Genomic DNA, 54,985 nt, shown 5'->3' with positions numbered 1-54,985 from the left:
AGTCGTCCTGGCCTCCCTGATCCTCTGGCTCCGCGAACCGGCCAGATGATCATTTGTCAGACGCGCCCTAGGCCGCCGCCAGTCTGCGGGGGCTGCGTCCGCGCTGCGTGCTGTTCGGGCGTCGGAGGAACCCCCGCGGCAGAGGACAGCAGCAACGGGCTCCGACGCACCCGGCGCCTGAGCCCGTCCAGATCGCGTAGGTGCTTGCATCCGCCGCAGCCTGGTCAGATGTCGGTGGCTCCGGGCAGGCTATATGTATGCGTGCCCCGAGAGTCCAGTGCCCGACCTGCGAACGGTCGGTAGCCCTCATGCCGACCCGCCGAGCCGGATACGGCGTGATTCACGACCACAAGAAGGACCGGCGCTCCCTCATCCTTTGCGAGGGCAGCATGCGGCAGGTGGCCCTGGCCGAGGCTGTCCTCTGGCAGGACGCCCTGCCGGGACTGGCCGAGGTCAGCGGGTCGGCACCAACACTCTTCTGATTTGGCGGCTTCAGCGGGGGAGTCATGCCGGCTGCCGCCCAAGGGCGGATGAGGCGCTCTCGGCCCTTGTGTCCCGAGGTGTCGGGACACTCGACGGGCCCTGGCGCGTTTCATCACCGCTCGAGCCCAGGGGTTGACGGGCAGGGACAGGATCCTGAGGAGCAGGAGGCTCCAGGTCTGGGCGGGTATGCCGTTGCAGGTGTAGGCGGCGGCTGATGACGCTCTGCGGAATTGGATCTGCCCTGAGTTCCGTGAAAGGTCTGATCATGCGCGGTGGACGTCCGGCAGAAGGTCTGTCGGAGAGGCCATACAGAATCCGGCCATGAGTTACGACCTGGCTGTGTGGGAAGGCGAGCGCCCCGATGGCGATGCCGCGGCGCGTGTGGTGTTCACGGATCTCTACGGTGAGTTCATGGGCGGTCGGGGTGTTAAGCCGACAGCGCAGATCAGGCAGTACGTCGAAGTGCTGGTGGCTCGGTGGCCTGACTTGATCCCGGACGACGAGGATGAGGACGCGAGCCCTTGGTCGGATGGGCCGCTGATCGGGAACGCGAGTGGCCCGCTGTTCTACTTCAAAATGGTGTTCAGCAAGTACCAGGAGGCCGCGACCTTTGCCGTCGAGGTCGCACGGTCCTCGGGACTCATCTGCTTCGATCCCCAGGATGGGCGTCTGCTGACCTGAGCCACGTCCGCCGCGGCGTTCACGGCCGGGCGAGCGGACCATTTTCCTGGGAATTATCACAGCTAAGGAAGGGTGGAGTGATGGGCAATGCACGCTTCTTTGAGGGCGGCAACCCGATCCCGAACCCGTTCGGGGGGTGAGAAAATGCCAGAAGAGATATGGAGAACTGGCCGAGACTTCCTGGTAGCACGGTACGTCGCTAGTCACCAGCAGCTGTTGCTGCGCAGCGACAAAACCGACGAACACAGGACGAGGGTGGAGATTTTGTTCAGCCCCGTATCCTACATGAGCATCGATTCCCGGCCTGCTGAGAAATCTCGTGCTGTACAGCCTCTCTCACGGCGAGCTCGTCGGTCTACTGGGAACCTCGATTGAGCTTGACCTCGCTGGCATGGAAATTTTCGGGGTCGGGAATGACCGAATCCAGGGGATTGTGACAGCCGGAGGATACGCGATAGATGAAGGCAGCGGCGAATTTTGGGAGCCGAGCAGCATCTTGAAATTTGACCGCTGAATCAGATCGGAGGACCTTCTTCGTAGAACGTGGCTTGCCCGATCGAGTTCCGGCTCAGGGCCCGCAATCGTCATCGCGGCCCTGAGCCGATTTTTCTTGGCGCCGTCCCGCTCCCTATGCCTTGGAAACGTCAATCGCGCCTCGGGATGCGACTCCTTCACCGGTTGGCCAGCTCCCGACCGGAGCGGCCTCGAATTGTTTGTCGCCCCGTCTGCCAAGGTCCGAAGTACCGAACGAAAGCGGCGCGGTGCCGAAGGCCAGCCACACAGCGTCGCTCCGACTCGTTCACTGGCGCTGCGGCCACCCATCCCTCCAGCGCCTGCTCCACGTCGTGGTCGACGCGGCCGCCCGACCTGTCCAGCCGATCCGGCCGGGGACGCCATCGCCTGACCACCGGCGGAGTTCACCCGGCGCTTCCACGGCGTGACCGCTCCCCCGGGTATCGGGTCGGTCGGCAGGGGGAGGACACTGGTACAGGACCGCCCGACGAGAAGCCCCGGAGGAACGGTGAGCGCCGCACCCGTGCACGGCCACCACGACGGCCACCAGCCCATTGCCCGTACCCAGGACGCCGTCGCCGCTGCCCTGCCCCCGGCGCAGCGGATGGAGTTCTACCGGGAGATGGGCGAGGCGGACGACACGACGATCGGCGGCGTCCTGCGGCGCTGGTGGCTGCGGGCCGAGCTCTACCAGGACCCGGAGGGCGACCGCATCCACACCGCGGTCCAGGACGGGACCGCCCCCGGCACCTCCGCCTCCGCGATCCTTCGGCGCCTCGGTACCCGGTGAGCGAGTACTTCGAGGGTCCGGACGAGGACGATCCGATCACCCTCTCCCCGGCCGTCGAGCAGTTCCTCGCCGACCCGGACACCTCGCCCGACGTGTTCTCCGCCGTGGTGGCCTTCCTCGTCGACCTTCGTGAGAACCCCTTCCCCCACCTGAGCATGCCTGTCCCGGGTCGGCCCGGCATGCACTCGACCCCGCTGCGCCGGGATCTGGGGCTGGTGGAGTACGCGGTGGACGAGACGGCGGATCCGGCGCGCATCTACGTCTCCCGGATTCTGCGAGCGGACTGACCCCGTAGCCTCCCTTGCGCCGTCCCCGGGCGAGGCGTTCGGCAGACGGCCGGGGACGAGGGCCGGTGGGTGAGGTGGTTCCCTTGTCGACCTGGCCCGGCATGGCGCTGGCCTTGCCGCCGGCTCCCGACGGTTGCAAGGAGCGAACCGTTGCCGGGCTGTCCGCGGCGCCTCCACGGTGACGCTTCGATCAACACCGGCGGCTGCTTCCCCGAGACGGGGCATCGGTAGGGACCTCCAACCATCCGAGCGAGGTACCGGCATCGTTGTCGGGGACGTGCGGTGTGTCAGTGGGTGCTGGCAGCCTGGCCCGATGCTGATCGACGGATACGAGGATGACCCGCTGGTGGCCGGGGAGGAGCTGATCTCGCGCCCCGGGTTCTGGGCGGCCTATCTGATGTGGATGTGCGGGGCGGACGAGGCCGGCGACCCGGCGCCCGAGTGGTTCGGAGCGGATGCGGCCGACGCCGATGCGGCCTGCGAGGCGCTGATGGACGAGGAGGCCTGGCCGGTGTTCCGGGTTCCGTTCAGCGGCGGCCACTCGGCGGTGGTGGTGGGCCGCAACTTCCCCGACGACCGGGGGACGGAGTACTTCGTCACGCACCCGGGTTGGGGGCGGCGCGGCTACCTCGCCACCGTCGACGGGCACCAGGCCGGCCCCGGCCTCTCCTGGCGGGAGCTGATCCACGTCGCGAACACCCCCGACCACGAGGCTCCGGGTGTCCACGACCCGCACGCCCGCCTGCTGCTCCTGCTTCCCGTACTCGGTGACGACGGCGCGCCCGTGGACGCGGCCGGTGTGGTCGGCGAGGCGCTGGTCCGGGTGGGCGCTCCGGTCGGCGAGGCCGTCCGTGTCGCGGCGCTTCTCCTGGACCACCCCCTGTGGGACGCGGCTCACTGGTCGCTGCCGGGCGAGTCGCCGCTCAGCGGCGGCGGGGTGTCCTTCGGCGGCATCCTTCAGTGCGACGGGCCGGGAAGCCCGCGATCCGGCATGCAGCTCGCACGGGGCATCTCCCCGGACCAGAGCGAACGGCTCGCCCGCGCGCTGGGGACCTGGCCTGCCTGACGCCGGAGAAACCGGCCTGACCGGGTGTCAGTAGCCGGAAACACGGCTCCTTCCGGACCGTAGGGCGGGGAGAGCCGTATTCCCGGCCGAATCGGGCTCCCGGTCTCACGGTACGGAGGGGCGGTTGCGTCGTGTCACCGGTCGGACGGCGGCATTCGGCGGACGAGGCCTCACCAGTTCGAGCAGGCCACCCGGGAGGCGGCGACCGGTCACGGTGTGGGGGCGGGTGCGGCGGCTTCGAGGCCGTCGACGGTGCCGGACATGACGGTGCGCAGGTGGCGGGTGAGGTGGTCGGCGGGCCAGTGCCACCAGGCGATGTCCAGCAGGCGGGCGATGTCGGCCTCGGTGTGGCGCAGACGGATGACCTTGGCGGGGTTGCCGCCGGCGACGGCGTAGTCGGGGATGTCGGAGGTGACGACGGACCCGGCGGCGACGATCGCGCCGTGGCCGATGCGCACACCGGGCATGACGGTGGTGCGGTAGCCGAGCCACACGTCGTGGCCGATCACGGTGTCGCCGCGCCCGGGCAGGCCGGTGATCAGGTCGAAGTGCTCGGCCCAGGCGCCGCCCATGATCGGGAAGGGGAAGGTGGAGGGGCCGTCCATCCGGTGGTTGGCGCCGTTCATCACGAACCGCACCCCCTCGGCGAGGGCACAGAACTTCCCGATGACGAGCTTCTCCGGCCCGTAGTGGTACAGCACGTTGCGGGTCTCGAACGCCGTCGGGCCGTCGGGGTCGTCGTAGTACGAGTACTCGCCGACCTCGATCAGCGGCGAGGTGACCAGGGGCTTGAGGAGCACCACCCGCGGCTGATCGGGGAAGGGGTGCAGCACGGTCGGGTCGGGCACGACGGGAATCACAGGCGAAACCGCTTTCGGGTCGACGGGGCGTCAGGAGTACGGCGTTCCATGGTCTCTCGCGCGGGGCGGCGCCATTCGTCCGGCTTTTCAGCTCGCACGGTGCGACGCCGGGGCCCGCGTGCCTGTCTCCTGCGGCGGCGGAACAGCCGTAGTCACGCGTGTCGTCCGTGAACCGGATTTTCCGCGGAAAATTTCGTGCCTGCCCAAGGCGGTGAGAACGGGTGCGGATTGCGACGACCCCCGGCGGGGGCCTGGAGGGCGTCCCGGGTCGGGCTCGGGGTGTGACCACGCGCACCGGCACCCGTCACCGCCGTTCACGCGCCAGCGAACGGGTTTCCGTCGAGCACCCGCAGTGCGATCGACGCCGCCTGGCCTCCGTCGGTGCGGGCCAGGGCCTCCAGCGTCCGGCGGTCGGCGTGGCCGCACGCTTCTCGCAGCTCGGGGGTGGCATCCAGTCCGATCTGTCGGACGACCCAGTCCGCGATCACCACGGCGTCCGCGACGACCGTCGGATCCGCGCCGATCTCCGGGCCGAGGAGCGAGAGGCCGCCGTCGTTGGCGCCCCCTCCCAGTGCGAGTGCCACGAGGGCCCAGCGGGCCACCCGGTCCGAGGGATCGCGGTCCAGCCGTCCGGTGGCGTAGTCCCGCAGCTTGCCGATCGTGGCGCGGTCGTTCGCCCATCCGCGCCAGAACCCGTCGTCGCGTGGAAGCGCGTCCAGGGCCGCCAGGTCGTCGGTCAGAGCGCGCACCATGCGTTCGGCGAACTCGACGTGGCCGGTCTCGGATCCGGACTGCCGGAGCTGATCGATGTGGGCTTGGGTCACCGGCACGTCATGGCGCGCAGAGGGCTCCGTCGTGTCGATGTCCGCCGTCGCCGGCCGCGTGCGCTCTCGGCGCCCCGGCTCGGACGCCGCGACGCCCACCGCGACGTCCGCCGCGAGGTCAGCTGTCCTGTACGGGGTGACCGAGTGCGCGGGCCTTCGTGGCGACGGTGTCGAAGTCCGCGTCGGCCGAGAGCGCGGCGACCGTACGGCGGTCGAGCGGGGCGCCCTTGAGGACGGCTGCCACGGCCTCCTCGTCGACGGAGCGCTCGTAGGACCCCTCGGCGTAGTCCGCGAACGCCCGCACTCCGTCGGCCGCGGTGAGGAGGTCGAACAGCCAGTCGGCGCCGTCCCCCTCGTCGTCGGCGAACTCGACCGGCCCGCACTGCCAGGCGGTGGCTCCGGTCTCGTACCAGGCGCACAGGGTCGCGTCGAAGAAGCCCTCGATCAGGAACTCCTCCGCCCGCGCGTAGTGCGCGAGCGAGGCGGGCAGGCCGTCGAGCAGTCCGGGCCAGTGCGCGCGCGGTTCCTCCCGCCACGGGGTGGCGTCGCTCTCGTGGTCGAACCCGTGGAGGAGGACGCCGGCCGGGTCGAAGACGACCGCGTACCGGTCGCCGCAGCCGTTCCGCATGAAGGCGAGATCGACGCCCGGCCGCCAGTCGACCGCGAAGGTGTGGTCGGCGGTGTACGGCACGGAGACGATCGATTCCAGGAGCGCCAGCGCGCGGCAGCGGTCACGCAGGTCGGCGGGTGCGGGCAGAGCGGCGACGAGTTCATGCACGGTCATGGCGCACACTCAACAGCACGCCGCTGACAATCCCGTCCCCGCGGGTCGTGGAAGCCCGCTGTACGGGCGGCGCCGCGAGCCGCGCCGCGGTGGCCGCTCTCCGAGTGACAGTTCGGGCGCGTACGTTGTGGCGCCGCTCGTCGGGGCGGAACGTGGTGCCCGGCCGAGGCTCAGGGTGTGTCGGCGCCCGCCGGCGCGGGGCCGCGGCGTACAGCGAGGAGTCGCGATGTCGAACGGCGGAATCACGAAGGAATCCGGGCCGAACACGTGGACCGGACGGGAGGTCACCATCACCGTGCCCGCGGGAATCGCGGGTGACCTCGACCAGATGAACCGGGTGATCAAGAACGTGATGACCGAACTCGGCCATCCGGGCTGTCACTCCGGGTTCGACCTGAGGTTCCGGCAGTCGCTGGACTTCGTGGTCTCCCCCAAGGGCGATATCGCACCGGGCATCGCCCAGCCGTTCCTGGGATAGGGGCGGCGACGTGACCGGGCTCGGCGTCGGCCTCACCCACGTCCCCGGCGCCGAGCCCCTCCTCGAGGCGTGCGCCGATCTGCTCGAGGTCGTCGAGATCGAACCGCAGACACTCTGGCGCGCGCGGCCGGACGGCACGACCGGCTGCGACGAGGAGACACTGCGCCGCCTCGCGGACCTTCCCGGTGCCCGGCTGCTGCACGGCGTCGGCAACCCGGTCGGCGGCTGCCGGCCGCCCGATCCCCGGCAGACCGCTCTGGTGGGCGAGCTGGCCGAGCGGCTGCGCGCGCCCTGGGTCAGCGAGCACCTGGCGTTCAACCGGACCGGCCGGGACGGAGAGGCGTTCCGCACCGGCTTCATGCTCCCGCCGCGGCAGACCCCCGAGGGCGTGCGCTGCGGCGTCGCCTCCGTACGGGCCATGGCCGACGCGCTGCCGGTACCGCTCGCGGTCGAGATCGGTGCCAACTACCTGCGGCCGCGCGCCGACGAACTCCCGGACGGCCGGTTCGTCGCCGGTGTGGCCGAGGGCGCCGGCTGTGGGCTGCTGCTCGACCTGCACAACGTCCTCGCCAACGAACGCAACGGCCGGGCCCCGGTCGACGGACTGCTCGACGAACTCCCGCTCGACCGGGTCTGGGAGGTCCACCTCGCCGGCGGATTCGAGCACCGCGGCTACTGGCTGGACGCCCACAGCGGACTGCCCGACGAGGAACTGCTCGCGCTGGCCGAGCGCGTCCTGCCCCGGCTTCCGGCACTACGGGCGGTCCTGTTCGAGGTGACGGGCTCGGCCGTGCCGTACCTCGATCCGCCGGCCGTCCGGGACCTGCTGGTCCGCGTCCGCGAACAGTGGCGGCCGCGCCCGGCCGCCGGCCCGTTCCCGCCGACGCGGGTACCCCGGCTGCGGCCGCCCGCCGACGAACCGGGCGCCGGACCGGATGACGAGCCGGGCGCGGGGCCGGACCCCGAGGAGTGGGAGTACGCGCTGGGCGCGCTGGCGATCGGCCGGCGGCCGGACGGCCCGCTCGCCCGTGAGCTGGCGGCCGACCCGGCGATCGCGCTGCTGCGGGAACTGGTCGCGGAGCTCCGGGCGAGCCAGCTCGCCGGCACGCTCACCCACACCATCCGACTGCTGCTGCTCACCCTGGGCGAGGCCGGGGTCCGGGCCCTGCTGGACGACTACACCCGCTCCCGCCCGCCGGAGCCGTTCGCCACCGAGGAGGCGGAGGCGTTCGCCGTCCACCTGCGGCGTACCCGTCCGCGCGTCCCCTGGCTGACCGACGTACTGGAACTCGACCTCGGCCTCCTCCGGGTGCGGCTCGACGACGTACCGCGGACGGTCCGCCTCGGCACGGACCCGAACGACCTGCTGGCGGCGCTCGGCGCCGGCCGGCTGCCCGTCGCCCCGAAGCGGGGTGAGTTCCTGGTCCGGCTGACCGCCTGACGGGGCGGCCCGGAGTGAGGTGCACCCGCCCGGTTGCCGACGCGGAGAGCACCGCGCGCTCCTGCCACCTCACCTCGGCGGTGGCTCCGGCAGCTTGGCGTTCATGAGCCCGGTCTACGTTGGATCGCCTTCGGACCATCCGGGAGACGCGGGCCCCCGGCCCGTTGGTACGACACGGTTGGACCGGTCGTCGCAGGCCGGCACCGCGATTCGGCCGTCATCACCCGTTCCTCGCTCCTCGACCGCCTGTCAGGGACGCAGGTACTTCCCTGCTGCTCGGGCCACACGAACAGGACTCCGCCCGAGGGTGCTGCCCTGCCCCTGTCAGGAGCCCGGCAGGAGGGAGGCGAGGTAGGCCTGGGTCTCGGGGTCGGTGGAGTAGAGGCGGGTGCCGTGGGTGGCCCGGGTGGCGAGGACGCGGTAGGTGTTCAGGGCGTAGCGCAGGTACTGCTCCGGGGGCAGGGTGCGCAGTTGCCTGGCGTCGTGGCTGGCTTCGGGGTGGGCCTGCCAGTGGCCGTCGCGGCGGACGAGGTCGGCGCCCAGGATGACGGCGCCGAAGGCGTACTCGAGGCCTTGGGCGGTGTAGATGCAGCCGACCTGGTCGTGGCCGCCGCGGTCGGTCGCCCAGTAGGGGCGGGCCGGGATGTCGGGGAAGCCGGGGACGGGCTGGTCGGAGCGCAGGTTCCAGGGGCGGGCCCAGGTGCGTTCGTCGTGGTCGGGGCCGTGCCAGCGGATGGCGACCTCGGGTGCGAGCGGGGGGACGTCGCCCGTGTTCCAGGGCCAGCAGAATCCGGCGGTGATCCGGGCGCTGCGGCCCTGCGCGGTGTGGCCGTCGGTCCAGGAGGCGAGTGCGTCGGGGTCGGGGGCCAGGGCGAGGTCGTAGCTGGCGGCGTTCCAGGGCTGCGGCGCGTCGGCCGGGGAGAACAGGAGGTCGATCCAGTGGTGGTAGGCCTGGGAGCCGTTGCAGCGGAACTGCGTCTCGAGGTTCACGCGCCGCAGAGTGGCCCGGGATTCATGGGCGTGGCGTTCGAGTTCGTCGAGGGTGAGGCCTTCGGTGGGACGCACGATCTGGCGTTCGTCGAGGAAGAGGACCAGGACGCCGACCCGGTCGAGGAGGTTGCGCAGGAGGATGGGGAAGCCGGCGCCGCGCTGGTGCGGGTAGGTGGCGGCGCGGTGGGCCTCGTCGAGGAGGACGACGCTGTTCCTGTCCAAGCCGGCGGGGGTCTTGTTCTTGAACGTGGCGACGAGGCCGCGGGCGTCCTCGCTGAGCAGTCGCTGGAGCTGGCGGGTGAGGGTGCCGGACGGCGTCAGCAGTCGGGGGTTGCGGCCGGGCATGCGGCACAGGTCGCCCATGACCCGGGCCGCGATGACCGTCTTTCCGGTGCCGGGCCCGCCGGTGACGACGACCAGGCCGGCGGGCCGGGATCGCCCAGCCGCGGGTCGGTCGAGGGAGACTTCTCTGACGGCGTCGAGGATCGCCAGTCGGGCCCGGTCCTGTTCACCGATGAGGAAGAACCGGCGGCGGTTCTCGATGGCGGCGGCCACTCGCTCCAGGACGCTTTCGGAGGGCCGGTGTTCGGCGGAGAGGAAGCGGTCGACGGCGTCCGTGGGAGCGGGTGCGAGGCCGACGCAGCCGAGGCTCCGTGCGAGTTCACCGGCGGGCACGCCGGGTGCGAGGTCATCGCGGCCCAGCAGGGGGAACTCGGCGCTCGGCTCTCCGGGAGGCGCCATGTCCCGTAGGAACGTGATGAGGTCAATGGGTGCGTTGTGCAGGAGGACCGTGCCGTTCACCCGGACCCCGCGGCCGCCGTCGGCCCAGTCGCGCAGGTAGTGGACGTACCCGCCGACCTGACGGGCGGGGTGCGGCACGGTCCGCTGTCCGACCTCCAGCATCCCGGAGTCCCTGGGGGAACGCGCCGCCCGCGTCCACTGCTTCAGTTCGACCACCACGACCGTCAGTACGCCGTCCGCGTCCTGGCCGACGACGGCCGCGTCGACGCGCTCGCCTGTTCCCGGCAGGGACAGCTCCAGCAGGACGTCGAGGTCCTCCAGCCCGGCGCGCACCAGCGCATCGAGGAGGACCGGCCAGCTCCGCTGCCAGCTACCGGCCTCCTCCTCCCCTGGCGCCGTGCCGTGCAGGACACGGAACCGTGCCCTGCACGCGTCGACGAACTCCGGCTGCACGGCTCGCCGCGCCACATCGCCGATGACCCCCCGGTACACGTACATGACCGATGCATACCACCTCCGGCTGACAGGGCCCTCGGCGGGGCTCAGACGGCCGACGAAACGGGCTCGGTCGGCGGCAGCACGGCGGAGTTGTTCCGGTGCCAGTCGAAGTAGCCCTCGCTCTCCGGTGTGTGGGCGGTGCAGTGCCTGCCCTCGAGGGCCTTGGCGGCGGTGAGGAGGTCAGCGGAGGCGGCGCCCTTCTGCGACACCTCCACGATCCCGTCGGCGGACACCCGGATGAAGCCGTCCTCGAACAGGGCGTCGCAGCCGAGCAGGCAGGCGGCCATCAGGTTCGCGAGGTGGGAGCGCTGTTCGAGGTTGCACCGCGACCGCTTGCGCACGTGGGCCGCGCGGACGAGCCCGGCGGGGAGGGTCCGCCCGCAGAGGTCGCAGCGGATGGAGGTCGCCCCGTTGAACTTCTCCCGGCGGAGCCGGGCCTGCTCACGGCGGGCGAAGGTGAGCACGGGCCGGTCCAGGTTGCCGCCCAGGTCGAGGTAGCGGTCCTGGCTCTGGCCGGAGCCCGGGCCGTGCCAGGGGATGGGGGACGCCACCGGCTCGGCGGACGTTCCCTCAGGGGAATCCGCCTGGTGTTCGGTGGAGTCGACCAGCCTGGTCATGACCTCGGGGTCGGCCACGGGGACCGGGGCACCCTGCTTGTTGGCGGAGAGCCGGAAGGCCTCCATCGCGGCGTCGCCGAGCTGCGGTCCGGTGACCGCGGACTCGAGGTCCAGGACCTCCAGGGGAACGCGCACCGGGTACGTGTCGTCGGGCCAGACCTCGCTCTCGTCCGGGTACACGGTCCCGGTGACCTGCGCGACGGCCAGTTCCCGAAGCACCGCGCCCGCCCATATCCCGGCGGGAACACGGGCGTTCGGTCCCCGGTGGCCGAACAGGATGTAGTCGCCGGGCTTCAGAGCGGTCAGCACCTCAGGAGTGTCGGCCTTCTCGGCGGTGTCGCGCTTCCAGCCCCATATGGACTCGCGCAGGCCGATCTGGAAGTTCCGCTTCGACGGAGCGGGGACGTACACGGCAACGACGGACACGTCGCGATCCTCCACGGTTCGACTCCCCTGTCCGGACGGCCGGGGAGTTGGTCGGTTGGACGAGCGGTGCCGCGAGTCCCGCGGACGCGGGAGGGAACGGCACCCCGCCGGGTTATCAGGTGCCACTGACACCGGTAGTCGGACGCGGGCGTCCCGGGCCGTTCCTCGGCTGGTCCGGCTGGCAGCGGCCCGGCAGGAGACGACACGTTGCCGGTGGCAAGACCGATGTTCGGTCGCTTGAGTCGCTTCGGTAGCTGCCGGATGTATCGGGGAGGACGTCTTCGGGCCTGACGGACGCTTTCCCGCGCCAGGGGCGGACGGGCCGTCGGTGCCTGCAGCACGTCCCGGCGGCAAAGACGCCCACTGCCGGCCTGCAGCGGACGGGCCGGCCCGGGAACAACGGGAGAGGTCACCCTGCCAGGCGGCCTCGAAGCTACCGAAGCGACTCAAGCGACTCACCGAAGGAACAACGATCGCGGAAAGCCGGCGGCACGGTCCCTCCCTCACACTCCTGCGGAAGCTACCGAAGCGACTCAAGCGACCGAATCCTGGACATGGAGGCCCCTGGAAGCGCTCCGGTCGCGCGCGACACGCCGAGCGACCGGGCGCGAGAGACTCGGTAGCTTCAGTCGCTGAGCTTCAGTCGCTGGATAAAAGCCCAGGTCAGAAGGGTTCAACCAGCCCTATCAGCGACTGAAGCGACTCAAGTTCGGGTATATGAAGACATTCCCGTGTGCGTGTGCGCGTTATAGACCCGGGCTACAGTCGCTTCAGTCGCTGTTTGGCTTGAAAAACGGCTCCGACCTGCGAAAACGTCCGTGGACCGAAAACAGCGACCGAAGCGACTCGGTCGCTCCCCAGGGTTCGGTAGCTGAGTTTCCCCGGGAACGTCCGCCACTCCGGATACCGGCGTCCTCGCTCGGATAGTCTGTGTGAGCTATCTTCTGGACTTCGGTCGCTTCAGTCGCTGATCCGGCGCCCACCAGTGCCCTGACCTGGCTTTTCGCCCCTCAGCGACTGAACGAGCGACCGGAAGTCGGGCAGCTACCGAGCTACCGAAGCAGTTGCAGCAGCTACTGAACCAAGGGGGAGGGACCCGCGTGACGGCGCCGCAGGCCGTGGGGAGCGACCGAACGGGCCGCCAGCCGGACGCGCTGGCCGTCGCCCGCTGGTGTGCCGCCCAGGGCTGGCCGGTCCATCCGCTGGCCCCCGGACGCAAAACACCGCCCGCCAATTGCCAGGCCTGCCAGGAATCCCCCCACTCCCCCCCTGAGTGCTCCTGCCCCAGCGCCGGTCGCTGGTGCCACGGCTTCCACGCCGCCACCCTCGACCAGGACGTCATCACCGCCTGGTGGCGGACCAATCCCGACTTCGGCACCGGTGTCGCCTGCGGCCCCGCCGGCCTGGTCGTCATCGACGTCGACAGCCACCCCAGCACCGTCCCCGCCCGGGACCGAATCCTGCCCGGCATCCCGATCCACGAACACGTCGACCTCGAAGGCCTGGAGAACGGCTACCACACGCTCGCACTGCTGGCCGCCCTCCGCCGCTCCCCCTCCCCCGCGGAGGACGCCTCCACACTGCGCGTGCGCACGCCCTCCGGCGGCCTGCACGTCTGGTACCGGGACGACGACCACCGAGGCTTCACCTGCTCCACCGGCTCCTCCACCGGACGGGCCCTGGCCTGGCAGGTCGACGTCCGCGCCCACGGCGGTTACATCGTCGCCCCCGGCACCACCACGAGCGCCGGCACCTACACCGCCCTCCCCGGCGCCTGGACCCCGGCACCACTCCCCCGCTGGCTCGCTGAGGAACTCGTCCGCACCGGACACCTGAAGGACAGACACGAGGTCCAGCCGACCGTCCCGGCCCCCGTTCCCGACCGTGCCCGCCAGGCGGTCGTGGCCGCGGGCGGCGGCAAGCGCGGAGCCGAACGCGTCCTCGACACCGTCCTGCAGGACGTCACCGACTGCGCCACCACGCCCGAGGGCGCCGGCTTCACCGGCAAGCTCAACCGGGCCGCCTACACCGTCGGAGGACTCGTCTCCGCCGGCCACCTGACCCACACCGCGGCCGAGCAGATCCTCCTCGACGCGGCCCGCACCGCCCGGCCCAGCCAGGACCGGCACAGCTCCGCCGTCATCCGTTCCGGTCTCGCCGCCGGCGCGCGGCAGCCCCTGCACATCGGGAAGGCCCGCGGATGACCGACAGCCCCCGCAAGAGGACGGTCTTCGACCCCGTGGCCGCAGCCCAGCAGATCCTGGAGTACCCGCCCCTGCCCGGCCCCTCGCCGGCGCCCTGGCACGGCGCCGCCGTCCAGGAGAGTCTCCTCGACTCCCCCGCCGAGGCCCTCCAGGCACCCCCGCAGCCGCCGTTCCACACCGGACACAGCGCGCACGCGGCACCGAGCGCACCGGCGGCCCGGACCGCCCAGGCCCAGGCCGGCCCGCAGGCGAGTTCCCACGGCCTGCTGCCCGACTCCCTCTCCGACCGCGGCAACGCCAAACTCTTCGTCCACCTCTACGGTCGCGACTACCGCCACGTCCCCGGCATCGGCTGGTACCGCTGGTCCACCCACCGCTGGCAGCTCGACGAGGACGACACCGTCCTGTGGGCCGCCGGAGAGATGGCCGAGAGCGTCGCCACCCACGACCCCCGCGGCGTCTACACCAACGCCGACCTGCGTCGGCACCGCCGCCGCGCCCTGTCCACCTCCGGCATGAACGCCATGCTCGCCCAGGCGAAGTCCGCCCCCGGCATGGTCCTCAACGCCGCCCTCCTCGACGCCGACGCCTACGCCCTGTGCACCCCAGGCGGCGTGGTCGACCTGCGCACCGGAGCGATCGTCCCGCCCGACCCGAAGGTCCACCACCACTCCCGCTCCACCACCCTCGCCCCGGCCCGGATGCCCACCCCGCGCTGGGACCGCTTCCTCACCGACACCTTCGGCGACGACAAGGAAGGCCGCCAGACCCGCGACTTCCTCCACCTGCTGCTCGGCTACTCCATCAGCGGCGACGTCGGCGCCCAGGTCATGCCCTTCCTCTACGGCCAGGGCAAGAACGGCAAGTCCGTCCTCCTCGACGTCATGATCCAGCTGCTGGGCGACTACGCCGACGCGGCCCCGCCCGGCTTCCTCATGGCCAAGACCTTCGACGGCCACCCCACCGACCTCGCCGAACTCCACGGCCGGCGCATCATCGTCTGCTCCGAGCTCAAGCCCGGCGACCGCTTCGACGAGGCCCGGGTCAAGCTGCTCACCGGCGGCGACAAGATCAAGGCCCGCCGGATGCGCCAGGACTTCTTCTCCTTCGAGCCCACCCACAAGCTCTGGCTGCTCGGCAACCACCGCCCCGAGGTGGGCACCGGCGGCTTCGCCTTCTGGCGGCGCATGCGCCTGATCCCGTTCGAACGGGTCGTCCCCGAGGAACGCAAGATCGACAACCTGGCCCATGTCCTGGTCGCCGAGGAGGGCCCCGGCATCCTCGCCTGGCTCATCGACGGCGCCCGCCGCTACTTCGCCGGTGAGAAGGACCTCGCCGGCCCGCAGGCCGTCCAGACCGCCACCACCGCCTACGCTGAGACCGAGGACCACGTCGGCCGCTTCCTCAAGGAAGCCTGCGTCGCCGGCGAGGGCATGCGCGCGGAACAGGCCCAGCTCTTCGGCGCCTACACCCGTTGGTGCGGATTCGAGGGGGCCAATCCCGTATCCGGACGTGCTTTCGCCGCACGAGTCCGCGAGACACTGGGTATGACCTCTCCCAAGGAGATGGTCCTGTCCAACAGCCGCAAGTACTACCCGGGCATCGGCCTGATCACTGACGACACAGAGGAGCACAACGCGTGAGCGCGCTGATCGACCCGGCCGAGCTCGCCCACGAAACCGACCTCGTCTGGCTGGAGGACACCTCCGACCTCGACTACGTCCGTCAGTCGCTGGACCGGCTCACCACCCGCCGCGGCCGCCCCGCCTACCACCGCGACGGCCGCATGGTCGGCTACGCGATCCTCGGCCCTGACGCCAAGTCCTCGCGCGCCTCCGGCACCTTCCGCCGGCGCGTCTTCTGGCTGCTCCCCCACGACCGCGACCAGGACCCGGACGGCCTGTACTCCACCGGCGCCCCCTCGGAGGCCGTCGACCCGCGCACCGTGGCCCCCGGGGTCAAGGGCTACAAGACCGAGCGCTCCGAGGGCGGCCCGGCCTCCCCGGCGATGCTCGAGCTGGGGATAACGCTCCCGAAGGCCTGAGGCCCGGTGAACGGCGGTGGGGTGCGGCCCGGATCTCGGGCCGCACCCCACCGCCGTATCACGAGGCGCTGCCGTCGGCCCATTCCTCGCGCGGCCGCAGCCTCGCGAGGATCCTCTGGGCTTCGTCGCGGACACCGGCGTCTCCATCTCTCGCCAGCTCGTGAAGCCGCTCGATCAACCGGTCCGCGCCTTCGGTGGTCATCCAGTCAGGGTCGCCGTCCAGTGCGGCTTGGATCTCATCGGCGGTGGAGGTCTCGGCCGCGTGGCTTCTGGCCAGCAGTACACAGCGGAGGCCGATGACGTCCCTGCGCGCGAGCAGTGCCTCGGCCGTCTCATGGGTGACCGCGGTGTCCCAGGCGTCCAGGAGGAGCCGGTGGATGACGTCCAGGACTTCGTCGATCGTGTCGGACATCGCGAGCCGCCGTCCGGCTGCGGCACGAACCGACCAGAGCGGTGAGTCGGCGTCCTGCATAGTCGCGGCCAGTTCGTGATCGTCGGAGGAGAGCATGCCGCCAGCTTGTCAGGGACCGTGTCGGCCCATCTCGCGCGATGGCTTGCTGCCCTGTTCGAACCGCCCGTTCTGGATTGCCGCGCCTCGCCGGCCTCGCCTCGATGAGACGTGGCCGGCGATGACGAGCACCGGCGTCTCGCGGAGTTCCTTGCCCATGTCCAGACGTGGCGGCTATTCGGCCGACCGGCAGTCTGCCCATCGACCAGCGAGGACCGGCACACACGTGAAGCGGCGAAGAGTCGCTCGCGGACTGCGTCGCCGATCGACGGTCCGACTGTCCGATCCGGTTACTACGATCCCCCGGTGACCGATGACGAGATCGTCGAAGCCTGCCGGAGGATCGCCCGGGCCCGGCAAGCTCCCCCACCAGCTCCACCCGAGGCTGTTGCCGAGGCGGAACGTGTCATCGGATTCGCCTTCCCCACCCTCCTCCGGCGCCTGTACACCGAGGTTTCCAACGGCGGCTTCGGCCCCACTGACGGGGTGCTGCCGGTCGACACGGGGCAGCCGTGGGAGCACATCGCGGAGTCGTACGAGTACGGACCCGACCCCACCGGCGGAGTGCCTGCCGGAGTGGTGCCGCTCTACGACTGGGGCTGCGCGATGTGGTCGATGATCGATTTCCGTGATCCGGGCGGCGCGATGTGGTCCAACGCAGACGGCGATTGCTGGCCCCAGGGCGTCACCCTGGCCCAGTGGCTGCTTGCCGCGATGGACGGCGAGTTGCGCTTCGCCTGGCCAAACGGAGTGCCCCCGGAAAACGAATGGCACCGGCCGGAGACAGCGGCCCAACAACAGGAGAGCTGACCGGAACCCGCATCGAGCTGTCATCCGTCATGCCCTGGGGATCCTCACGACTGGCGGCACCTGGCGGCCATCTCACTGAGCACGTTCGAGGCAGCGGCCGGACCGGAGGCTCGCGAGGGTGCCGTCCGGTCGGGACGTCCACTGCTGGTTGGCGCCGCCGTTGCAGTCGCACAGTTCGACGGGCGTGCCGTTGGCGGTGCCCCGGCCGGTGACGTTGAGGCACTTGCCTCCGTGGGTGAGGGTGCCGTTGGCCCGGGTCCACCGCTGGTTGTCTCCGCCGTTGCGGCGGCCGGGCTCAGCCCAGGGGGTGGTCCGGTACCAGCAGGCGGGACAGCTCCTCCGCGATGGTGGTGGTCAGGTTCTGCACCTGCTGGTCGGTGGTCGGCGAATACGTGCCGGAGACCGCGATCGACAGGTCCTCGGACGGCAGGTACGCCATGATCGCGGCGTAGCCGGACAGGGAGGGGTTCTGCACGATCCAGCCGTGCACGACGAGCGCGGACATCCCGAAGTGGATGTCCTGGGTCTGCGGCATGCAGACGTCCTTCGGGCAGGTCGGCGTCGCCTGGCCGAGCCCGACGGTGCCCGGGTCGAGCAGGGTCTGGTAACCGTCGCGCGAGAGCGTCTGCCCCGAACCGATCCCGGCGCCCGCCCGGGCGAGGTCACAGATGTTCATGTTGATGACCGCGCCCGGCGCCGTGGTCCAGGAGGGGTTCCAGAACGTCGACTCCTCGTATGTGCCGCGTTCGTGCGTGAAGGCGTGCAGCACGGGGGTGGGGATGTCGGGGGTGTAGCTGTTCGATGTCGCGTGCAGCCCCAGGGGGCGGTAGATGCGCTGCTCCAGGAGGTGGTCGAGCCGGGTGTGGGTGATCCGTTCCAGCGCGAGGCCGAGCAGCTGGAAGTTGGCGTGCGAGTAGCTGAAGTTGGTTCCCGGCTCGTACCGCTGGACGTCGAGGTCCGCGTAGTGGAAGACATCCTGGGGCGTCCACTGCTTGAACGGATGGGCCTCCAGGTCGGCGAGGAAGCCCTGGTCGGTCACGTAGTCCCGGAAGCCGCTGGTGGTGTCGCCGAGCTCGCGCAGGGTGATCTCGTCCGCGTGGGGGATCTCGGGAAGCCAGCGTGAGATGGGGTCGTCGAGGCTGACCTGCTTCTCGTCGACGAGCTGCAACAGGATCGTGCCCATGAACGCGATGCCGACCGACCCCGCGCGGAAGCGCATGTCCGGGCGGGCCGGCACCTCGGTCATCGACGGACCGACCGCGCCGGTCCACAGGTCGCGCCCGTGCTGGGTCACCCGGGCGATGACCGCCCGCAGGTTCAGATCGCGCCGCGCGTTCTCGACGACGTCGCGGATGGCGCGGCCTTGGCCGTCGACCGGATCCGGGGAGGCCACGCACTCGGACCCACGGTGCCTGGTGGCGCCGGCGGCGTCGGCGGGTCCGGCCGCGCCCGCGATGAGAGGGACGGAGGACACCAGCAACGCGGCGGCGCACAGCAGCGCGGTTCTCTTACGAGTCATGCTTCACCATGTCCGCGCCACCCACCGCAAACCGCGCAGGACACCACGACAACCACTCCGATGGCGCATGCCCGGTGACGGACCCGCGATGCACGGGTGTCGCCGTCATGCTCGCGCCGCGGCGCCCGCCGCTTCCCCACCGGCCAGGATCAGGTAGCAGCAACCTGCCGGTGCTCAAGATCGAATGGCAAACGGTCAAGGTCTCCTGCCAGAGGGTGTTCTGTGGGCTTTTGACCTCTAATAAGCAATCTTGACTGCTTGTCGGATGAGTTTGTCCCGCCTCGCAGGGTGAGCCGGGAGCGGCCTGCGGGGAGAGATACACGTGGAGCAACGGTGTGATGATCCGGGCCCTGCCGACCTACATCCTTGACGGGAGGGGGCGGCCGGGTCCGGCTCCGTTTAGCCGGTGAAGGACTCCGCGTAGGCACCGAAGGCGTACATCGCTTCGACGCTGCCCGGTCGTGGCGGGTCGGTCGGGTCCCAGCCCAGCTCCCGGTCCTGGAGCACCTGGGTGAGCAGGGGGCGCCAGCGCGGGTCAAGGGTTTCGCGCGCCCATTCCAGTGCGCCGCGCTTGGAGGTCACCTCGCCGGTGTGCAGGGTGAACAGTGCCCGGCAGTAGGTGGTCACGGCATAGCGCTGACTCCAGGCAATGTCGAAGCGGGCCCAGGTCCGCAGGTCTTCCATGAGGCCCGGCAGCATCTCGCGCATCGATTCGCGCAGGGCCTGGGGCGGCACTGCGTCGACGAGGTCGGTGACCGGGGGGCCGGCGAGGGTGATTCCGTGGTTCCTGAGGATCCAGCGGGTGTGCGGGCTGTTGCAGTGGGCGTCCCAGATCAACTCGCGGTGGCCGTGGTTGCAGAACAGCCACGGTGTTCCGAGCCCGGCGACGGCGCGAAGGGAGGTGGTGTCCGCGTAGGAGCCCTCCAGGTGCTTGGTCCAGAACCCCGGACGGGTGGGAATCTCGTCGTGGAGCCGGCGGAGCTCTGCCTCTGTGGCCCCGGCGGGCAGGACGGTAGTGGCGACGATGAAGTCGCAGTCGCTGTGCAGGTCTCCGGCGCCCAACGCGAAGGAGCCCTGCAGGTAAGCACCGACGAACGTGTCGCCGAGGATTCCACGGACCGCGTGGACGAACTCGCCCAGGAGCGCGTCCAGCTCCCGGTATGGGGTGAACATGGGGGATCTCCATACCCGTTGAAGTGGAAGGGGTTCACGGGCGCGGCGGAGATGAACGGGACGTGCCGCCGCGTTCAGGCGCGGCGGATCCGCCCTGCGGCGAAGCAGTACGACGTCATAGGAGGGACGGTAGCCGTCGCCCCTTTGCCGGGCAATCGAGATTCCAGCGGGCGGATCGCGTCTCTTCCCGGCAAGCGGTCAAGATCTCGTGTCAGCGGGCGTTTGGAAGCATTTATCAGGAATAGGTACTTGGTCCTGACGGATGCTCATCGGCGACCGCCTCCGCGATGTCGTATCAGGCTGCGCTCAGCGATACTCGTCCCATGGAGTGGTTCGAGCAGGCCCGGGAAGCGGAACAGCTCCGGGATTGGGATACGGCTATCACGTTGGTGAGTGCCCGGGCCGAGTGCTACTCCGCCGACTCCTACGCCCACGACAACCATCTCTGGCACATGGCATTGCTTGCCCGCGCGGGACGACTCGCAGAGCTCACGGAGCTCGCCCTCACCGATGTCCACGCACGCCGGAGGCTCAACGCATCGCTTCGAGAGCGGGGGATGGAGGCGGAGCTGCGCATGCGCGCCAAAGGTGGCGACCGCGGCGCCCTCTACGGCCTTGTTCGACTGCTGTGCGAGACGAGCCGGGCTCAAGAGGCCAATCAAGCGGTCCAAGACCTCGGCCGAGAGGATCAGCACGCACACCAGATCCTGACCGACTGTGGATCGTCATCGAACGTCGAAGCCGCGCTCTAACTTGAGAGTGGCACTGTCGTGGCACGGGACGGCCTCTTGAACGCTGATGAGGTCGCCGGGATCCGTTGGGGCCGTCCTTCGGATCCTTGCCGTAAGCCTGCCGCGCTGATTGTCATCGTTGTCGGACGGTGTTCGGCTGTTCTCTGACTCGAGGCGGACGGTCAGGCGTCACCCTCCTCGAAGGCGTCGCCGCACGGCACCGATCGGTGCGCGGCTGGGTAGGCGCTCTTCTGGCCGCACTCCCCCGCGGCCGGCTGGGATAGTTCGAGGATTCGGTTCAGCGATTTTCCGCGGAAAATTCTGTGGCTCCGGACGGTTGGCACCACCGGTGTCCAGCTCGTCGACTTGGCCGACCGAGGAGTAGAAGCCGCACTCAGTCCAATCCCTCGGTTGCCGGTCCGGCCAGCGCTTGTCCGGTCGATCATGTGCGGAGTCGGATGACGAGGGCGGCTGCGGTGAGGGTCCCGAGGTAGACGTATCTGCGTCTGTCGTATCGGGTCATGGCTGCTCTGAGGTGCCTGAGCTTGTGGATCGCTTGTTCGACGGTGTTCCGCTGGGATCCCGTCGGTCGCCTGCCGATGGTTCCGTCACCGGCAGGCGACACCGCCTTCAGCTGACCAGGTATAGCGACCTCAACCGTTCCTAGTCGGTATCCGTCAGATCGTCTCGCCCTGTGCCTGAACCGAGGACCGGGACCGGAGAGAGCCACAAGATCGGCCGGAGAGGTTCTAAGCGGGGCGAAGGATGGGATCGATCTCAGCCAGGAGTTCGTGTAGCCGACGGGCCCCCCGGGCGACGCGGTCGTCAGCGTCCTGCGACAGTTCCTCGCACAATCTGATCGCGTCGTCCCGGTCATCGGAGAAGATGCTGAAGACATCGGCGACGGCGGTGTGGATCCAATCCCCGTGATTCGGATCGGCGACTGCCAGCGCGGACGCGACTGTCGCCAGTCCGGCCCTGTCCCTGCGCCGAAGCAGAGCCTCCGTGGTCACCCTGGTGACGAAGGTGTCACCAGGGTCCAGCACGAGCTCCAGCAGCGGCCCAAGGGCCTGCTGCATCTCGGCGAACCCTGCCAAGCCACGACCGGCATCCGCGCGGTCACGGTAGTCGCGACTTCGCCCGAGCTCGCCGAGCGCCACGACAGCGGCATGCCGCAACTCCGGTTCCACCCGTCTGCCCACCCCTCCCCCGACGTCCGGCAAATTACCACCAAGGCGTCCGACGGGTGATCGGCCGGACAGTTGCTCGCCGACCACGCCGACCACGCCGACCACGCCGACCACGCCGACCACGCCGGTGGCGTCGGTCGCAGCGAGAGCTGCCGGTCGGGAATTCGGATGTCCTGCCGGTGAGGTCGTGCGAGCATCGGCGGGTGATCGACGATGAGGAGCTCTTCAGCGCCGACTTGGTCGGCAGGCGACTGCTGAAAGTGACCACGGCTTGGCATCAGTACGCCGCCGACGAGCCGTCGCTGGTGCACCTGTGGCTTCACCTGGAGGGGTTGGGCCCGGTCCTGTTCCACACGCCCTCGACAGGCTTGTCGCTGCGAGCCTCTCAGCCGTATGAGCCGTACTCGATGGACGAGTACGGAAGCCTCTCGGTGATTGACGATTCGCCGGATGTTCCGGTGACCCGCTTCATCGGGCAGTCGATCCGCTCGGTCCGGGAGATCGATTACGACGACGGCCGGGTCCGCTTCACAGCCGGCCTCACGCTCCAGTTCCCGGACGGGAGCGTCCGCCTGCTCGGTCTCACCGACGACCTCCTCATCGCGCACGATCGGCACCTGGGCCCGGTCGAGGCCCATCTGCACGAGGACGCGACTATCGCGCGGGTGGTGCAGACCTGCGGGAGCCGCCCCTCGCAGTGGGACGCCTGGACGACCACGGGCCAGTACCTGTACCTGCGGTACGGGCACGGTGAGGGAACCGTCGAGCAGCACCCGAGCGAGTCCGTCGACACCTGCGACGGCGAGGAGTCGAGCCTCTGGAGCAGGTGGGACGACGGAACCGGCGGCGGCTCGATCGCACTCACCGACTTCCTCGCCATGGCCGGCCTGAGGTTGGCCCCGGACGCCGAGGTCCACACCACACCGCCGATCGACCCGAAGGCCTGAGAACGATGGTCACGAGCCCCAGCCCCGACTACGCGATCACCGCGATGTACTCCGTACCTGACGATGCCTGGTATCTGGAACTGGACCTCGTCCGGGAGCACCGGGCCGTGGTGACCGCGGTCATCCCCGACGAGGACCCGGCACGCGAGCCGACGGTGTGCTTCGATCCTCAGGGACGGCACCTCGACATCCCGTACGAGGTCATGCGGTGGTTCATGGACCAGGTCGCGGATGAGATCCGGACGTCTCGCGCTTGGATGCGGCTGCGGCCCGAGCTGGTGGAGGTCATCCACCGCTTGCGTCAGGAGTCTCTGGGCTTCATCGAGGACGCCGACTTTCCCGATGTCCTGGCGGAGCTGCGCGCGGCTGTCTCCGACGCGGACCTCCCCGCCGTTCTTGCGGCCGCCTTCGGACGGGACCCCGACGGCTCCCTCCTGGACGGCGGGCAGGTGTTCCGACTCGTCGATGCGATCGCGGTGGGACGTGACCACTGCCCCGCCGCTCCCCCAACCGAGGTCGATGGCTGGTGTTGAGCCGGATGATCGGCCGAGGGTTGGTCGCCCATGCTGCCACGGGGGCTTCGTCGTGTTCCTTCGGTTGCCACGCCCCAGGGCGTTAACCGGGTCGGCCTGGAGTGTCTCCGGATCCAGCGCACGTCGGAGCCGGCTCCGCCTTCCTCTCGGGCCTCTGCGACCTGAGCCCGTATGACCCGGACGTGTCGCTTGCCTCAGGGACAGGGCCGTTTCTGATCGGGGATCACTGGCACGGCCGGGCGGCGGAGACGCTTCCCCGCCGATCCGGCCCGGGCGGAAGTGTCAGTGCGCCGCTGGGACGGCTCGCGATTTTCCACGGAAAATTCATGGCGCGGAGATCCGTGGACGGGGGAGCGCGTCTGAGATCCGCTGGGTCCCGTTGCTGAGGCGTTGTCGAGCTCACCGTGAGCCGCTCGTCTGGCAGCCCTCGTAGACAGCCGGCCGACTCTCGCCGACGGCAGTTGTCGTTGCGCTAGAGAGCCAGGAACGCCTCGACCTCGCGTGCCAGGGCGGGCGGCACGTCGGCCAACCTCGAGACGACCAGGCGGATATCCCGTCTGAGTTCGGGATACTCGCTCCAGACCTCGGCACTCCTGGTGAGCACGGCGGCCAGCAGATCGCCCTCGTACATGTCACCTTCCGCCAGCGGGTCGACCTGGAGGGCCTCGACCGCCACGGGCAGGACATAGGTGAGGCCCACGTTTTGTCTGATCAGCAACCGCATGTCCTCGACCGTCAGGCTGCCGATCGGCTTGCGCCGAAGCTCGCGCACGGTCGCCATCAGCCGGGTTTCGCCGCCGACGGGGCCGGCCAGCGGTCGCGCTCGAGATCCTCGAGTGAGCGGTCACGGTTCACGAGTCGCATCACTGCTCGATCGTTTCATGCCAGATCTCACGCGCGGTCTCAGCGCTGCCTGCAGTTCGCCGTCTTGCCATCGGGCACCCGCCGTCGAAGGAGGCTTTTCGGCGGGCCCGGATTTTCTGCGGAAAATCGAAGCCGGTGGACTGCGGGCCGCCGGGCAATGGGCCCGGATCCGGCCGGCTCCCCCCACCGGCGACTCTGCGGGGCAGAGACCGGCCGTGGGCCGGCCTCCAGTGGACTCCGAATTTTCCGCGGAAAATCCTCTGCGGGGATCGCGGTCAGTCCCGGCGGACCCGGGCCGGGACTGAGAGGTACGCCAGGTGCTCCGGCTTGCCCTCGTAGTTGACGGGTGTGTCGTCGAGGTAGTGAGCGCACTCCGCGCTCGCGTCGATGGTGAAGAAGCCGCTCCGGTCGTAGTAGTCGACGAAGACCTTGTCGGGGACGCCGCCAGGGCCGGTGGTCGGGGGCGTCAGCTTCAACTGGATGTCCTCGTGAAAGTCGCGGAAGCCGACTGTCCAGCCCTGCCCGGTCAGGGATCGGCGGGCCCGGTCCATCGCCTCGGAGGCCTGTTCGTGCGTGAGCCCGGTGAGCGTGAAGCCGGCGCTGATCGCCGCAGTGCGGGGCTCGTGGGGCGGGTTGTCCTCCAGGCTGTCGACGAAGTGGGTGAGCCCCCGCCGGTGGCAGTCGGAGGTGTTGGCCTCGACACCGCGGCTGTGCCCCAGATCGAGTGGCAACCCGTCGGGCAGGCCGAGCGCGTCGTAGACGGCGAGCGTCCGGTCGTTCAGGTGCTCGGCGGTGGCTGCCGGGTCGGCCGCTGGGAACGGGTCTCCCTCCCAAGCCCCGGTGACCCTCACCCCGCCGAACACCACCGCACCCGCCACCACGAACCCCGCGAGCACGAAAGCCGCCCTGCGTGCCCGACTGCCCTTCTGAAAACCGATCCCCATGGTTCGTATCGTGTCCCGTGAGGTCCGGCCGCTTCATGAGTACCCGTACTCAACCCGGTGTCCCGTACTCAGCGCTGTGCCTCCCGCCCACTCCCCCGCCGGCTCTGCTGCCGGTGCGGCGGCGTCAGGCGAGCATCCGGCGTGCCGTATCGCGGAGCCGCTCGTCCAGGTGCCGCTCCTGGACGGGGAACCACGGGTCGTCCTCGCGCAGCAGTCGGCGCTCGCTGGTCGCGCAGTGCGGCAGGCGCGGTGTCAGGTCGGACGGGTAGGCGGCCCGGTCCGGTGGAGTGCCTGCAGGGCTCGTACGCCTATCGGGAGGGGCGGGTCGACCAGCGCGGTCAGGACGGGCAGCGCGAGGGACGGGTCGCCGGTGATGTGCCACTGAGCCTCGGCAGAGCGCAACCGGGTCCAGTCCGAGCCGCTGTCGAGGTGCCGCTCGATCAGGGCAGCAGGGGAGAGGCGGCCTCGCCCAGGCGGCCCGCCTCCTCCAGCTGTCGTGCGCTGTCCGCGAGCCGGTGCTCCAGCAGTCGCAGGGCGGCGTCGGGATCGCCGCCGAGGCGGGCGGCGGTGACCGTCGCGGCGACGGCGAGGCTGTCGTCGTCGGTGGTACGCGCGAGGGCTTCCAGGTGGCCGAGGAGATCGGTGTCCCGGATCGCCCAGTCGGCGCAGCGGTGGGTGAGGGCCTGGATCGGGTGTCGCCGCAGCAGGAGGGTGAGGTCGGGCAGATGGGCGAGCCTCCTCGGGGGAGAGGTGGGCGTAGAGGCCGTCCAGGCCGGTGCCGTCGGAGTGCCGCAGGATGAGGCGCTGGTGCTCGGGGCGCGGGGTCCGGACGGCAAGCGCGACCAATGCCTCCGGGCTCGGGTCGGGAACGTCCGTGAGCAGACGCGGATCACCGAGCTGACCGAGGACCGTCTGGGCCATGCGGGCGGTGAGGAAGTTGATGCGGGTGTGGGGGAGGAACTCGTCGGCGAGCGCCGGGTCCGGGTGGCGGACGTAGGGCAGCCACCGGGAGACGGCGCCTATCAGGATGCCGAGGTCCCAGGGGGAGTGCTCGTGCGGCAGGGCGGCGCCGAGTAGGCCGACGGTCTCGTCCTCGCGGTCGCGCCACAGCTCGGACAGCTGACGGGCGCGGCGTATGCCTCGGCCCTGGTGGTCTCCTCGGGCGATCCAACTGCGGGCCACCGCCGCGAGGGCGTCCGCGTCCTCGGCCAGGATCCAGGCGCGTTCGTCGGTGGTTCCGATCCCCGGAACGAACTCGTTGGTGTCCGCGTCGAACTCCGGGTCGCCTCCGGCCTAGGCCAGGACGGCGACCACGTCGGCCGGGTAGGGCGCCTCGGCCCGCTCCAGGAGAGCCAGGGCGGCCGCGGCGCGGACGGCCGGCACCGGGTCGGTGAGGGCGGAGCGGAGGCGGCGGTGGGCCGTGAGCGGATCAGGATCGAGGAGGGTCAGGACGGTCAGCGCCTCGGCGCGGACCGCGTCGGCGGGGTCGGAGTCGTAACAGCCGGTCAGCTCGCGGAGCAGTGTCGGGAGCGTTCCACCGGTGGCACGGCGGGCGACTCGGACGGTGTTCCGGCGTACGAGCGGATCGTCATCGCGCAGCAGGGGCAGCAGCCCACCCACCTCGGCGGCCACCTGGGCGCATCCCCGCACCTCGTCGTCGAACTCCGGCTCCGGCGTCGCCCCAGTGCCGCCGCAACCGGCCAGAGCCGCTAGCAGGGACGCCCGCTCGTGGACGGTGTGCACCGCCGCGTGGGCGAGGAAGGGGACGGCGGCCACGGCGGCCGATGACACCGACCCCTGGTGCAGGGCTCGGCCGAAGAACTTGAAGACGGCCGTGCGCGCCTGTTCCCGGTCGTCGGAGTAGAGGGCACGAATTCAGACGGGGACGTCGCCGCCATCGCCGTAGGCGTGGCCGAGGGGGACGGCCAGTCGATCGTTTCCAGCTCTTCAGGTGATCTCACGTTCGCGAACTCTAGGCGGCGGTGCCGACACACGGACGGGACGCGGAATAGGCCGGGGCGGTCGGACGTGATCGTGCTCCCGGTGTGAGACGTCATCCGGCCTTGCTCCCGGCCGAGCGATTTTCCGCGGAAAATTCCGAAGGTCCTGATGGTGGCTGCGACCGGGCCGGTGACACGAGCGCCGAACTCGAGCAGCGATCCAGGCGGTGCCGAGGCATCGCCTCGGCAGGTCGGAGGGGTCGCTGCGGGCCGTGAATTTTTCTGCGGAAAATTCCGGAGCACGGACTCAGCCGGTCCTCCGTGCGGATCGCGACCGGTGGGGGACAGTTGTCACTCGGAGCGGGCTCGGGCCTGCTTCTTCAGAGGGTCCTGATCGCTGTCGTCGGCACCGTCTGGTCGATCGATCTGTCACCGGCGCCTGGTTTCCGCTGTGTCGTCACCGTGATCAGGTCTCACCTTGGAACGGGACACCGGCCGCCGTGGACTCACCCAGTGCCGAATCCCGTAGCCACGTTCGCGTTCGGTCTCTACAGTCACCGCATGGCCACCGAGGACGAGCAGGCAAGTCAGCCCGACATCTCCGCGATGCTCGAAGACCAGACCAGCGCCTGCGCGCCAGCGCGTGACGCCATCGCCGCCGGCGCCGAGGTAATGATCTTCCCCAGGGCGTCGCCCCACTGGATGGTCGCCGGCATCACCTATAAGAGGCTGAGGCATTCATCGAGAATCGGCCTGACGACCCTTGGCCTCGACGAGACCGTGGAGATCCTCTACAGGCACCGCGACAAGCAGCTACGAACCGGCATCATCACCGCAGCAGACCGGTCCTGGTTCTACACCGTCTACCTCGACGCCGCCGGAACCGAGCTCCTGGCGTGCAGCGGCGTCAAGAACGAGGACCCGCGCAAAAGGCCCGGCCGGCAGCTCCAGCCGTAGAGGCCACTACCAGTGCCCACCCAGTTCCAGGGCGACCGGCTCCCGCAATGGATCAAGGCGGTCCGCGCCGACGACCTGCCCAGCCTCCACGTCTTCGTCAACGGCCTCGAACGCGATCTCGCCGCCGTCACCGCCGGCCTCACACTGCCGTGGAGCTCCGGCGTCGTCGAAGGCCACGTCAACCGGATCAAAATGATCAAGCGTCAAATGTACGGACCCGCTGGCTCCGGGCTGCTGCGGAAGCGCGTTCTGCTGGCCCCGTGACCGTGCCTCGGCCGATCTCGCCGACCGAAGCGCAAAAGACATGGACCAGCTGGGTAAGGGCATGGTCCACTGCGCGCATGAGTTTGTTGGTAGACGTTTTCACCGCTGATGAGAACGGTGAGTCCCGCTTCCTTGACGTGCCCAAGGGATCGTCTGATCTTGCTGGCTTCGAGAGCTGGCGCACCACGGTCTGGGGATCGGACACCGTCCGCTCACTCGGCGCGCGGTTCTTCCCTCAGTTGGCTGGAGACGATCTCCGCGTTCCCCCGGAAGACGTTCCGGAGTTCATCGAGGAAGCCCTCCTGCTCCAGAGCAACATCGAGTCCATCGCCGCTCGCATGGACTCGCCCAAGCCCGTCGCCCAGCGTGTCGGCGAGATCGCCGGTCGGCTGAACAACATCCTCGACGCCGCCCACCGGGCGTCGCGGATCCGCGGCGGAGTCCAGATCTGGTAGGCAACGCGCAGGATTCTGTGAGGAGGCCGATCACTCGCCGCGACCGACCACAGGAGTGCGACCAGAATCGAAATCAGTGAACAAGCCAATCGGTAGCAGATCATCGTCGACACACCTGAACCACACAGTCCAGCGACCTGCCGAATCCTTCGGCTCGTGGAGCCGGTGCCGCTGACAGATTCCGGCGGGCCGATGGCATCCTCCCGACCAGCCACACGGAGTCGCGTCCACGTCCACCGTCGGGGCGGGATGTCAGTCCCGTCGGGGATGCTCGGTGGCGGACGACGTCACGACAGGGGGCCTTCAGGTGTCGATCAGTATTGCTAGCCGTCGCCGTGCGATGCCGTCTCTTACCGCCGCGTTCCCCGGTGCGGAGATCATCGACGTGACCTCGAAGGCACCGGACCCGTGGGTACGGCTGAGCCCGTTCTACCCGCACGGCGGCATTCCCGTCCCGTTCAGCGACGGTGTGACCGGTGAATCGGTGGAGGGGATCTGGCAGGCCCTCAAGGTCTTCCAGGACTCCGACGTCGACCCCGCGAAGCTCGGCGTCACCACGATGAAGGGCCTGAAGCGGACGGTCCGTCGACACGGCCCCGTCCTGGGACACCGAACCGGCCTGCACGGCGACCGGCTGCTGCCCTACGAGACGGCCCGCCGTCGGATCTACCTGCCGGCCTACCGCTGGATCCTGGAGCACCGCGTCGCCGACCTGGTCGAGCTGATCAGGAGCAAGAACGACGTCGTACTCCTCGACTACACCACCAACGGGGACGTCACCGACCCCACCAGCCCGCTCTCGCACGCGGCGCTCATCCAACTACACATCGAGGGGCGCTGGCCCGACGAGGACGGGATCGCGGAGTCCGGCGGGATCGCCGGGCGAATGCCATGAGTGTCGCCGGGACGGGGCGCGACGGGTGGGCCGGGCTCCGTGGGTGCTCGGTCGTGGTCGGGCGGGATCGGACCCGCTGATTTTCCGCGGAAAATTCCGAAGGACCCTGGAGCACTGACCCAGGGCCGGGATCCGCCTCACGGGGCACCTGGTCCATGCCGTCAGGGTCCATGTCGCCCGACTTCCCACCGTCTCGAATTTTCCGCGGAAATCCCCGGTGCCCGATCAGGAGCTGGCCGACGCGCCCGGTACGGGACGCTGCCTCAGGTCTCAGACATCATGGCGCCAGCGATCGCCGGCGAAGCCGGACAACGCGACCTCCAGGGCGAGCGGCACCACCTCGGTGGAGCCTAGCTCCCACACCCTGACCCAGCCTTGCGAGTCGGTGAGGTGCCGCGGGGTCGCCAGCCCGGTCACCGGCCTCATCACGAGACAGTAGGAGACGTTCACACCGGGGGCGCCGTCCTCCGCGTTCCGACTGAACCGGATCCGGCGCACCCGGACCTCCGTCACCTGGTCCCACCGCAGACGCAGTCGGCGGCCCTCGTTGAGCTGCACGCCCTCGCCGTCGATGCGCAACCGCGTCGCCACCGCCCGCAAGGCCAGTCCTCCCAGGACGAGGACGCCGAGCACCGCCAGCAGCAGAGGCCACCAGCGCACCAGCTGGAGCCGGCTCTGGTGCAGATCGGCACGGAAGCCCGGTCCCGAGGTCATCGGGGAGACCACCAGGAGGAACACGGCGGTCAGCGCCGACAGATCGAATGTGAGCGCTCGCAGGGCCCTGACGCTGCTCACACTGCTCCTGAGCACCACCGCGCGTGGACTTTCGGCGCTGTCGGCCATCCCGTCTGCCGCCACACCCGCGAGCCGATCCCTGAGCGCGGAGTGCCGGAACTGGTAGACCGTTCCGAATTGCCGTAGCACGCCCAGCTGGCGGCCCTCCTCGAGAAAGCCCAGAACATCCCGTGGCAGACGTCGTTACGCAGCCAGGATGAGACGCGTGGCGTTCCAGCGGCCCCATCGGCTGAGGGCCATCAGCACCGCGGCCGAGCACGACCAGGCGATGACGAGCCCGCCGACGATGAGTAGCGGATCACTGTAGAGCCAGTGGAAGAACGCCAAGGAGGTCCCCGCGATGGCTGGCGCGACCACCATGGATTCGACCAGGGCGATCCTGCGCTCGCCGTCCAGCAACTGTGCGGGTCTGGCCGCCAGATCGGACTCGGACGAGCGGGTCAGCAGCACACCGGACAGTAGGGGAAGAACGAAGACGCACAGGCTCGCCGACGTGCTGCCGGGCAGGGACACACCGATGGCTGCCGTGGTCAAGGCCGATGCTGCCAGGAGCAAAGGTCCACTGATTCCGCCCGCCGGCCTGCGTGGGCGGTCGTCGAAGCCGGTGAACAGGTGCCTCGTCAGCACCCTTCCGAATACCGTCGTGATGATGGCGACCGAGGCGACGGCACCGAGTGCTTGGCCCACGCCCGCGGTCCCGAGCCCGGGTCGTGGGGGAGAGGCCCCGAGAAGGGCGGCGAGCCCCGCGAACGCATAGCTCGCCGCCGTGCCGCAGACAGCCGCGGCGACGGTGACGACGGCGCCCCAGACGCCCGGTTCGGTCAGCAGGCTCCGCAGCTGCCACCACGCGATGGTGTGGGTACGTCGGCGGTGGAGCTCGATGGCGAGGAAACGGCAGTACGCGGGCGCCTTGGCGGGCCTCCAGCGGCGGACCGATCCGGGGAGGTAGGACGGCCGTGGTCCCTGCGCGCAGACGGCGGGAATCACCCCGTCAAGGAGATGGCCCTCGATGTCGGCCCGCGTGGGAAGCCGTTTCGCGTCGAGTAACTCGCGAGGGTCGGCCTCCTTCGGTGTGTACACCGTCGCCGCGAGTCCGAGCATCAGAGGGGAGGAGAGGGCCTGGGCGACCGGCCCCTCGGGATCGCTCTCCATCGTCTCGAAGACCGGCTGCCAGGACCCGAGGTGTTCTTGATCGCACAGCTGGGCGAGGTAGGTCCTCCCGGCCTCGGGCGGGACCGGCAGGACGCGCAGCACCGGAACACCCCGCAGGAGGGGCACCTTCTCGACGGCACCCTGGTAGGCCTCTGGTCTGGACGTCAGAACCAGCGTCTCTCCGGTGTCGAACAACAGATTCAGCGCCTTTGCGGCGTCCTCGCGGGCGAGCGGCAGCAGCTCGTCGAAACCGTCCAGGACCGGAACGATCCGGCGGTTCTGCACCAGCGACTTCACCATGTACGGATCGAGGCCTTTGACGCGTTGTTCGTAGTCCTCGCTCACCCGCCTGATGACCCAGTCCCAGAAGTTGGCCTCAGGGTTCCAGTCCGACAGCGAGAAGATGACTGGTACGGACTCTCCGGAGCCTGGCTCCCTGCCCTTCAGCAGCCCGAGCACGAGAAGGATGGCGATGGACGACTTGCCCGCCCCGAGCGCGCCGGTGATGACCATTTGGTGCGGTGACAGCGCTTTGGCACGTGCGACCAGACCGTCGAGCCCGACCTGCTCAGGACGCCTCTCGCCCGGCCCGTTTCCGTTTCCCTTCTCCAGCTCACAAGGAATCACCATCGGAGCGCACTCCCGTAGACCGCGAACGTTGGCCTCATCCCGCCACTGATCCAGGACCTCGCGGGCCAGCCCGTCCAATACATCGCTCTCGGCGGCGGCAGACCGTCCGTGACGGGAAGCGAGCGAGGAGCCCACGTAGATGTCGCCGGCGCTGCCTACCTGGATCAAGTTCCGGACGGAACCCTCGTTGCTGTTGTGCACTTCTCCAGTCACCTTGACATGCTGTCAGGCCAGGGGCGGAGGTTAGGGCCTTCTGGTGGACTGGGGCTGGCGGCGCTTCTCTGGCTCGAGAGGCTTGATGGAAGCCCGGGTTTCCTGTGGCGAAGATGTCCGTTCAAGGCCTTGAACATAAAAGACATGGATAAACAGTTTCTAGAGGTCAGGAGGCTGATCCCGTGTCCGGCTCGCCCACTTGATGTCCCGCGCCATCATCGTGCGGCTGGCCTTGACCGCGGCGATTCAACTGGACAGCAAAGCTGGCGCGAATGTCCTCGGCACGTCCTGCAGTCAGCGTGGTTCCCCGCGGGTGCCGGGGGCACTCGGCTTGCCGATGCAGGCTACCGATCTCAACTCCCAGGCCGCTTGCTGCTGGCGGCGACCGGGGGAGAGACCGTAGCCTTCGCTAGGCCTTGCTACCTGATAGCGGCCCCAGTGGTGGCTGATTCTCCCGGGACGCCTGCACCCAGCCGACTGGGGATCAGTCATGGGCTGCGGCGGCCGTCGGCAGCCGCCGCAACGAACGTGTCGATTCGGATTTTCGGGGGCTTCTGGGATTACCGGTGGTGACTGGCGATTCCCGTCAGGGCGGCAACAATCTGAAGCAGGCGCACCAGGACCAACAACGACCGCATCTTTCCGGCCTTCTTGAGCAAGCGCCAGAGTTTCTTCATATCTCACTTCTTTATGCTTGGGCTTTGGTGTCTTCCAGAGGAAGCGGAGCAGTGACCTTTCCGTTGCTGCAGTCCCCTGTATAACTTTCGCAGCCCTCGCATCGGTGGTGCGGAACGACGCACCAAGTCTGGCAAACCGATGGGAGTGAAGAAGGAGAGTAGCGGCGCACACCATGAGGGCGCGCCCTCTGGGGTGTGGGGACGGATCCGTGCGCCACAGGTGGTGAACACGGCACTCCGGGGCTCGGAGTGCCGTGGGCGGCGTCATCAGGTGACCCCCGCAGGTGCGGGGAAGGCTGAGTGGAAAATCGCCGTCTTTGGGCCTGTATAACGGCTGACCCCCGCTGGCGCGGGGAGGATCTATAGATCCTAGCCTGCTGTCGGGGGATAAGGGGTGGGCGTTCGGTTTCCCGATCCTTGTCCTGCAATCGTGAATAATTAACACCCTCTCGACTCGTGGAACTCTGCATAAATGTGCGATGTGTCGGATTTATGTTCGCTTTCGCCGGGATTTGCGTGAGTCGTGCTCTTCGCGATGCGTACGTCTCATGAGGCATCGCGATCGCTTATCCTCGAAGTGCTCCCAGGGGTGCAGTTCGGTGCCACCGGCCCGGGTCCGCAAAGAATCTGAGACAACTCTGGCCGGTACGCCACCTGCCTGAGATCACAGCTGGTGTAGCAGTTTCTGTGCTGCACCCTCACCGATACTCGGAGGCCAGCGGCTGGGCTGTGACCGCGAACCGGTGACCGCGTCGCCGGGCGGGCCTCACCGGGTCGGGATGCTTCTCCAATCCAGCCCTCAATGTCCGACTTATGCGGGATCATGTGAGCACCAAGCGGACGTATCGCCCTGCGACGGCGGGGCGAGGTGGGCGGGCGCGGTGGCGAACAAGATGCAGGCACTGGTCTTCGACTACAAGGCCGTGTTCCAAACGGACACGACAAGACCCACGCGCTGGCCCTCAACGATGTCGCCCTCAGCCCGCCGATCGCCCGCCGCGACCCGCATTTCGCCTTCCTCGGGCACACCCGCCACGCGGCCGTCCACGGCCTGACCGGTGACTCCAACGCCGTCCGACGCTCGCTCTCCCACGCGCAGGACGCCCTCGGCCGGGCGGACCTGGCCGCGTCCCGGCCGGTGTGGATAACCGCCTTCTACGACCAGTCCGAACTCGACTCCCTCGCCCTCGCCGCCCACCTGGCGGCCGGGAACTGGCAGGACGCCGAAGCTCACGCCCACCGCAGCATCGCCCAACGGTGCGATGCCACGCAGCGGTCCCGCGCGATCACCACCGTCCGCCTCGCCCGCGCCCAACTCGGCCAGGACGACCTGGAGCCCGCGGCACCGCCCGCCGCATCCACGACTCCCTGCTGACCGCCCGCACCGAGGACCGCGTCACCCTGATGGTCAACCCGCTCGCCGGAGACGGCGAGGAGTTGGCTGTGCCCCAGGTCGTTGGCGAACTGCTTGCGCTTGGCGGTGGCCCAGGTGTCGGCGTCGACTGGCGGGGAGCGTCATTCCGGGCACGCGATATTCGGAAGCCTGCGACGGCGGTGACTCGTATTGTGTGCGAGCGAAGATCGTCGGTTGGTGGGGAGAAGTGTGCGGTCCGAGGAACACATTGCGTGGGGGCGGGACTTCCCGGTCCGGTACCTCCTGGTGCGGGAGTACTACGACGACGATGACGAGAAGGCGGGAGAGCTGTGGGGGCGCTGCGCCGAGGTCGAGGGGCTGTTCATGGACCCGCCGCCGCTGCCACGTGAGGTCCTGACATTGCGCGGTTGCCCACGCGAGAGCGAACTGGCCCGGGCGGTCACGCGGCCGACCGATCCCGTACGACTGCTGGGCGATATGGGCCTGTTCATCCACCCCGAGGATCCCGCGACGGACAGCCCCCGGTTCTGGGGCCTGGAGAACGTGGCCGTTCTGGCCCACCGGCCCGCGCCTGGCGATCCCGATCGCGTGGACATCACCGTCGGTGCCGGCGTCGAGGACGACTGGGGCCCGCAGCTCCATCCCGCCCCGCAGATCGACCTGTCGGGTACCGACTTGGAGGGCAGCTGCCTGTCCATCGACGGCCTCTCCGGCCCGCGTCCGCGACGGCAGACCCAGCCGCTGCACCTGATCGGCTGCGAACCCACCGAACCCCTGCTGGCCGAACTCCGCTCACCACGGCTGGAGGAGGACCAGGTCATCGCGCTGTGGGCGCTGGACCGCAACGGCCGCCGCATGACCCAGTACGACCTCCATTTCCGCCCCGGTGACGCCCGCCCGTCCGTCCTCGGCGGAACCCTGATCGACATCACCATCCCCGACCCCAGCGGCGACGGCCGGCACGAACCTTGGCTGGCCGACCGCCCCACCCTGACAGCCCGCCAGGTCTGGGAGGTCTGGTACGAGGGCGTCCCCACCCGGCCCAACCAGTGGGCCCGGTTCGACGAGACCGGCCGGAAGGAGTGGCACGACCTGTGCCGCATCGGCCCCTACGGGCCAGGCGTCGGCCGTTCCGGCGGGACGTATCACCTCGACGGACAACACGCGACCGACGAGACCGGTCTGCTGCTGGCACTCGGTGAGGCCCTCATCGGCCCCGGTGGGACCTACGGTGGCGGCCTAGACTCGGTCAAGGATCACCTGTTCGGCGGACCCTCCGTCTTCGCGCCCTTCACCCTCGTCTGGCACGGCGCCGAGACCTCCCGCACCGCCCTCGCCGGGCACATCGTCGACCACCACGCCAACCGGTCCTACTTCGACGCCACCGTGAACCTCCTGCAGACCTACGGCGTCACTGTCGTGCTCCGATGAAGTCAGCCTCCCGGTCCGCCCGCCCCTCCCTTCAGGGCCAGGGAACTCCCCCGGTTGCTGTAACGCGCAGGTGTCGAGAATCTCGGTGAGCGCGCTCTTCTCGGTCTCGGTGACGGAGGCCGTAGACGTACTTGATGTCGGCCTAGGCCCGGCCGTAGATGCACCAGAAGCCGACCCTCTGGCGGGCGCCAGGCGTCCGGCGACTTTCCGGTTCGAGGCCGCGGAGACCGCGACGAGCTGGCTGTGCTCCAAGTCGTTAGCGAAGGCCTTGCGCTTGGCGGTGGTCCAGGCGCCCGCGCCGGACCGCCAGGCCGCGGCGAGACCATCTGGTCGATGTCGAGGGCCTTTGCTTCTGTGAAGATCTTGTCGTCGTACAGGCTCGTTCAGGTGCTGGTGATTGCCCGGCACTGCGGGGAGGACTGGTAGCTGGTGAACAGCCAGGCTTCGTTGATCGGCTGACCTCCGCGGGGGCGGGGAGGACCTGTGCCGGGGCGAGATCAGTGCGCTCGGCCTAGGCTGACCCCGCGGGTGAGGGACGGAGCCCGCAGGGTCCTGCCTCGGTTGTCACGCGTCTTCCTCCTGCTGGTGGTGCGGACCCACCATCGTGGCGTGACCGACGTCGTCCTGCGGTCCGTTCGAGAGTGGTCGGATCCGGCAGTGCTGAACGAGAGCGACGCTGGCGGTCAGGTCCTCAATCCACCGGCCCCAGCCCCAGCCTTCGCACGAGACGCACCGCCCGTACTCGACCGGGTCGCTGCCGACGACGCTCACTCGGCGTTCGCCGGCCTGGGCAGCCGGCACCCGATGTGCTCGGTGATCCAGTCGTAGATCCCGGTGAGCTGCCCGTCATACGTGCCGAGGCCGTAGTCGCGGCACTCCCGGCAGACGCCACAAACCCGATCCGCGGCCGGGTCCGGCTGCTCGGTCACTGTTCCTCCTGAAGGCATCCGCTGGTGCAGGCCACGACGGGCCAGCCGAGCGAGGCGGTCGCCTCACCGGTCAACGTGAAGTGGTGGCCGGCAGGCTCCAGCTCGCTGGCCTCGCTGCCACAGCGAATGCAAGCAAGCTCGTGGAGCTGTGCGTATGTGGGCGGCTGCTGGTGGGTCGTCACGGGCACAGCATCGGCGGTCACTTGGGCCGCCACCAGGGCCACGGTGAGTACCCATCGTGGCGCCACCGTGACCGATACGCTCGTCACCTCACCGACTCTGGGAGGCAGCCGTGTTCGTGCCGGAACCGCTACCCGCAGGGGTGCTTGCTGACCCGATGTTCGTTGCCGCGTGTGCGGCCCGCCAGATCGGGCCCGTGTTTCAGGCTGTGCGTAAGACGGGTGTCGGCGCTGCGGAGATTGCCCGCCGCACCGGCCTCACCACCAGCCGCGTTACTGAGATCATGAGCGGCGGTCGGGTGGTGGAGAGCATGGCCGTGATCGAGCGGATCGCTGACGGCCTCCGCATTCCCGGCCGGATGCTCGGCCTAGCCGATCGGCAATGGGAGGGGCTGACCGTCGCCACTGGCTACGAGCCGGCCGCTGTCCCTGAGGCCTGGGAAATACTGGACATGCTCATGCATTCGACGGCCAGCGACGCGGCCCTCCGTCGGCTCGAACACGTGGTTGCCGACACTGCCTTCCGTTACCCGTCCACCCCGCCGGCCGAGTCGAGGCAGGTCCTCCGCCGGCAGCTCGCTGGCGTGCACGCGATGCTCGCGCGCCCCCAGGCAGTAGATGCGCGCCGGCGCGGGGTGCGGATACTGGCGGTCGTGTCCGGCCTGCTCGGGCTCGCCAACCATGACCTCGGCCACCGCGTCGAGGCTGACGGATTCTTCGACGTCGGTACGGCCGCCGCCACCGAGGGCGAGGCCGACGACCTGGCCGCCTGGGTCCTGACCATGCACTCCATCGCCGAGTACACCGCTGGCCGGAGCACCGCCGCCGCCGACCTGCTGCGGAAGGCCGTGGTCCGGGCCGAGGCCGCGCCAGTGCGACGCCTGGCTTGGGTCACGGCCAACTTGGCCCGGACGCTCGCGGCCTGCGGCGACCAGGAACCGGCTCGTGCAGCCCTTGAGCAGGCGACGAAGCTGCTCGACTCCGCTGACGAACCAGTGCACGGCTTGGACTTCTTCACCGCCCCGCGGCTTGAGGGCATCGCGGGCGAGACGTGCGCCCACCTCGGCGAGTACGACGATGCGGCTGCCCTGCTGGTGACGGCCATCGGCCGCCGAGATGCTGCCGATATCAAGGGCAGGTCGGTGCTTGCGCTCGACCTCGCCGAGGTACGACTGCAGCAAGGTGACGTGCACGAGGCGTGCGCCATTGCGCGCGACGCACTCGACCTGGCCAGCGCCACCGTGGTGAAGCCGCTCGTCGTGCGGGCTCAGGGCCTCCGACGGTCCCTCGCGCCGTGGGCCCACGAGAGGCCCGTACTGGAGCTGACCGCGCGCGTGAAAGAGTTGGAAGCGCTACTAGTGCGCGTCTGAGGAGGCTGACGATGGAGTGGGAGACGTTCGGACGTCGGCAGGTGTACGGCAGCCCGTGGGTGGAGGTGTGGCTGGACGACGTCGAGGTGCCCGGGCTCGGGCGGATCGATCACCACGTCGTCCGTTACCCGAAGGCGTCGACCACCTCCGTTGTCACCGACGACCAGGGCCGGTTCCTCCTGCTCTACCGGCACCGGTTCATCACCGGCCGCTGGGGCTGGGAGGTGCCGGCTGGATGGACTGAGCCCGGCGAGGACCCGGCGGTTGCGATCGCCCGTGAGGTCGAGGAGGAGACTGGGTGGCGTCCGGGCCGCGTTGAGCTGCTGACCGAGTACGACGCCATGGCCGGCATCTCGGACGCGCATTTCCGCTGCTTCCACGTCACCGGATGCACTCAGGTTGGTGCGCCGGAGGACGCCTCCGAGTCGACCCGCGTGGAGTGGCTGCCGGAGACTGAGGTAGTCAAGCTACTGGTGAGCGGCGAGGTCAACGACGGCCCGTCGCACGCCGCGCTCAGCTTCTTCCTCGGCCCGTACCGGCTGGCGCAACGGGCTTGACCGGTTTGGTCGCAGGGTCAGCCACAGCGCCGGGGCCGGGCTTACCGCCCCGATAGGTTCGGGGCCCACCGGCCAGCAGGAGGAGACCCGTGCCAAAGTTGTGACCCGCCGCAAGATGGGGCCGATCGCGATCATCGGTCCACACCTTCATGATGATCTGCATCGCAGGCCTGTGGACCCCCGTCCTCCTTATGGCCCGCTGCGGCCGTAAGACCGTCACCAAGTTCCACGGCTTCCCCGAGGCCTGACGGCGGGCACAGCAACGCCCCCGCTTGAGGTCCCGAGCGGGGGCGTGCAGGCGCTCACCGAGGCTGTTGCTGCAGATCGGCTGACCCCCGCGGGTGCGGGGAGGAGTCGGCCGAAGCCGCGAACGGAGCACCCTCCGGCGGCTGACCCCCGCGGGTGCGGGGAGGAGAGCCTAGGACGTCAGACCGTCAGGCCCCGGTCCGGCTGACCCCCGCGGGTGCGGGGAGGAGGCCGTCACCGCCGTCTACGACGCGGCCGGGGCGGCTGACCCCTGCGGGTGCGGGGAGGAGCACCTACACGTCCATCCGGCGATGCCGTCGACGGGCTGACCCCCGCGGGTGCGGGGAGGAGGTGTCGACTGCCGCACGCAGCTCCGGACCGGACGGCTCACCCCTGCGAGTGCGGGGAGGAGCCGCCGCCCGTGCCGGGCGGCATCGTGGTCGCCGGCTGACCCCCGCGGGTGCGGGGAGGAGGGTTGGCGCGGGCGGGAGATGGTCGCGCTCGACGGCTGACCCCCGCGGGTGCGGGGAGGAGGAAGTCAGGAACAGTCATGTCATCTCACATCTCGGCTGACCCCCGCGGGTGCGGGGAGGAGGCCACCACCACCGACCGCCTCCTGGAGCGCGGCGGCTGACCCCCGCAGGTGCGGGGAGGAGAACCGGTGGGCGGCCGACGCCGTCCGACGCTCCGGCTGACCCCCGCAGGTGCGGGGAGGAGCGTTCCATCCGCCAGGACTGGCGCACTGGCAGCGGCTGACCCCCGCAGGTGCGGGGAGGAGAGCCCGACCGCCGGGGTGCCCGCTGCCAGCACCGGCTGACCCCCGCAGGTGCGGGGAGGAGGGGGCCGAGTCGCACACCGTCGGCATGGCCACCGGCTGACCCCCGCAGGTGCGGGGAGGAGGTTCGGGCCCCAGACGTTGCCGATGCTCACGTCGGCTGACCCCCGCAGGTGCGGGGAGGAGCCACCCCACCAGCGCCCACGTCCGCGTTTACGTGGCTGACCCCCGCAGGTGCGGGGAGGAGTCAGGTCGCGCGCCGAACTTCTGCGCGAGCACCGGCTGACCCCCGCAGGTGCGGGGAGGAGGCCTACATCACCGACAGCCAGTTCGACCACTTCGGCTGACCCCCGCAGGTGCGGGGAGGAGGAAAGGTAGAGGCTGAGCCTGCGGACCTGGTGCGGCTGACCCCCGCAGGTGCGGGGAGGAGAAACTGCCCACCCGGGCCTCGGCGGTGAAGGCCGGCTGACCCCCGCAGGTGCGGGGAGGAGAACAGCGTGAGCGGCTTGCGGTCCTTGGTGGCCGGCTGACCCCCGCAGGTGCGGGGAGGAGTGCAGCACGGTGACCGGCCCGTCGGTCGCAGCCGGCTGACCCCCGCAGGTGCGGGGAGGAGTTGAGCCTGTTAACCCACCCCGCTGAGATCGGCGGCTGACCCCCGCAGGTGCGGGGAGGAGGGCCGAGATCCGGCAGGAGTTCGCCGCCGAGCTGGCTGACCCCCGCAGGTGCGGGGAGGAGACGGTGACGGCGGCCCTGCAATCGCTCGGGGCCGGCTGACCCCCGCAGGTGCGGGGAGGAGGGTTCGTGACGCCGGGGAGGAGTGCCGTCGGTCGGCTGACCCCCGCAGGTGCGGGGAGGAGCTGCCAGCAGAAGTACGCGGGGCTGATGATCCCGGCTGACCCCCGCAGGTGCGGGGAGGAGAGCGGAGGTCGTCGGCCTGGGTGACCATGTCCTGGCTGACCCCCGCAGGTGCGGGGAGGAGGCCGGCGTTGTAGGCGTAGGCGGCGATCTGCGCGGCTGACCCCCGCAGGTGCGGGGAGGAGCCAAGCCCGAACCCGACAACCTGTTCACCCGAAGGCTGACCCCCGCAGGTGCGGGGAGGAGGCGGCCGGGCGCCGCGGGCGGCCGCTGCCCGGCGGCTGACCCCCGCAGGTGCGGGGAGGAGGCGACGACGCCGGCCGCCGTCCAGCTGGCCAGCGGCTGACCCCCGCAGGTGCGGGGAGGAGACTTCCTGACCTGCGACGCAGCGACGGCTTTGCAATTTCTTGACCATGTGGGCGAGCTATCTGACGCCTTGCCAAGTGCGTTGTGCGGTGTCGAGATGTCAAGGATCGCTCACATGATGCCATGGGCGGTTCGGAGCCTGGAGGGGGCTTCTGAGCGTCGACGATTGGGGCGGGGCGGGCCCCACTCCTGTGCAGCGACGGCGAGCCGGTAACCGTGTACTCGTGATGGTGAGCTCATTGCGCCTGGAGGCTGTCTCGATCGCCGGGGTCCCCAGCGCCCATGGCCAGGTCCGGCGGTAGCCAAAAGTTCCAACCTAAGGGGTGGTTCAGCCTGTTTGGTGGTGCCTGAATCGTTACACGAACTACCCGCCGATGCCCTCCTGGTGCCTATGACCTCGGGCGATGCGCCGCGGCCCCCGTCGGCCAGGTCCTCGCCTGCCGTCGATTCCGATGAGAGGGCCGAAAGGATTGTCAGTGGCAGCTGATAGACCCTCAGACATGAATGAGAGCAAGCCCGTTGGCGGATCCGAGCCGGTCGATCCCGACTCCCGCCTGTGGGGCAAGAGTGCCGGCCTGCCCGGTCCGTATCCCGTGATCTGCCACCTCCTGGACACTGCCGCGGTCGCAGGCGCGCTGTGGGACGCGGTCCTGAGTGAGCGCGTGCGGGGGCGGATCGCCGGGGCCATGGGCGTCGGCGAGGGCGGGGCCCGGGAGATGGTGATGCTGTGGGCTGGGCTGCACGACATCGGGAAGATCTCGCTGCACTTCCAGCAGCAGGTCGCCGAGCAGTTCGCGAAGCTGATGGGGGACCCGGCGTACGCGGAGGACAACCCGGCGGCGAAGCGCAGCGGGTACCTGAGGCACGAGACGGCCACGCACTGGGGGCTGGTCGAGTTCTTCAAGCAGTGCGGATATCCGCTCAGCAAGCCAGTCAAGAAGTCGCCGGCTCACCAGATCGCCCAGTTGCTCGGCGGGCACCACGGGTGCTTCGCTCCCACGCTGCAGGTGAAGGAGATCAACAGGCCGTCGGGCTATCAGCCCGGTCTCGGCACGGCCGAGGGGTGGCGGGATCAGCGGCTTGCCCACGCGCACGCGGTCCGTCGGACGGTGGGGGCCGAGAAGCCGCTGGAGTCGGTGCTGCCCGGTGAGCTGGCGATGGTGGTCACCGGGCTGGTCGTGGTGGCCGACTGGCTGGCCAGCCAGGTCGATGTCATCGAGCCGCGGATGCCCGGGGAGGACTGGAAGGCCGGGGACTCGGAGCTCGCCGAGCACTTCGAGGCGGCAGCCGAGGCCGCACCGGGGTGGGTCCGCGAAGCCGGCCTCGGACGGGCGGCGTTTCCCGGCAAGCCCTTCACACAGCAGTTCCCGTTCCCCCCGAACAAGCTGCAGGCCGATGTCGCGGAGTACCTGCCCGGGGTGGTGAAGGGGCCCGGACTGCTACTGGTCACGGCCCCGACCGGCGACGGCAAGACCGAGGCCGCCCTGCACGCCGCCTCCGTGATCGCGCGGGCCTCGGGCGCCTCCGGGATGTACTTCGCGCTGCCGACAATGGCCACGGCGGACGCGATGTTCATCCGGGTCCGCAGGTTCGCCAAGGACAACGTCGAGGGCGATCGCGCGCTCACGCTCCTGCACAGCATGGCCTGGCTGAGCCCCGACTACGCCCCCGGGGAGGGGGCGACGGACGGGACGGCTGTCCTGGCGGACACCGAGGCCGGCCAGTGGCTGCGCACGGGGCGGCGGGGTCTGCTCGCGCCGCTCGCCAACGGCACCGTCGACCAGGCGCTCACCGGGGTGCTGCCGGTCCGCTACGGCTTCCTGAGGCTGTTCGGCCTGTCGAACAAGGTGCTGGTGGTGGACGAGGCGCACGCCTACGGCCCGTGGATGCACAGCCTGCTGGTGCGGCTGCTGGAGTGGCTCGGCGCGTTCGGCGCGCCGGTCGTGCTGCTGTCGGCGACGCTGACCGGCAAGGCGGCCTCGTCCCTCGTCGACGCCTACCGGCGCGGCGCGGGCTTCCGTGAGCCGTCCACGGTGGAGCCCTGCTACCCGGGCTGGCTGTTCGTGGACGCGGGCAGCGGAGAGGTGTCCACGCCGCGCGAGGTCGGCAGCAGCCGCACCCGGACCCTGCGCGTGGAGACCCGCCAGGTGCACTGGGACGTCCGGGACCAGGACGTCGCGAAGAAGCCCGGACGGCAGGGGCGCCGTGAGGCCCTGCGCGAGATCCTCGCATCGGTCACCACCGAGGGCGGCTGCGTCCTCGTCTGCTGCACCACCGTGGACGAGGCCCAGCGCACCTACCGCTACCTGCGGTCCCTCCTGCCCGAACTCGCCGCGCGCGACGGCGGCCTGCGGCTGCTCCACTCCCGCTACCCCGCCCACGAGCGGCAGCGCATCACCACCGCGTGCGAGGCCGCGTACGGGAAGCCCGCGAACGACGCGGCGGCGGCCACCCCGCGCGAGGGCTCGATCCTGGTGGCCACCCAGATCGTCGAGCAGTCACTCGACCTCGACTTCGACCTGATCGTCTCGGACCTCGCTCCGCTCGCGCAGCTCCTTCAGCGGGCCGGCCGCGGCAAGCGCCACGAACGCCCCAACCGCCCGGCCTGGACCGGCGAGGCCGGCGAGCCGCGCATGATCGTGCTGGAACCGCTCGACGACGACGGCCGCGTGGCCGCGCCCCGCTCCTGGGGCACCGTCTACGACGCATCCCTGCTGCGCCGCACCAGCCTGCTGCTCGCAAAGCAGTCCAGCGGTGCGGTCGAAGTCCCGGGAGACGTCCAGGAGCTCGTGGACGACGTCTACGCGGACGACTTCGGAGCCGGCCTGGAGAAGGCCGCTTCGGCCGAGCTCGACCGGATGGACGCCGAGCGCATCGCCTCGGAGGCGGCCGAGCAGCAGATGGCGGAGATCACCGTGATCCCGGCGCCGTGCGACGTGGTCGACGACCTGTCCGAGCTCAGCGAGCGCAGCTTCGTCGTCTCGGACGACCTGCTGACCACCCGCCTCGGCGCGGACAGCGGCCGCGCCGTGTGCGTCTTCGAACGGGAGGGCGGATGGAGCCTCGCTCCCGACCACGGTGTCCCGCTGCCCATGGCCGCGGCGAACCGGGATGAGATCGCGCTGATCATGCGGCACACCGTGCCGCTGCCCGGCCGCTGGCTCGCCGGCCGCACGGACGAGAACGCCGTGCCGAAGGCCTGGAAGGACCGGCCCCTGCTCACCGACCTGGCCCTGCTGCGCATGCGCCGTGACGGCGACCATTGGACGGGCCGGCTGGGGGAGAGGCAGCTCATGTACTCGAACGTGGGAATTTCCGAGAACTGACGTCGTAGGCACCGCACTTGACGCTACGTTGGCTACGCCGGTCCCGGACAGGGCTGTCGCCCGTCCGGGACCGGCACGACCCCCGCTTGAGCGGGGACAGGTCTGCCGACACGGCCGCTTCCTAGGCACCGCACGGCTCACCCCCGCTCGATCGCGGGGACCGCGCAGAGCCTACCCACCCTGTGATCACCCGTACTCGCCTCGCCGGAGGCCGCATGCCATCCGCACCACTCGCACCACCCGCTTACAACCTCCTCGACGAAGCGTGGATCCCCGTCCGCTGGATCCCCGGCAAGGAGACGAACGACACGGCGGATTCCACCACCGCCTGCCCACCCAAGGTCGGCCTGCGCGAGCTCCTGCTGCGCGCGCACGAGATCGAGCAGATCGCGATCGCCGACCCGCCGGCGCTCTCCGCGCTGTACCGCGTCCTGTACGCGATCACCGCCCGTGTGACCGAGCTCGACGAAGCCGGCCCCGACAAGAACTGGTCCGAGCGCCGCGACGATCTGGTCACCACGGGACGCTTCGGCGAGGAGCAGGTCGCCCGGTACGTCACGCCGATCCACGGCCGCTTCGACCTCTTCGACCCCGTACGTCCGTTCCTGCAGGACCCGAGGCTGGCCGAGCAGTGCGACCCGGCGAACACCGCCGGCGTCGACAAGCTCATCACCACCCGCCCCTCGGGCAACAACCACTCCTGGTTCCAGCACGTCAACAGCACCGCCCCCGAGCTGCCCACCCCCGACCAGGCCGTCCTGCACCTGCTCGTCTGGCACTACTACGGTCCCTCCGGACGGTGCTCCAGCCGTACAGTCGGCGGCACCAAGGCGGCCAGCAGCAAGGCCGGACCCCTGCGAAGCACGCTCTCCTACCACCCGGAGGGCGAGACGCTGTTCGAGACACTGCTGGCCGGACTTCCCAAACCCCGCGAGAGCGTCTCCCGTGACAGCGACCTGTGCCCGTGGGAGCGTGAGGAACTGCCCGACCCCGCAGCCGCTCCACCGCCGCTGAAAGGGCCGTGCTCCGAACTCACGGCCCGCTCCCAGCACGCGCTGCTGCTCGTGCCCGATGCCACCGGCCGGCACGTCCAAGACGCGTTCATCACCTGGGCGAACCAGCTCAAGATCTCCCGCGAGGGCGACCCGTACCTGATCTGGCAGACCAGCAAGGAGGGCAACCCCTACCCCCGCCCCGCCGACTCCCAGCGCGCGCTGTGGCGCGATCTGGACGCCCTGCTGCTCGAGAACCCCGCAGGCAGTACCCGGCCACAGCGCCCCGAGGTGTTCCGCACCGCGCTGGACGTCTCGGAAGACCTGAGGGTCCGCGCGCTGGGATTCGAACAGGACGGACAGGCCAAGGACATCCAGTTCGTCGACGCGGTCACCCCACCGGTACTCGGACTCGAAAAGCAGGAACCCGAGGTCGCCGTCGAGATCGGCCGCCTGCGCGTCCTGGGGGAGCGGTACGGCAATCGGCTCGACCGGGCCGTCAAGAAGGCCTGGGCCGGCTTCACCACCGCCCCCAAGATCCGCGACTGCACCTGGGCCGTCGACGCCGCGGCCCGCTACTGGCCCGCCGCCGAGGCCGAGTTCTGGAAGCGCCTCAACGAACGCGACTTCGACGGCGCCGCCGCGGCGTTCCGCATCCTCGCCGAGAAGGCCTACGACACCGTCACCTACGGCGCGCTCGGCACCATGCGCGGAGCCAAGGCCTGCACCACCGCCCGCATCGAGCTGTACGGCGGGCCGGTGAAGCGCCCGGCCAAGACCGGCGGCGCCGGCGGCACCGGCGGCCGCAACACCAGCACGGAGGACGCATGAGCACGACCAGCACCATCCCCGGACCCGCCAAACCGGCGGACGACGCGGTCGGCACGCCGAAGGAGCCCGCCCTCATCCCCTCGCTGGGGCGGGCACGCGCCTTCACCGCCAGGATCGACAAGCGCAGTCACGAGGATCCCGGTGTCCGCGCGGCCCTGCGCCGCGGCGTCGGCAAGGACCTGGACGCCGTGCCGTTCATGCACCGCTACGTGGCCTCCTGGCTCACCGACGAGCAGACGCGCAGCCGCGACGTCCAGCGCGCCTTCTACACCGTCGCCTCCCTGATCGCCGCGCAGCGCCGCGACCAGTACACCGCCGCGAAGGCCGAGACGTCGAAGAAGAGCGGGTCGAAGGACCAGCCGACGGGCGAGGAGGCGACGGCCGCCGAGGCGGCGCCGGACACGCCCGGCCACCCGGCCGACCGTCCGGAGGACGCGGACCCCGGCACCGCCAAGCGGATCCCCCCGCGCAGCCTCGGCCACGCCTTCGCCGACGGCGTCATCAAGGGCGGCCAGGCAGGCGGCCTGCGCGAGACCTCGGCCGAGACCCGCCTCAACCTGCTGAGCCGGCAGAGCGTCGACGGCCTGCACCGCCACCTGCCCGGAGCCGTCCGCCAACTGCGCGGCAGCGACGTGGAGGTCGACTGGGCCCAACTCCTCATCGACCTCTGCCAGTGGCGCCGCCGCTCCGGCACCGTCAAGCGGATCTGGCTCCAGGACTACCACCGGACCCTGCAGAAGGACGGCGAGCGCCGGGCCCGGGAGCACGACGACGACCAGAGCGACGCCGCGGACGCCGCGGACGCCACCGATACCGACAGCACGGACAACGGCGCCAACCCCGAGGCCTGACCGGCCCGCCCGTACAGACCACCACCCCCGCACCACCCGACCCCCAGGAGCAGAGCATGCCCGGCCCCGACCGCACCACCGCCCGCTTCCTCGACATCCACGTCGTCCAGAGCGTCCCGTTCGCCAACCTCAACCGCGACGACAACAACTCCGTCAAGACCGTCCGCTACGGCGACACCGAGCGCACCCGCGTCAGCAGCCAGTCCTGGAAGCGCGCCGTCCGCGAGTACTTCCAGCAGAGCTTCGGCGAGCAGGCCCTGCGCACCCGCCGCATCGGCGCCCGCGTCACCCGCCTCCTCCAGGAACAGCACGGCTGGCCCGCCGACCTTGCCCAGCGCGCCGGCCAGCACGTCGCCGCCGGCAGCAGCATCAAGTTCGAGACCGCCAAGGACTCGCCCGTCATCACCACCAACGCCATGGTCTACGTGCCCGAGACCGCCGTCGCCGAACTCGCCGCCCTCGCCGAGGAACACCGCGCCGAACTCGAGAGCGCCAAGGACATCAAGAAGACCAGCGACAAGAGCGTCCTGCCCAAGGAGGCCATCGACGCCATCCTGCGCAGCCGCAACGGCGTCATCAACCTCTTCGGCCGCATGCTCGCCGAGGTCGACGACGCGGGCGTCGACGGCGCCGTGCAGGTCGCCCACGCCCTGACCACCCACGGCACGGACGTCGAACTGGACTACTTCTCCGCGGTCGACGATGTCACCTCCGCCTGGGGTGACACCACCGGCAGTGCCCACATGGGCCACGCCGAGTTCAGCGCCGGCGTCTTCTACCGCTACGCCACCGTCGACCTCGCCGACCTGGCGGCCAACCTCGGCGGCGACCGCGAGGCCGCCCGCGAACTCGCCGCCGGGTTCGCCGAGGCCTTCATCCTCTCCCTCCCCCGCGCCAAGAAGACCGCCACCGCCCCGCACACCATCCCCGACCTCGTCCACATCGCCGTCCGCAGCGACCGCCCGCTCTCCTACGCCGCCGCCTTCGAGCAGCCCGTCGCCTCGCACGAGAGCGGCGGCTACGGCCCCGCCTCCCGCACCGCCCTGGCCCGCTACGCCACCGCTGCCGACAAGCTCCTCGGCAGGCGCGGCACCGTCACCGCGGCGTGGGCCAGCCTGGAGGACAAGGACCTCGAGGGCCTGGGCACCCGCGTCGACTCCTTCTCCCAGCTCATCGACACCGCCATCGACGCGGCCTTCACCACCGCCCGTACCGACGCCGCTGCCGGCCCCGACGCCGCCTCCGTCACCGCCGGGGCCGGCGCATGAGCACCGCCACCGCCCCCACCCGAGGACTGCTGCTGCGCCTGGCCGCGCCGCTGCAGTCCTGGGGAGAGACCGGCCAGTTCAACGAGCGCGACACCGCGCCCTTCCCCACCCGCTCCGGCGTCATCGGCCTGCTCGCCGCCGCCCTCGGCCGCAAGCGGGGCGAGCCCATCGACGACCTCGCCGCCCTCTCGCTGACCGTCCGCACCGACCGGGCGGGCGTGGTCCTGCGCGACCTGCACACCGTCGGCGGCGGCCTGCCCGCCGCCCGCACGGTCACCACCGCTGAGGGCAAGAAGCGCACCGGCGCCACCGCCACCCTGCTGTCCCACCGCTACTACCTCGCCGACGCGGCCTTCACCGCGGTCGTCACCGCGGCCCCCGACCGCCTCGACGAGTGGGCTCAGGCGCTGCGGAACCCGCACTGGCCCCCCTACCTGGGACGCCGCTCCTGCCCGCCCGAAGGCCCCCTGCTGCTCGGCCTGGTCGACGACCCGCTGCACCACCTCGTCCACCTGCCGATCGCCCGACGGGCCCGCACGGGCACCAAGACCGTCGACATCGTCTTCCACGGCGACCAGCCGCTCGACCGCCTCGGAGACCACCCCCAGCCCGGGGACGACGACGGCAGCACCCCCGCCGGCGAGGTCACCGACGACCCGACCGACTTCCACCCCCGGCGACGGGCCTACCGCGCCCGCCCCCGATACCAGCGCACCCTCACCCTGCCCGCCGACCGCTGCAAAGGCCTCGCCGCCGGCTACCTGACCGCCCTCGGCGACTACCTGACCCGGCACACCACCCGCCCGGAAAGCATCCACGCATGACCCTGTGGCTCACCCGCATCATCCCCGACCCGCGCAGCCGCGACGCCCGCGGCGACACCGCCGGCGCCGTCCACCTGCACCACCGCATGATGTCGCTCTTCCCCGACCACGTCGCCGCCGACGAACCGCGCCGTCTCCTCGGCGTCCTCTTCCGCACCGAATCCACGCCCGCCGGCGACCAGATCCTCCTCCAGAGCGCCGAGCGGCCCGACCTCGACCGCCTCCCCGCCGGATACGGGCAGGCGGCGACCAAGACCCTCACGCCGCTCCTGGACGCCCTGCGGCCCGGCCTGCACATCCGCTACCGCATCGCCGCCAACCCCATCCGCAGGCCCAGCCGAGCCACCCGCGAGCTCTACCAGCTCAAAGCCGTCGTCCCGCTCCAGGGCACGGCAGCCGACGACTGGTGGGCCCGCCAGGCCCAGTCCTCCGGCCTCGACCTCGGCACGCTCCACTCCAGCCCCCTCGAAGCCGCCAAGGGCCACCGCCGCAACGACCAGCGCCCCATCAAACACGACCGCGTCCTGTTCGAAGGCACCGCCGCCATCACCGACGCCGACCTCCTGCGCACCCGCCTCACCGACGGCATCGGCAAGGGCAAGGCCTACGGCTGCGGCCTCCTCAGCATCGCCCCCCACCAGGGGCCGCAGTGACCGCCCGCCGCCCCGACCCCGGCGGTGCCCGGCGCAAACTCGCCGCCCCCACCGTCGCCATGCTGCCCCGCATCGCCGACTCCCTCTCCTTCCTCTACCTCGACATCGTCCGCATCGTCCAGGACGACACCGGCGTCTGCGCCGAGGTCACCAGCCCCCACCGCGGCACCGAAACCGTCTACCTCCCCACCGCGGCCCTCAGCTGCGTCCTCCTCGGCCCCGGCACCTCCATCACCGCCCGGGCCCTGACCACCTTCGCCCGCCACGGCACCACCGTCGTCATCGCCGGATCCGGCGGCGTCCGCTGCTACGCCGCCACCGTCCCCGAGTCCCTCAGCACCACCTGGCTCGAACGCCAGGCCCGCGCCTGGGCCGACGACACCACCCGCCTGGCCGTCGCCACCGCCATGTACGAGCAGCGCTTCGGCCGCGGCACCGTCCCGGCCGGCAGCGGCCTCGCACAGCTACGCGGCCTGGAGGGCCAACGGGTCAAGGCCCACTACCGCCTCCTCGCCCAGCAGCACCGCATCGGCCGCTTCCGCCGCAACTACGACCCGAACTCCTGGGACAAGCAGGACCCCGTCAACCAGGCCCTCTCCGCCGCCAACACCTGCCTCTACGGCATCGTCCACGCGGCGATCCTCGCCCTCGGCTGCTCGCCAGCCCTCGGCTTCGTCCACAACGGCAACCAGCAGGCCTTCGTCTACGACGTCGCCGACCTGTACAAGGCCGAACTCACCATCCCGCTCGCCTTCTCCCTCCACGACTCCCCCCAGCCCGAAGCCGACGCCCGCCGAGGCTTCCGCGACGGCCTGCGCCTGTTCCGCCTGCTGCCGCGCATCGTCACCGACATCCAGCGCCTGCTCGCCCCAGACCAGGACATCACCCTCCCGGACCCGGAGGAGCAACTCGTCGACCTGTGGGACCCGGTCTCCGGCCCCATCCCGGGCGGGGTCAACTACGCGGGGGAGGAACTGCTGTGAGGCCCGGTCGGCCTGCGGACACCCATCCGGATCGGGAGCACCCATGGCAGCCATGACGGTCCTCTCCGCCACGGCGGTCCCCGACCACGTCCGCGGCGCCCTCACCCGCTGGCTCATCGAGGTCACACCCCAGCTGTACGTCGGCACCATCTCCGCCAAGGTGCGCGAGGAACTCTGGCAGGCCGTCAGCGGCTGCGTCGGGGACGGCGTGGCGGTACTGGTCCACACAGCGGCCAACGAGCAGGGCTTCGAGCTGCGGACGGCAGGTGAGCAGCGTCGGAAGCCCGTGGACTTCGACGGGCTGACACTGGTCGCGATGGCAGGCCTGCAGACCGCTGAAGGTCAGGAAGCGGATGCGGCCGTCGCAGGCGAGGGGTGAGTCCCGGCCTTCCCAGCGCTCCGGAGGAGGCCAGACCCGTCCGCGTCAGACCGAGCAACCAGGAGAGCCACACCACGGTGACCAAGTACCCCGTGACCCGTTTACTGCAGCCGATCGCGGGTCTCCCGCCCTTCGTGGCAATTCGATCCCTGAAGAGCTAGATAGGAAGCTCCTTCGGAAGATGGAGCAGCGATTCGCCATTCGCATCTTTCCTCAGACCCCGCTGGCCTGACATCACAACTCCCCTGCGAACAGGTTCCAGGGGCACAGCCCGACATGGTGACTTGACCGGGAGACTGCCCGGTCGCTCGTGCTGGCCGCGATCACGTCACTCGTTTAGATGGCCTCACGCAGGCTCCAAAGTGAACCGATGATTCCAGGCTCACAGCGATTAGCTATCTTTGATTACGGGCCCTGGATGGATCGGGCCATCCAGGGCCCGTAATCAAACCAATGCCTACTTTCGCGAGCCGATCTCCTTACTTCCTTCTACCAGGGGATCATCGCCCACTCGCGGCGCATCGAGGAACGCTCGAACCCGAGGCCCGGCACTGCGATCAGGAAGCCAGATCTTATTCTTCCCCTGCCGTGTCGCAAACACCAGATTCTCCCGCTGGAGGAGCTGCATAGCCGGCGCTACGAGGGCCATATCGGTCGCGCTCATTCCTCTCGTAATAGCACTGTCCTTCCTTCCACTACCGCGCTGCATGTACAGCTTGCGGAGTAGAGTCATGACGACTCGCGTCCCGATGGGTAGTATTGCCGAATCCATGATCGCAGCGTTCCGGTCGGCGGCGTCAGGAAACTCCGCAAAATCGCAACTCTGGAAGTTGTCCGCTGGCATATCGGATTCTCCGAGCCGCCCTAGCGTTTCACCGAAGTCGCAGGAGTAGAAGCGCGGAAGGCCGGCGCCTGCGGGATCCCCAGACACGACAAGCTCGGAGAACAGGCAGTGGATAAACTCTACACCGCTAAGATCTGGCCCGCCTTCACTAATATCCAAACTCGGAATGATGGCGTTCGAGACCACATAATTCAGCATACTATTCGGCTGTAGGTCGATATCCAGAACGATTGCAATCCGAACGATATCTGCGGCCAGTTCGCCACAATCCGTGCGGACAGCTCTGTCCAAGGCTTTACGGACCTGGCCTTCAGGGACCTCAAGGGCGGCTAGCTGATATGCCGCAACCTCGACCCCGAGCGGCTCCATAGAGGAGTTCCACTTCTTCGGGTCAAATCCCGCGTATTCACCATGAGGGTCTACGATGTACCGCGTTACGTGTGCGGCCTGTGCGGCGCTCGCCAAATCAATATCAACGAACCGGCGCGTACCCTTTTCGGAGTCGTCCTCCTCCCCTCCAAGCCCAGGAAGCCGCTGGAGCAGAGTGAGCTCCTTGTCGCTGGGTGGTTGGTGTCGAACGACCGTAAACGCATCGACGATGTCACTCATCGTGACAGGTCCGACACCCTGGGGAGTTTGGCGCGCGAATCCTGCCAGCTGCTCGATAACTTCCCTAACGGCGACACCATCGACGCCTTGCTTGATGAACGACTCTCGCTCACTGATCGTACTCAGGAGCCAATCCCACCCAGGGGCTGGTGCCAACCCTTCACTTCCCGCGACATTCCGAATCACTCCTTCTGCCGCAAGGTGTCCAAGAAGCAGCGGTCTGACGGGAAGCCAATCCGGAAGTAAACCGTTTCCAGAATCCTTAAACTGGCTGAGAAACCTCCGCGCCTGCTCATCCGTGAAGTCGCTTAGAGAAGCGATAAGATGCGGAGCACTATCGAATAGACTTCTTCCCATCTCGTCAAGCGAATCAAAGTAGAATCGCCTGCCGGCGACGATGACGCCAACCTCAGACGGCGCCTCCCTGGAGAATTCCTTGATCAGGACAGTGGCGGCCCTTCTGTTCTCCCGAATTGCCTCGGTCGATCCGCTCCACCCTGGCGCTGCCAGCTCGTCAAATCCGTCAAGGAGAATGTACGCATAGCCACTCCTCCAGGCATTCACAAGCTTGTGCGGACTCGGAAACCCTAGATGGCTGGCATGTCGGGAGATTGCCTCCTCGGGATCCACTTGCCCGTAGTGGCGTCGAAGGCTGAGGGTAATGGGAAAGCGATGTGACTCATTCGAGAGATATTTACTCTTAAGTCGTGAGTGAATCTCTCGAAGAGTCATGCTCTTCCCGGCGCCGTAGTCGCCGAGGAGGGCTAGATTTTCACCGGACTCGATAGCGGAAACAATCTCTGCAATTGATGATTCCGTCTTTACGGGTACCGCCTTAGACGCCCTCCTTGGATGCATGGAGGGCTTAGCCCTTGATGCCCCAGTTGTGACCGTTATCCCAAGAGGGACGTACTTGATAAGATCAACTGCGCTGTTCGTAGTTGGGTTAGAAGCACTCCCCCAGCTTGCCCTGTCTCGGAGCCTCAAGTACTCGCGCGCATCGACGATCTTAGACCGGAACTGATCATACGAGATCACCTCAATGTTCCGATCGTAATCATTGTGCAAAACCCGTCGCTGATCAGCCGTTGGCGGATGGTATGTAACAAACCAAGACTTCGCGAAATCCCCCCTTGCTCGAGCCTTTTTCAGGTGATCGCGAAGTTTCGGCCCGACATTGTGCGCTTTATCAATTCTACGGTCCATGGTCGCTTCAACCATGTGGGACACCTCTTCGGTGTCGAACACGCCGTCGACCTCTCGGCCGTCTACGATCTCGGGGCCGCCATGCTCAGCACCGGGCCAGAGCGCACGCGCAACCCTGCGTACCTCTTCTTCAAACTCAAAGGAAGACATGTTTGACATCTGTAGTGTCCAGATCTTCGCGTGAGGGCTACTGTCCGCTAGTCAGGCTGACGCGCCTACTTCCGAGCCGCGCCAAAGCCTGCATCTAGGGCAAGGCTATGCCCTACAAACTGGCAGTGCGCCCCTCTTGAGGTCGTACTCAGTAGGGAAGTTGACACATGCTCGGCCCGAGCGGCGCCGTTCGCAACCTCAGCCAGGCTGGATCTCAACATGCAGACTTGACAGGGAACACCGCCCGCTCCGTGACGCGGACCTCGCGGGCGATGTGGGCGACCGAGGCACCAGCGGCCGTGGGGGCGGCCCGCAGCTTCGCCGCGTCGAAGCCGTACGGAGTGGCGCTCACACCCGTCTCCTACCCGCCGTCGTACGGCGAAGTCCGTTCACCCTGAACGATCGGCGCACGGCCCTGGCCGGTGAAGGTCCGTTCAGGGTGAACGAACCGCGAGGGCGACGAGGGTCGCGGTTCGTTCACCCCTGGCGACCATCGGTGCTGGTCAGCACCACAGCTCGGTGCCGTCCGGGTCGGGGCCCTCCGGCTCTTCCTCGTGCTCCGGATCGTCACTGTCGGTCCAGGTGCCGAAGGGGCCGGGCTGACCCGGGTCGGCGCCGAGTTGGAGGGCTCCGCCCTTGAGGCGGTGCGGGCCGGGGATCATCGGGTGCCGCCGTGGAGCTGAGCCGGGATGCGGCTGGCGCGGAGTTAGCGGAGGTCGGGGATGTGGTTGTAGACGGTGCCGGGGCTGATGCCGAGGAGCTTGGCGATCGCGGTGATAGAGAGGCCGGGGTGGGCAGCATGTCGCGCGCGGTCTTGATGATGTCCGCGTCGACGGCGGGCCGGCCACCGACCTTGCTGCGGGCGCGGGCGCGGGCGGCGGCCAGGCCCTTGCGGGTGCCGGAGACGATCAGCTCACGGATGAACTCGGCGAGGGCGGCGAAGACGTGGAAGACGAGCCGGCCGCCGGGGGTGGTGGTGTTCCCTGTCAAGTCGATGTGTTCAGCTTGACGTTTAACCTCGCGCGGCGAGGTGGGCCTGGAGCGTGGGTTCGCGTTTGACGG

The 54,985-nt window shown here is 69.5% G+C and carries 50 protein-coding genes, 3 pseudogenes and 1 CRISPR repeat array; of the genes and pseudogenes, 30 read left to right on the top strand and 23 right to left on the bottom strand.

Annotation, left to right across the window (positions count from 1 at the left end; genetic code table 11):
- Positions 1-335: 335 nt before the first annotated feature.
- The 5 genes from IE332_RS37150 to IE332_RS37130 all read left to right on the top strand — a co-directional run bounded on the left by IE332_RS37150 (position 336) and on the right by IE332_RS37130 (position 3,820).
- Complete coding sequence (locus tag IE332_RS37150) at positions 336-482, top strand: hypothetical protein (protein WP_189925461.1); 147 nt, start codon at positions 336-338, stop codon at positions 480-482.
- Between the two features lie 322 nt (positions 483-804).
- Positions 805-1,164, top strand: coding sequence for a hypothetical protein (locus tag IE332_RS37145; protein ID WP_189925459.1), 360 nt, complete (start codon positions 805-807; stop codon positions 1,162-1,164).
- 1,021 nt (positions 1,165-2,185) lie between these two features.
- Entirely contained in the window at positions 2,186-2,467 is a 282-nt protein-coding gene (locus tag IE332_RS37140) for a hypothetical protein (RefSeq protein ID WP_189925457.1), read from the top strand.
- Positions 2,464-2,754 (top strand): hypothetical protein, encoded by a 291-nt coding sequence (locus tag IE332_RS37135; protein WP_189925455.1) that lies wholly within the window; start codon positions 2,464-2,466, stop codon positions 2,752-2,754. The genes IE332_RS37140 and IE332_RS37135 overlap by 4 nt, the downstream gene beginning before the upstream one ends.
- 313 nt (positions 2,755-3,067) lie before the next feature.
- The gene (locus tag IE332_RS37130) at positions 3,068-3,820 is read left to right on the top strand and encodes a hypothetical protein (RefSeq protein WP_189925453.1); all 753 of its coding nucleotides are present in this window, start codon (positions 3,068-3,070) and stop codon (positions 3,818-3,820) included.
- A gap of 209 nt (positions 3,821-4,029) precedes the next feature.
- Here the strand turns inward: IE332_RS37130 and IE332_RS37125 are convergent, their stop codons facing one another.
- The 3 genes from IE332_RS37125 to IE332_RS37115 form a co-directional block, all read right to left on the bottom strand.
- Positions 4,030-4,677, bottom strand: coding sequence for a CatB-related O-acetyltransferase (locus tag IE332_RS37125; protein ID WP_189925473.1), 648 nt, complete (start codon positions 4,675-4,677; stop codon positions 4,030-4,032).
- Between the two features lie 317 nt (positions 4,678-4,994).
- The gene (locus IE332_RS37120) at positions 4,995-5,504 is read right to left on the bottom strand and encodes a hypothetical protein (RefSeq protein WP_189925451.1); all 510 of its coding nucleotides are present in this window, start codon (positions 5,502-5,504) and stop codon (positions 4,995-4,997) included.
- Between the two features lie 118 nt (positions 5,505-5,622).
- Positions 5,623-6,288 carry a hypothetical protein gene (locus IE332_RS37115; protein ID WP_189925448.1) on the bottom strand — a complete coding sequence of 222 codons (666 nt, stop codon included), beginning with the start codon at positions 6,286-6,288 and terminating at the stop codon, positions 5,623-5,625.
- A 226-nt stretch (positions 6,289-6,514) separates the two neighbouring features.
- On the opposite strand from IE332_RS37115, the gene IE332_RS37110 reads away from it, so the two are divergent.
- Positions 6,515-6,766 carry a hypothetical protein gene (locus IE332_RS37110; protein WP_189925445.1) on the top strand — a complete coding sequence of 84 codons (252 nt, stop codon included), beginning with the start codon at positions 6,515-6,517 and terminating at the stop codon, positions 6,764-6,766.
- A 10-nt stretch (positions 6,767-6,776) separates the two neighbouring features.
- The gene (locus IE332_RS37105; protein WP_189925443.1) at positions 6,777-8,207 is read left to right on the top strand and encodes an MbnB/TglH/ChrH family RiPP precursor modification enzyme; all 1,431 of its coding nucleotides are present in this window, start codon (positions 6,777-6,779) and stop codon (positions 8,205-8,207) included.
- 324 nt (positions 8,208-8,531) lie between these two features.
- On the opposite strand, the gene IE332_RS37100 is transcribed toward IE332_RS37105, so the two are convergent.
- Both IE332_RS37100 and IE332_RS37095 read right to left on the bottom strand, forming a co-directional pair.
- Positions 8,532-10,436, bottom strand: a complete 1,905-nt coding sequence (locus IE332_RS37100; protein ID WP_189925441.1) for a DNA/RNA helicase domain-containing protein — start codon at positions 10,434-10,436, stop codon at positions 8,532-8,534.
- Between the two features lie 44 nt (positions 10,437-10,480).
- The gene (locus IE332_RS37095) at positions 10,481-11,479 is read right to left on the bottom strand and encodes a hypothetical protein (protein WP_189925439.1); all 999 of its coding nucleotides are present in this window, start codon (positions 11,477-11,479) and stop codon (positions 10,481-10,483) included.
- Between the two features lie 1,100 nt (positions 11,480-12,579).
- Here IE332_RS37095 and IE332_RS37090 point away from each other — a divergent pair.
- The 3 genes from IE332_RS37090 to IE332_RS37080 are packed head-to-tail and all read left to right on the top strand — an operon-like array spanning position 12,580 to position 15,727.
- Positions 12,580-13,683 carry a bifunctional DNA primase/polymerase gene (locus tag IE332_RS37090; RefSeq protein ID WP_229929214.1) on the top strand — a complete coding sequence of 368 codons (1,104 nt, stop codon included), beginning with the start codon at positions 12,580-12,582 and terminating at the stop codon, positions 13,681-13,683.
- Entirely contained in the window at positions 13,680-15,326 is a 1,647-nt protein-coding gene (locus IE332_RS37085) for a DNA primase family protein (RefSeq protein WP_189925437.1), read from the top strand. Before IE332_RS37090 ends, IE332_RS37085 begins: the two co-directional genes overlap by 4 nt.
- Entirely contained in the window at positions 15,323-15,727 is a 405-nt protein-coding gene (locus IE332_RS37080; RefSeq protein WP_030240262.1) for a DUF6009 family protein, read from the top strand. Before IE332_RS37085 ends, IE332_RS37080 begins: the two co-directional genes overlap by 4 nt.
- Before the next feature lie 58 nt (positions 15,728-15,785).
- On the opposite strand, the gene IE332_RS37075 is transcribed toward IE332_RS37080, so the two are convergent.
- The gene (locus tag IE332_RS37075; protein WP_189925435.1) at positions 15,786-16,235 is read right to left on the bottom strand and encodes a hypothetical protein; all 450 of its coding nucleotides are present in this window, start codon (positions 16,233-16,235) and stop codon (positions 15,786-15,788) included.
- A 306-nt stretch (positions 16,236-16,541) separates the two neighbouring features.
- Here IE332_RS37075 and IE332_RS37070 point away from each other — a divergent pair, with 306 nt between their 5' ends.
- Complete coding sequence (locus IE332_RS37070) at positions 16,542-17,045, top strand: SMI1/KNR4 family protein (protein ID WP_189925433.1); 504 nt, start codon at positions 16,542-16,544, stop codon at positions 17,043-17,045.
- A 72-nt stretch (positions 17,046-17,117) separates the two neighbouring features.
- Here IE332_RS37070 and IE332_RS37065 read toward each other — a convergent pair.
- From IE332_RS37065 to IE332_RS37055, 3 genes and pseudogenes are all read right to left on the bottom strand, one after another.
- Positions 17,118-17,315, bottom strand: a pseudogene (locus IE332_RS37065) (ricin-type beta-trefoil lectin domain protein); the annotation flags it as partial.
- Between the two features lie 25 nt (positions 17,316-17,340).
- Positions 17,341-18,564, bottom strand: a complete 1,224-nt coding sequence (locus tag IE332_RS37060) for a serine hydrolase domain-containing protein (RefSeq protein WP_189925431.1) — start codon at positions 18,562-18,564, stop codon at positions 17,341-17,343.
- 399 nt (positions 18,565-18,963) lie between these two features.
- Positions 18,964-19,737 carry an aminoglycoside adenylyltransferase domain-containing protein gene (locus IE332_RS37055; RefSeq protein WP_189925429.1) on the bottom strand — a complete coding sequence of 258 codons (774 nt, stop codon included), beginning with the start codon at positions 19,735-19,737 and terminating at the stop codon, positions 18,964-18,966.
- Positions 19,738-20,060: 323 nt separating this feature from the next.
- On the opposite strand from IE332_RS37055, the gene IE332_RS37050 reads away from it, so the two are divergent.
- Positions 20,061-20,489, top strand: coding sequence for a hypothetical protein (locus IE332_RS37050; protein ID WP_189925427.1), 429 nt, complete (start codon positions 20,061-20,063; stop codon positions 20,487-20,489).
- Positions 20,490-21,217: 728 nt separating this feature from the next.
- On the opposite strand, the gene IE332_RS37045 is transcribed toward IE332_RS37050, so the two are convergent.
- Positions 21,218-21,781: a hypothetical protein gene (locus IE332_RS37045; protein ID WP_229929213.1), complete on the bottom strand. Its 564-nt coding sequence runs from the start codon at positions 21,779-21,781 to the stop codon at positions 21,218-21,220.
- Positions 21,782-21,861: 80 nt separating this feature from the next.
- Here IE332_RS37045 and IE332_RS41535 point away from each other — a divergent pair, with 80 nt between their 5' ends.
- Together IE332_RS41535 and IE332_RS37035 are read left to right on the top strand one after the other, a co-directional pair.
- Positions 21,862-22,605 carry a hypothetical protein gene (locus IE332_RS41535; protein WP_229929212.1) on the top strand — a complete coding sequence of 248 codons (744 nt, stop codon included), beginning with the start codon at positions 21,862-21,864 and terminating at the stop codon, positions 22,603-22,605.
- A gap of 5 nt (positions 22,606-22,610) precedes the next feature.
- Positions 22,611-23,138: a hypothetical protein gene (locus tag IE332_RS37035; RefSeq protein WP_229929211.1), complete on the top strand. Its 528-nt coding sequence runs from the start codon at positions 22,611-22,613 to the stop codon at positions 23,136-23,138.
- A 472-nt stretch (positions 23,139-23,610) separates the two neighbouring features.
- Here IE332_RS37035 and IE332_RS37030 read toward each other — a convergent pair whose 3' ends face one another.
- The 4 genes from IE332_RS37030 to IE332_RS37015 form a co-directional block, all read right to left on the bottom strand.
- A complete protein-coding gene (locus tag IE332_RS37030; protein ID WP_229929210.1) occupies positions 23,611-23,919 on the bottom strand; it encodes a contact-dependent growth inhibition system immunity protein in 309 nt (102 codons plus the stop codon).
- Positions 23,920-24,277: 358 nt separating this feature from the next.
- The gene (locus tag IE332_RS37025) at positions 24,278-24,946 is read right to left on the bottom strand and encodes a hypothetical protein (protein ID WP_189925425.1); all 669 of its coding nucleotides are present in this window, start codon (positions 24,944-24,946) and stop codon (positions 24,278-24,280) included.
- Between the two features lie 440 nt (positions 24,947-25,386).
- Positions 25,387-25,782 carry a hypothetical protein gene (locus tag IE332_RS37020; RefSeq protein WP_189925423.1) on the bottom strand — a complete coding sequence of 132 codons (396 nt, stop codon included), beginning with the start codon at positions 25,780-25,782 and terminating at the stop codon, positions 25,387-25,389.
- Between the two features lie 457 nt (positions 25,783-26,239).
- Positions 26,240-26,737 (bottom strand): hypothetical protein, encoded by a 498-nt coding sequence (locus IE332_RS37015; RefSeq protein WP_189925421.1) that lies wholly within the window; start codon positions 26,735-26,737, stop codon positions 26,240-26,242.
- A gap of 710 nt (positions 26,738-27,447) precedes the next feature.
- On the opposite strand from IE332_RS37015, the gene IE332_RS37010 reads away from it, so the two are divergent.
- The 4 genes and pseudogenes from IE332_RS37010 to IE332_RS36995 all read left to right on the top strand — a co-directional run bounded on the left by IE332_RS37010 (position 27,448) and on the right by IE332_RS36995 (position 29,457).
- A complete protein-coding gene (locus tag IE332_RS37010; RefSeq protein ID WP_189925419.1) occupies positions 27,448-27,843 on the top strand; it encodes a hypothetical protein in 396 nt (131 codons plus the stop codon).
- 15 nt (positions 27,844-27,858) lie between these two features.
- A pseudogene (locus IE332_RS37005) lies at positions 27,859-28,107 on the top strand (transposase); the annotation flags it as partial.
- Between the two features lie 77 nt (positions 28,108-28,184).
- Entirely contained in the window at positions 28,185-28,562 is a 378-nt protein-coding gene (locus IE332_RS37000; RefSeq protein WP_189925417.1) for a hypothetical protein, read from the top strand.
- A 274-nt stretch (positions 28,563-28,836) separates the two neighbouring features.
- A complete protein-coding gene (locus tag IE332_RS36995; RefSeq protein ID WP_373313944.1) occupies positions 28,837-29,457 on the top strand; it encodes a DUF6939 family protein in 621 nt (206 codons plus the stop codon).
- A 270-nt stretch (positions 29,458-29,727) separates the two neighbouring features.
- Here IE332_RS36995 and IE332_RS36990 read toward each other — a convergent pair whose 3' ends face one another.
- Together IE332_RS36990 and IE332_RS36985 are read right to left on the bottom strand one after the other, a co-directional pair.
- On the bottom strand, positions 29,728-30,300 hold the full coding sequence (locus tag IE332_RS36990) for a hypothetical protein (RefSeq protein WP_189925415.1): 573 nt from the start codon (positions 30,298-30,300) through the stop codon (positions 29,728-29,730).
- A 135-nt stretch (positions 30,301-30,435) separates the two neighbouring features.
- The gene (locus IE332_RS36985) at positions 30,436-32,235 is read right to left on the bottom strand and encodes an NACHT domain-containing protein (RefSeq protein WP_189925413.1); all 1,800 of its coding nucleotides are present in this window, start codon (positions 32,233-32,235) and stop codon (positions 30,436-30,438) included.
- A gap of 1,557 nt (positions 32,236-33,792) precedes the next feature.
- Between IE332_RS36985 and IE332_RS36980 the strand changes: the two genes are divergently transcribed.
- The gene (locus tag IE332_RS36980; RefSeq protein ID WP_189925411.1) at positions 33,793-34,299 is read left to right on the top strand and encodes an NsdA family TPR-like regulatory protein; all 507 of its coding nucleotides are present in this window, start codon (positions 33,793-33,795) and stop codon (positions 34,297-34,299) included.
- Between the two features lie 228 nt (positions 34,300-34,527).
- Positions 34,528-35,730: a barstar family protein gene (locus tag IE332_RS36975; RefSeq protein WP_189925410.1), complete on the top strand. Its 1,203-nt coding sequence runs from the start codon at positions 34,528-34,530 to the stop codon at positions 35,728-35,730.
- Between the two features lie 767 nt (positions 35,731-36,497).
- Here the strand turns inward: IE332_RS36975 and IE332_RS36970 are convergent.
- Both IE332_RS36970 and IE332_RS36965 read right to left on the bottom strand, forming a co-directional pair.
- Positions 36,498-36,659: a hypothetical protein gene (locus IE332_RS36970; RefSeq protein WP_189925408.1), complete on the bottom strand. Its 162-nt coding sequence runs from the start codon at positions 36,657-36,659 to the stop codon at positions 36,498-36,500.
- Positions 36,656-36,928 carry a hypothetical protein gene (locus tag IE332_RS36965; RefSeq protein WP_189925406.1) on the bottom strand — a complete coding sequence of 91 codons (273 nt, stop codon included), beginning with the start codon at positions 36,926-36,928 and terminating at the stop codon, positions 36,656-36,658. Before IE332_RS36965 ends, IE332_RS36970 begins: the two co-directional genes overlap by 4 nt.
- Before the next feature lie 23 nt (positions 36,929-36,951).
- On the opposite strand from IE332_RS36965, the gene IE332_RS36960 reads away from it, so the two are divergent.
- The 10 genes from IE332_RS36960 (at position 36,952) to cas2e (ending at position 51,114) form a co-directional block, all read left to right on the top strand.
- A complete protein-coding gene (locus IE332_RS36960) occupies positions 36,952-38,208 on the top strand; it encodes an NsdA family TPR-like regulatory protein (protein WP_189925404.1) in 1,257 nt (418 codons plus the stop codon).
- Positions 38,209-38,219: 11 nt separating this feature from the next.
- Positions 38,220-38,765 (top strand): NUDIX hydrolase, encoded by a 546-nt coding sequence (locus IE332_RS36955; RefSeq protein ID WP_189925402.1) that lies wholly within the window; start codon positions 38,220-38,222, stop codon positions 38,763-38,765.
- A 325-nt stretch (positions 38,766-39,090) separates the two neighbouring features.
- Positions 39,091-41,009: direct repeats of the CRISPR family, unit length 29 nt; unit sequence CGGCTGACCCCCGCAGGTGCGGGGAGGAG.
- Positions 41,010-41,507: 498 nt separating this feature from the next.
- Entirely contained in the window at positions 41,508-44,333 is a 2,826-nt protein-coding gene (gene cas3, locus IE332_RS36950) for a CRISPR-associated helicase Cas3' (protein WP_189925400.1), read from the top strand.
- Positions 44,334-44,548: 215 nt separating this feature from the next.
- Entirely contained in the window at positions 44,549-46,156 is a 1,608-nt protein-coding gene (gene casA / locus IE332_RS36945) for a type I-E CRISPR-associated protein Cse1/CasA (RefSeq protein WP_189925398.1), read from the top strand.
- Entirely contained in the window at positions 46,153-47,007 is an 855-nt protein-coding gene (casB, locus tag IE332_RS36940; protein ID WP_189925396.1) for a type I-E CRISPR-associated protein Cse2/CasB, read from the top strand. The genes casA and casB overlap by 4 nt, the downstream gene beginning before the upstream one ends.
- 56 nt (positions 47,008-47,063) lie before the next feature.
- Positions 47,064-48,275 carry a type I-E CRISPR-associated protein Cas7/Cse4/CasC gene (gene cas7e, locus IE332_RS36935; RefSeq protein WP_189925394.1) on the top strand — a complete coding sequence of 404 codons (1,212 nt, stop codon included), beginning with the start codon at positions 47,064-47,066 and terminating at the stop codon, positions 48,273-48,275.
- Positions 48,272-49,099, top strand: coding sequence for a type I-E CRISPR-associated protein Cas5/CasD (gene cas5e, locus IE332_RS36930; RefSeq protein WP_189925392.1), 828 nt, complete (start codon positions 48,272-48,274; stop codon positions 49,097-49,099). The genes cas7e and cas5e overlap by 4 nt, the downstream gene beginning before the upstream one ends.
- Positions 49,096-49,752: a type I-E CRISPR-associated protein Cas6/Cse3/CasE gene (gene cas6e, locus IE332_RS36925; protein WP_189925391.1), complete on the top strand. Its 657-nt coding sequence runs from the start codon at positions 49,096-49,098 to the stop codon at positions 49,750-49,752. The genes cas5e and cas6e overlap by 4 nt, the downstream gene beginning before the upstream one ends.
- 59 nt (positions 49,753-49,811) lie before the next feature.
- Complete coding sequence (cas1e, locus tag IE332_RS36920; protein WP_189925463.1) at positions 49,812-50,735, top strand: type I-E CRISPR-associated endonuclease Cas1e; 924 nt, start codon at positions 49,812-49,814, stop codon at positions 50,733-50,735.
- Positions 50,736-50,778: 43 nt separating this feature from the next.
- Positions 50,779-51,114, top strand: coding sequence for a type I-E CRISPR-associated endoribonuclease Cas2e (cas2e, locus tag IE332_RS36915; RefSeq protein ID WP_189925390.1), 336 nt, complete (start codon positions 50,779-50,781; stop codon positions 51,112-51,114).
- 457 nt (positions 51,115-51,571) lie between these two features.
- Here the strand turns inward: cas2e and IE332_RS36910 are convergent, their stop codons facing one another.
- From IE332_RS36910 to IE332_RS42525, 5 genes and pseudogenes are all read right to left on the bottom strand, one after another.
- Positions 51,572-53,932, bottom strand: a complete 2,361-nt coding sequence (locus tag IE332_RS36910) for an NACHT domain-containing protein (RefSeq protein ID WP_189925389.1) — start codon at positions 53,930-53,932, stop codon at positions 51,572-51,574.
- A gap of 205 nt (positions 53,933-54,137) precedes the next feature.
- Positions 54,138-54,275: a hypothetical protein gene (locus tag IE332_RS36905; protein WP_189925388.1), complete on the bottom strand. Its 138-nt coding sequence runs from the start codon at positions 54,273-54,275 to the stop codon at positions 54,138-54,140.
- 151 nt (positions 54,276-54,426) lie between these two features.
- Positions 54,427-54,585 carry a hypothetical protein gene (locus tag IE332_RS36900; RefSeq protein ID WP_189925386.1) on the bottom strand — a complete coding sequence of 53 codons (159 nt, stop codon included), beginning with the start codon at positions 54,583-54,585 and terminating at the stop codon, positions 54,427-54,429.
- Between the two features lie 44 nt (positions 54,586-54,629).
- A complete protein-coding gene (locus tag IE332_RS42530) occupies positions 54,630-54,692 on the bottom strand; it encodes a hypothetical protein (protein ID WP_229929215.1) in 63 nt (20 codons plus the stop codon).
- Positions 54,693-54,841: 149 nt separating this feature from the next.
- Positions 54,842-54,913, bottom strand: a pseudogene (locus IE332_RS42525) (hypothetical protein); the annotation flags it as partial.
- Between the last annotated feature and the right edge of the window lie 72 nt (positions 54,914-54,985).

Origin of the sequence: Kitasatospora xanthocidica (assembly GCF_014656195.1) — a bacterium.
Classification (GTDB): Bacteria; Actinomycetota; Actinomycetes; order Streptomycetales; family Streptomycetaceae; genus Kitasatospora; species Kitasatospora xanthocidica.
Note: the sequence above shows the minus strand (reverse complement) of the source record. Positions and strands in the feature narration are given on the sequence as shown.

Bases quoted from the DNA above. Each gene is read 5' to 3' on its own strand.
- IE332_RS37145 (WP_189925459.1), top strand. From the start codon at position 805: ATGAGTTACGACCTGGCTGTGTGGGAAGGCGAGCGCCCCGATGGCGAT.
- IE332_RS37130 (WP_189925453.1), top strand. From the start codon at position 3,068: ATGCTGATCGACGGATACGAGGATGACCCGCTGGTGGCCGGGGAGGAG.
- IE332_RS37115 (WP_189925448.1), bottom strand. From the start codon at position 6,288: ATGACCGTGCATGAACTCGTCGCCGCTCTGCCCGCACCCGCCGACCTG.
- IE332_RS37110 (WP_189925445.1), top strand. From the start codon at position 6,515: ATGTCGAACGGCGGAATCACGAAGGAATCCGGGCCGAACACGTGGACC.
- IE332_RS37100 (WP_189925441.1), bottom strand. From the start codon at position 10,436: ATGTACGTGTACCGGGGGGTCATCGGCGATGTGGCGCGGCGAGCCGTG.
- IE332_RS37085 (WP_189925437.1), top strand. From the start codon at position 13,680: ATGACCGACAGCCCCCGCAAGAGGACGGTCTTCGACCCCGTGGCCGCA.
- IE332_RS37075 (WP_189925435.1), bottom strand. From the start codon at position 16,235: ATGCTCTCCTCCGACGATCACGAACTGGCCGCGACTATGCAGGACGCC.
- IE332_RS37060 (WP_189925431.1), bottom strand. From the start codon at position 18,564: ATGACTCGTAAGAGAACCGCGCTGCTGTGCGCCGCCGCGTTGCTGGTG.
- IE332_RS37055 (WP_189925429.1), bottom strand. From the start codon at position 19,737: ATGTTCACCCCATACCGGGAGCTGGACGCGCTCCTGGGCGAGTTCGTC.
- IE332_RS37050 (WP_189925427.1), top strand. From the start codon at position 20,061: ATGGAGTGGTTCGAGCAGGCCCGGGAAGCGGAACAGCTCCGGGATTGG.
- IE332_RS37035 (WP_229929211.1), top strand. From the start codon at position 22,611: ATGGTCACGAGCCCCAGCCCCGACTACGCGATCACCGCGATGTACTCC.
- IE332_RS37030 (WP_229929210.1), bottom strand. From the start codon at position 23,919: ATGGCGACCGTGCGCGAGCTTCGGCGCAAGCCGATCGGCAGCCTGACG.
- IE332_RS37025 (WP_189925425.1), bottom strand. From the start codon at position 24,946: ATGGGGATCGGTTTTCAGAAGGGCAGTCGGGCACGCAGGGCGGCTTTC.
- IE332_RS37010 (WP_189925419.1), top strand. From the start codon at position 27,448: ATGGCCACCGAGGACGAGCAGGCAAGTCAGCCCGACATCTCCGCGATG.
- IE332_RS37000 (WP_189925417.1), top strand. From the start codon at position 28,185: ATGAGTTTGTTGGTAGACGTTTTCACCGCTGATGAGAACGGTGAGTCC.
- IE332_RS36990 (WP_189925415.1), bottom strand. From the start codon at position 30,300: ATGGCCGACAGCGCCGAAAGTCCACGCGCGGTGGTGCTCAGGAGCAGT.
- IE332_RS36955 (WP_189925402.1), top strand. From the start codon at position 38,220: ATGGAGTGGGAGACGTTCGGACGTCGGCAGGTGTACGGCAGCCCGTGG.
- cas3 (WP_189925400.1), top strand. From the start codon at position 41,508: ATGAATGAGAGCAAGCCCGTTGGCGGATCCGAGCCGGTCGATCCCGAC.
- casA (WP_189925398.1), top strand. From the start codon at position 44,549: ATGCCATCCGCACCACTCGCACCACCCGCTTACAACCTCCTCGACGAA.
- casB (WP_189925396.1), top strand. From the start codon at position 46,153: ATGAGCACGACCAGCACCATCCCCGGACCCGCCAAACCGGCGGACGAC.
- cas7e (WP_189925394.1), top strand. From the start codon at position 47,064: ATGCCCGGCCCCGACCGCACCACCGCCCGCTTCCTCGACATCCACGTC.
- cas5e (WP_189925392.1), top strand. From the start codon at position 48,272: ATGAGCACCGCCACCGCCCCCACCCGAGGACTGCTGCTGCGCCTGGCC.
- cas6e (WP_189925391.1), top strand. From the start codon at position 49,096: ATGACCCTGTGGCTCACCCGCATCATCCCCGACCCGCGCAGCCGCGAC.
- cas1e (WP_189925463.1), top strand. From the start codon at position 49,812: ATGCTGCCCCGCATCGCCGACTCCCTCTCCTTCCTCTACCTCGACATC.
- cas2e (WP_189925390.1), top strand. From the start codon at position 50,779: ATGGCAGCCATGACGGTCCTCTCCGCCACGGCGGTCCCCGACCACGTC.
- IE332_RS36910 (WP_189925389.1), bottom strand. From the start codon at position 53,932: ATGTCAAACATGTCTTCCTTTGAGTTTGAAGAAGAGGTACGCAGGGTT.
- IE332_RS36900 (WP_189925386.1), bottom strand. From the start codon at position 54,585: ATGATCCCCGGCCCGCACCGCCTCAAGGGCGGAGCCCTCCAACTCGGC.